The 57,489-nt window shown below is 44.3% G+C and carries 54 protein-coding genes, 2 tRNA genes and 1 pseudogene (2 of these 57 only partly in view); 38 read left to right on the forward strand and 19 right to left on the reverse strand.

What is annotated here, in order from left to right:
• A protein-coding gene (locus tag PLE7327_RS15435; protein ID WP_041392207.1) for an NDP-sugar synthase crosses the window boundary here: on the forward strand, nt 1–314 show its 3' portion. It extends 865 nt beyond the left edge of the window; only the last 314 of its 1,179 coding nucleotides appear in the window; the start codon falls outside the window, past its left edge; its stop codon occupies nt 312–314.
• 9 nt (nt 315–323) lie between these two features.
• Here PLE7327_RS15435 and pyrR read toward each other — a convergent pair whose 3' ends face one another.
• Both pyrR and lgt read right to left on the reverse strand, forming a co-directional pair.
• Nucleotides 324–857, reverse strand: a complete 534-nt coding sequence (gene pyrR / locus PLE7327_RS15440; RefSeq protein WP_015144741.1) for a bifunctional pyr operon transcriptional regulator/uracil phosphoribosyltransferase PyrR — start codon at nt 855–857, stop codon at nt 324–326.
• Nucleotides 858–903: 46 nt separating this feature from the next.
• The gene (lgt, locus tag PLE7327_RS15445) at nt 904–1,737 is read right to left on the reverse strand and encodes a prolipoprotein diacylglyceryl transferase (protein ID WP_015144742.1); all 834 of its coding nucleotides are present in this window, start codon (nt 1,735–1,737) and stop codon (nt 904–906) included.
• A 266-nt stretch (nt 1,738–2,003) separates the two neighbouring features.
• On the opposite strand from lgt, the gene PLE7327_RS15450 reads away from it, so the two are divergent.
• Both PLE7327_RS15450 and PLE7327_RS15455 read left to right on the forward strand, forming a co-directional pair.
• Nucleotides 2,004–2,744, forward strand: a complete 741-nt coding sequence (locus tag PLE7327_RS15450; RefSeq protein WP_015144743.1) for a cytochrome c biogenesis protein CcdA — start codon at nt 2,004–2,006, stop codon at nt 2,742–2,744.
• Nucleotides 2,745–2,838: 94 nt separating this feature from the next.
• Nucleotides 2,839–4,215: a cytochrome c biogenesis protein gene (locus PLE7327_RS15455; protein ID WP_015144744.1), complete on the forward strand. Its 1,377-nt coding sequence runs from the start codon at nt 2,839–2,841 to the stop codon at nt 4,213–4,215.
• A 12-nt stretch (nt 4,216–4,227) separates the two neighbouring features.
• On the opposite strand, the gene PLE7327_RS15460 is transcribed toward PLE7327_RS15455, so the two are convergent.
• Nucleotides 4,228–4,677: a GNAT family N-acetyltransferase gene (locus PLE7327_RS15460; protein WP_015144745.1), complete on the reverse strand. Its 450-nt coding sequence runs from the start codon at nt 4,675–4,677 to the stop codon at nt 4,228–4,230.
• 309 nt (nt 4,678–4,986) lie between these two features.
• On the opposite strand from PLE7327_RS15460, the gene PLE7327_RS22775 reads away from it, so the two are divergent.
• From PLE7327_RS22775 to PLE7327_RS15475, 3 genes are read left to right on the forward strand one after another with little or no spacing between them, the layout of a single operon-like run.
• Nucleotides 4,987–5,355 carry a hypothetical protein gene (locus tag PLE7327_RS22775; protein WP_015144746.1) on the forward strand — a complete coding sequence of 123 codons (369 nt, stop codon included), beginning with the start codon at nt 4,987–4,989 and terminating at the stop codon, nt 5,353–5,355.
• 50 nt (nt 5,356–5,405) lie between these two features.
• Nucleotides 5,406–6,155 (forward strand): ATP-binding cassette domain-containing protein, encoded by a 750-nt coding sequence (locus tag PLE7327_RS15470; RefSeq protein ID WP_015144747.1) that lies wholly within the window; start codon nt 5,406–5,408, stop codon nt 6,153–6,155.
• A gap of 4 nt (nt 6,156–6,159) precedes the next feature.
• A complete protein-coding gene (locus tag PLE7327_RS15475) occupies nt 6,160–7,689 on the forward strand; it encodes a glycine betaine ABC transporter substrate-binding protein (RefSeq protein ID WP_015144748.1) in 1,530 nt (509 codons plus the stop codon).
• A gap of 66 nt (nt 7,690–7,755) precedes the next feature.
• Here the strand turns inward: PLE7327_RS15475 and PLE7327_RS15480 are convergent, their stop codons facing one another.
• Complete coding sequence (locus PLE7327_RS15480; protein ID WP_015144749.1) at nt 7,756–8,565, reverse strand: DNA adenine methylase; 810 nt, start codon at nt 8,563–8,565, stop codon at nt 7,756–7,758.
• A 317-nt stretch (nt 8,566–8,882) separates the two neighbouring features.
• Nucleotides 8,883–9,287, reverse strand: a complete 405-nt coding sequence (locus PLE7327_RS25400) for a hypothetical protein (RefSeq protein WP_217523167.1) — start codon at nt 9,285–9,287, stop codon at nt 8,883–8,885.
• A gap of 234 nt (nt 9,288–9,521) precedes the next feature.
• On the opposite strand from PLE7327_RS25400, the gene PLE7327_RS15495 reads away from it, so the two are divergent.
• Nucleotides 9,522–11,411 (forward strand): tetratricopeptide repeat protein, encoded by a 1,890-nt coding sequence (locus PLE7327_RS15495; RefSeq protein ID WP_015144750.1) that lies wholly within the window; start codon nt 9,522–9,524, stop codon nt 11,409–11,411.
• A gap of 113 nt (nt 11,412–11,524) precedes the next feature.
• On the opposite strand, the gene PLE7327_RS15500 is transcribed toward PLE7327_RS15495, so the two are convergent.
• Nucleotides 11,525–12,004 carry a Tic20 family protein gene (locus PLE7327_RS15500; protein WP_015144751.1) on the reverse strand — a complete coding sequence of 160 codons (480 nt, stop codon included), beginning with the start codon at nt 12,002–12,004 and terminating at the stop codon, nt 11,525–11,527.
• A 473-nt stretch (nt 12,005–12,477) separates the two neighbouring features.
• On the opposite strand from PLE7327_RS15500, the gene PLE7327_RS15505 reads away from it, so the two are divergent.
• From PLE7327_RS15505 to PLE7327_RS15530, 5 genes are all read left to right on the forward strand, one after another.
• Nucleotides 12,478–13,095: a 7-carboxy-7-deazaguanine synthase QueE gene (locus PLE7327_RS15505; RefSeq protein WP_015144752.1), complete on the forward strand. Its 618-nt coding sequence runs from the start codon at nt 12,478–12,480 to the stop codon at nt 13,093–13,095.
• 62 nt (nt 13,096–13,157) lie between these two features.
• Nucleotides 13,158–13,862, forward strand: coding sequence for a 7-cyano-7-deazaguanine synthase QueC (gene queC, locus PLE7327_RS15510; protein ID WP_041392212.1), 705 nt, complete (start codon nt 13,158–13,160; stop codon nt 13,860–13,862).
• Nucleotides 13,863–14,101: 239 nt separating this feature from the next.
• Nucleotides 14,102–15,034, forward strand: a complete 933-nt coding sequence (thrB, locus tag PLE7327_RS15520; protein ID WP_015144754.1) for a homoserine kinase — start codon at nt 14,102–14,104, stop codon at nt 15,032–15,034.
• 319 nt (nt 15,035–15,353) lie between these two features.
• Nucleotides 15,354–16,424: a circadian clock protein LdpA gene (ldpA, locus tag PLE7327_RS15525; protein ID WP_015144755.1), complete on the forward strand. Its 1,071-nt coding sequence runs from the start codon at nt 15,354–15,356 to the stop codon at nt 16,422–16,424.
• Nucleotides 16,425–16,473: 49 nt separating this feature from the next.
• A complete protein-coding gene (locus tag PLE7327_RS15530) occupies nt 16,474–18,291 on the forward strand; it encodes a R3H domain-containing nucleic acid-binding protein (RefSeq protein ID WP_041392216.1) in 1,818 nt (605 codons plus the stop codon).
• Nucleotides 18,292–18,331: 40 nt separating this feature from the next.
• On the opposite strand, the gene PLE7327_RS15535 is transcribed toward PLE7327_RS15530, so the two are convergent.
• Nucleotides 18,332–18,412: transfer RNA gene (locus PLE7327_RS15535), tRNA-Leu, on the reverse strand.
• A 294-nt stretch (nt 18,413–18,706) separates the two neighbouring features.
• On the opposite strand from PLE7327_RS15535, the gene PLE7327_RS15540 reads away from it, so the two are divergent.
• From PLE7327_RS15540 to lnt, 4 genes are all read left to right on the forward strand, one after another.
• Nucleotides 18,707–19,711, forward strand: coding sequence for a zinc-dependent alcohol dehydrogenase family protein (locus PLE7327_RS15540; protein ID WP_015144757.1), 1,005 nt, complete (start codon nt 18,707–18,709; stop codon nt 19,709–19,711).
• A 153-nt stretch (nt 19,712–19,864) separates the two neighbouring features.
• Complete coding sequence (locus PLE7327_RS15545; protein ID WP_015144758.1) at nt 19,865–20,797, forward strand: decaprenyl-phosphate phosphoribosyltransferase; 933 nt, start codon at nt 19,865–19,867, stop codon at nt 20,795–20,797.
• Nucleotides 20,798–20,800: 3 nt separating this feature from the next.
• Nucleotides 20,801–21,340, forward strand: a complete 540-nt coding sequence (locus PLE7327_RS15550) for a YqeG family HAD IIIA-type phosphatase (RefSeq protein WP_015144759.1) — start codon at nt 20,801–20,803, stop codon at nt 21,338–21,340.
• A 112-nt stretch (nt 21,341–21,452) separates the two neighbouring features.
• Nucleotides 21,453–23,042, forward strand: a complete 1,590-nt coding sequence (gene lnt, locus PLE7327_RS15555) for an apolipoprotein N-acyltransferase (protein ID WP_015144760.1) — start codon at nt 21,453–21,455, stop codon at nt 23,040–23,042.
• 92 nt (nt 23,043–23,134) lie between these two features.
• Here the strand turns inward: lnt and PLE7327_RS15560 are convergent, their stop codons facing one another.
• Nucleotides 23,135–24,601, reverse strand: coding sequence for a DASH family cryptochrome (locus PLE7327_RS15560; RefSeq protein ID WP_015144761.1), 1,467 nt, complete (start codon nt 24,599–24,601; stop codon nt 23,135–23,137).
• Nucleotides 24,602–24,950: 349 nt separating this feature from the next.
• On the opposite strand from PLE7327_RS15560, the gene sir reads away from it, so the two are divergent.
• Entirely contained in the window at nt 24,951–26,876 is a 1,926-nt protein-coding gene (sir, locus tag PLE7327_RS15565) for a sulfite reductase, ferredoxin dependent (RefSeq protein WP_015144762.1), read from the forward strand.
• Nucleotides 26,877–26,903: 27 nt separating this feature from the next.
• Here the strand turns inward: sir and ruvA are convergent, their stop codons facing one another.
• The 3 genes from ruvA to PLE7327_RS15580 all read right to left on the reverse strand — a co-directional run bounded on the left by ruvA (nt 26,904) and on the right by PLE7327_RS15580 (nt 28,923).
• Nucleotides 26,904–27,542 carry a Holliday junction branch migration protein RuvA gene (gene ruvA / locus PLE7327_RS15570; RefSeq protein WP_015144763.1) on the reverse strand — a complete coding sequence of 213 codons (639 nt, stop codon included), beginning with the start codon at nt 27,540–27,542 and terminating at the stop codon, nt 26,904–26,906.
• Between the two features lie 87 nt (nt 27,543–27,629).
• A complete protein-coding gene (locus tag PLE7327_RS15575; protein WP_015144764.1) occupies nt 27,630–28,379 on the reverse strand; it encodes a sucrose-phosphate phosphatase in 750 nt (249 codons plus the stop codon).
• Nucleotides 28,380–28,404: 25 nt separating this feature from the next.
• Nucleotides 28,405–28,923 (reverse strand): hypothetical protein, encoded by a 519-nt coding sequence (locus PLE7327_RS15580; RefSeq protein ID WP_186005328.1) that lies wholly within the window; start codon nt 28,921–28,923, stop codon nt 28,405–28,407.
• A gap of 479 nt (nt 28,924–29,402) precedes the next feature.
• Here PLE7327_RS15580 and rsmA point away from each other — a divergent pair, with 479 nt between their 5' ends.
• The 3 genes from rsmA to PLE7327_RS15595 are packed head-to-tail and all read left to right on the forward strand — an operon-like array spanning nt 29,403 to nt 31,612.
• On the forward strand, nt 29,403–30,236 hold the full coding sequence (rsmA, locus tag PLE7327_RS15585) for a 16S rRNA (adenine(1518)-N(6)/adenine(1519)-N(6))-dimethyltransferase RsmA (RefSeq protein ID WP_217523169.1): 834 nt from the start codon (nt 29,403–29,405) through the stop codon (nt 30,234–30,236).
• A gap of 37 nt (nt 30,237–30,273) precedes the next feature.
• The gene (ispE, locus tag PLE7327_RS15590) at nt 30,274–31,227 is read left to right on the forward strand and encodes a 4-(cytidine 5'-diphospho)-2-C-methyl-D-erythritol kinase (RefSeq protein ID WP_015144767.1); all 954 of its coding nucleotides are present in this window, start codon (nt 30,274–30,276) and stop codon (nt 31,225–31,227) included.
• A gap of 40 nt (nt 31,228–31,267) precedes the next feature.
• A complete protein-coding gene (locus PLE7327_RS15595; protein ID WP_015144768.1) occupies nt 31,268–31,612 on the forward strand; it encodes a DUF3082 domain-containing protein in 345 nt (114 codons plus the stop codon).
• A gap of 67 nt (nt 31,613–31,679) precedes the next feature.
• Here the strand turns inward: PLE7327_RS15595 and PLE7327_RS15600 are convergent, their stop codons facing one another.
• Complete coding sequence (locus tag PLE7327_RS15600) at nt 31,680–32,969, reverse strand: glucose-1-phosphate adenylyltransferase (protein ID WP_015144769.1); 1,290 nt, start codon at nt 32,967–32,969, stop codon at nt 31,680–31,682.
• A 103-nt stretch (nt 32,970–33,072) separates the two neighbouring features.
• Nucleotides 33,073–33,146: transfer RNA gene (locus tag PLE7327_RS15605), tRNA-Pro, on the reverse strand.
• A 91-nt stretch (nt 33,147–33,237) separates the two neighbouring features.
• On the opposite strand from PLE7327_RS15605, the gene lipA reads away from it, so the two are divergent.
• The 5 genes from lipA (at nt 33,238) to PLE7327_RS15630 (ending at nt 36,952) form a co-directional block, all read left to right on the forward strand.
• Nucleotides 33,238–34,131 carry a lipoyl synthase gene (gene lipA, locus PLE7327_RS15610; RefSeq protein WP_015144770.1) on the forward strand — a complete coding sequence of 298 codons (894 nt, stop codon included), beginning with the start codon at nt 33,238–33,240 and terminating at the stop codon, nt 34,129–34,131.
• A gap of 244 nt (nt 34,132–34,375) precedes the next feature.
• Nucleotides 34,376–35,599, forward strand: coding sequence for an RNA polymerase sigma factor SigC (gene sigC, locus PLE7327_RS15615; RefSeq protein WP_015144771.1), 1,224 nt, complete (start codon nt 34,376–34,378; stop codon nt 35,597–35,599).
• A 191-nt stretch (nt 35,600–35,790) separates the two neighbouring features.
• A complete protein-coding gene (locus tag PLE7327_RS15620) occupies nt 35,791–36,048 on the forward strand; it encodes a 2TM domain-containing protein (RefSeq protein ID WP_015144772.1) in 258 nt (85 codons plus the stop codon).
• Entirely contained in the window at nt 36,041–36,349 is a 309-nt protein-coding gene (locus PLE7327_RS15625) for a DUF3181 family protein (protein WP_015144773.1), read from the forward strand. The genes PLE7327_RS15620 and PLE7327_RS15625 overlap by 8 nt, the downstream gene beginning before the upstream one ends.
• 171 nt (nt 36,350–36,520) lie before the next feature.
• Nucleotides 36,521–36,952: a CoA-binding protein gene (locus PLE7327_RS15630; protein ID WP_015144774.1), complete on the forward strand. Its 432-nt coding sequence runs from the start codon at nt 36,521–36,523 to the stop codon at nt 36,950–36,952.
• A gap of 145 nt (nt 36,953–37,097) precedes the next feature.
• Here PLE7327_RS15630 and PLE7327_RS15635 read toward each other — a convergent pair whose 3' ends face one another.
• Both PLE7327_RS15635 and PLE7327_RS15640 read right to left on the reverse strand, forming a co-directional pair.
• Nucleotides 37,098–37,826: a superoxide dismutase gene (locus PLE7327_RS15635; protein ID WP_015144775.1), complete on the reverse strand. Its 729-nt coding sequence runs from the start codon at nt 37,824–37,826 to the stop codon at nt 37,098–37,100.
• Nucleotides 37,827–37,925: 99 nt separating this feature from the next.
• A complete protein-coding gene (locus tag PLE7327_RS15640; RefSeq protein ID WP_015144776.1) occupies nt 37,926–39,944 on the reverse strand; it encodes an FAD-dependent oxidoreductase in 2,019 nt (672 codons plus the stop codon).
• Nucleotides 39,945–40,165: 221 nt separating this feature from the next.
• Between PLE7327_RS15640 and PLE7327_RS15645 the strand changes: the two genes are divergently transcribed.
• The 7 genes from PLE7327_RS15645 to PLE7327_RS15675 all read left to right on the forward strand — a co-directional run bounded on the left by PLE7327_RS15645 (nt 40,166) and on the right by PLE7327_RS15675 (nt 47,268).
• Nucleotides 40,166–40,438, forward strand: coding sequence for a DUF1816 domain-containing protein (locus PLE7327_RS15645; RefSeq protein ID WP_254657998.1), 273 nt, complete (start codon nt 40,166–40,168; stop codon nt 40,436–40,438).
• A 142-nt stretch (nt 40,439–40,580) separates the two neighbouring features.
• Nucleotides 40,581–42,737, forward strand: coding sequence for a polyribonucleotide nucleotidyltransferase (locus PLE7327_RS15650; RefSeq protein ID WP_015144778.1), 2,157 nt, complete (start codon nt 40,581–40,583; stop codon nt 42,735–42,737).
• Nucleotides 42,738–42,909: 172 nt separating this feature from the next.
• Nucleotides 42,910–43,476 carry a DUF2808 domain-containing protein gene (locus PLE7327_RS15655; protein ID WP_015144779.1) on the forward strand — a complete coding sequence of 189 codons (567 nt, stop codon included), beginning with the start codon at nt 42,910–42,912 and terminating at the stop codon, nt 43,474–43,476.
• A gap of 136 nt (nt 43,477–43,612) precedes the next feature.
• Nucleotides 43,613–43,975, forward strand: coding sequence for a dihydroneopterin aldolase (folB, locus tag PLE7327_RS15660; RefSeq protein WP_015144780.1), 363 nt, complete (start codon nt 43,613–43,615; stop codon nt 43,973–43,975).
• Between the two features lie 365 nt (nt 43,976–44,340).
• Nucleotides 44,341–45,321, forward strand: a complete 981-nt coding sequence (locus PLE7327_RS15665) for a M48 family metallopeptidase (protein ID WP_015144781.1) — start codon at nt 44,341–44,343, stop codon at nt 45,319–45,321.
• 77 nt (nt 45,322–45,398) lie between these two features.
• Nucleotides 45,399–45,743: a PilZ domain-containing protein gene (locus PLE7327_RS15670; protein ID WP_015144782.1), complete on the forward strand. Its 345-nt coding sequence runs from the start codon at nt 45,399–45,401 to the stop codon at nt 45,741–45,743.
• Between the two features lie 271 nt (nt 45,744–46,014).
• A complete protein-coding gene (locus tag PLE7327_RS15675; RefSeq protein ID WP_015144783.1) occupies nt 46,015–47,268 on the forward strand; it encodes a DUF4912 domain-containing protein in 1,254 nt (417 codons plus the stop codon).
• A 64-nt stretch (nt 47,269–47,332) separates the two neighbouring features.
• Here the strand turns inward: PLE7327_RS15675 and PLE7327_RS15680 are convergent, their stop codons facing one another.
• Nucleotides 47,333–47,713: a rhodanese-like domain-containing protein gene (locus PLE7327_RS15680; protein ID WP_217523171.1), complete on the reverse strand. Its 381-nt coding sequence runs from the start codon at nt 47,711–47,713 to the stop codon at nt 47,333–47,335.
• A 143-nt stretch (nt 47,714–47,856) separates the two neighbouring features.
• Here PLE7327_RS15680 and PLE7327_RS15685 point away from each other — a divergent pair, with 143 nt between their 5' ends.
• Entirely contained in the window at nt 47,857–48,561 is a 705-nt protein-coding gene (locus PLE7327_RS15685) for a DUF547 domain-containing protein (protein WP_015144785.1), read from the forward strand.
• Here PLE7327_RS15685 and PLE7327_RS15690 read toward each other — a convergent pair.
• Nucleotides 48,543–49,274, reverse strand: coding sequence for a TIGR04283 family arsenosugar biosynthesis glycosyltransferase (locus PLE7327_RS15690; RefSeq protein ID WP_015144786.1), 732 nt, complete (start codon nt 49,272–49,274; stop codon nt 48,543–48,545). The two genes, PLE7327_RS15685 and PLE7327_RS15690, sit on opposite strands and share 19 nt — an antisense overlap.
• 779 nt (nt 49,275–50,053) lie before the next feature.
• On the opposite strand from PLE7327_RS15690, the gene PLE7327_RS15695 reads away from it, so the two are divergent.
• Nucleotides 50,054–50,275, forward strand: coding sequence for a hypothetical protein (locus PLE7327_RS15695; protein WP_254657999.1), 222 nt, complete (start codon nt 50,054–50,056; stop codon nt 50,273–50,275).
• Here the strand turns inward: PLE7327_RS15695 and PLE7327_RS15700 are convergent, their stop codons facing one another.
• Nucleotides 50,276–51,037 carry a BMC domain-containing protein gene (locus PLE7327_RS15700; protein WP_139253690.1) on the reverse strand — a complete coding sequence of 254 codons (762 nt, stop codon included), beginning with the start codon at nt 51,035–51,037 and terminating at the stop codon, nt 50,276–50,278.
• A 198-nt stretch (nt 51,038–51,235) separates the two neighbouring features.
• Here PLE7327_RS15700 and PLE7327_RS15705 point away from each other — a divergent pair, with 198 nt between their 5' ends.
• Both PLE7327_RS15705 and cobO read left to right on the forward strand, forming a co-directional pair.
• On the forward strand, nt 51,236–52,315 hold the full coding sequence (locus tag PLE7327_RS15705; RefSeq protein ID WP_015144789.1) for a RuBisCO accumulation factor 1: 1,080 nt from the start codon (nt 51,236–51,238) through the stop codon (nt 52,313–52,315).
• An 82-nt stretch (nt 52,316–52,397) separates the two neighbouring features.
• Nucleotides 52,398–53,006: a cob(I)yrinic acid a,c-diamide adenosyltransferase gene (gene cobO / locus PLE7327_RS15710; RefSeq protein WP_015144790.1), complete on the forward strand. Its 609-nt coding sequence runs from the start codon at nt 52,398–52,400 to the stop codon at nt 53,004–53,006.
• A 68-nt stretch (nt 53,007–53,074) separates the two neighbouring features.
• Here the strand turns inward: cobO and tnpA are convergent, their stop codons facing one another.
• Nucleotides 53,075–53,488, reverse strand: a complete 414-nt coding sequence (tnpA, locus tag PLE7327_RS15715; RefSeq protein WP_015144594.1) for an IS200/IS605 family transposase — start codon at nt 53,486–53,488, stop codon at nt 53,075–53,077.
• A gap of 31 nt (nt 53,489–53,519) precedes the next feature.
• Between tnpA and PLE7327_RS26665 the strand changes: the two are divergent.
• Together PLE7327_RS26665 and hpsA are read left to right on the forward strand one after the other, a co-directional pair.
• Nucleotides 53,520–54,768 (forward strand): annotated as a pseudogene (locus PLE7327_RS26665) (RNA-guided endonuclease InsQ/TnpB family protein).
• A gap of 633 nt (nt 54,769–55,401) precedes the next feature.
• Nucleotides 55,402–57,489, forward strand: partial view of a hormogonium polysaccharide biosynthesis protein HpsA gene (hpsA, locus tag PLE7327_RS15730; RefSeq protein ID WP_254658185.1) — the 5' end (the start) only. It continues 2,592 nt past the right edge of the window; 2,088 of the gene's 4,680 nt are visible here — the first part of the coding sequence; it begins with the start codon at nt 55,402–55,404; the stop codon falls past the right edge of the window.

Genomic DNA, 57,489 nt, shown 5'->3' on the forward strand with positions numbered 1-57,489 from the left:
TGACGAAAATCGACGATGGCGCCAAGATTATCGGACCTTCTATGATCGGTCCGAATTGTAGGATTTGTAGTGGCGCTACAGTGGATAACAGCATCATTTTTGATTATTCCCGTCTGGGGTCGGGAGTCCGATTGGAGAATAAATTAGTCTTTGGTCGCTATTGCGTCGATAAAACCGGAGCGTCAATCGATATGAAAGCCGCTGCCCTCGATTGGCTCATTAACGATACTCGCAAAACGCCAAACTTTGAAGAAACGCAAGAGCATCAGGCCATCTTTTCCCTGCTCAATAACGGCACTGGCTCTGGCGAGTAGAGCTAGTTTTTATCCTTTAATCAACTCGACTGCATCGCGTCCGTCCACTTGCTGAAGATAGACTTTCACTCGTTCCTCAGAAGCGGTGGGGAGTTTTTTCCCAATAAAGTCGGGATGAATGGGCAATTCTCGATGTCCGCGATCGACCAAGACTAGCAAACGAATAGCTTGGGGTCTGCCGTATTCGGTAACGGCATTCAGAGCAGCGCGGATAGTGCGCCCTTTATAAATAACATCATCTACTAGAATAACTATTTTGCCAGTGAGATCGAAAGAAATTTTAGTTTTCTCTGGAGTTCGTGTCTTAATGCGATCGAGATCGTCCCGATAAAAGGTAATATCGATCGCTCCTATGGGAACCTTGACTCGTTCGAGGATCTCGATTTGATTGGCTAGCATGGAAGCTAAGGGAACGCCTCTAGTATAAATTCCCAATAAAACAACTTGAGAAAGATCCCCCGATTTTTCGACTATCTGAGAAGCCAATCGGGTAATGGTGCGGCGTATCTCTTCAGCTGATAGAATTTCAATAACTTGTGTCATTTTAGCGATCGCTCAGTTGTCCTTTGTCATTAGTCATTGGATAGTGTTAGTCGCTACTGGGAACTACATCTGGTAAGGAACGCCTAAACCAGTAAACCCATACAAGTGCGATCGAACTAAGAAGAATTAGAGTTAGACTGACCATCTGAGCCATTTTTAAAGAACCAAACATTAAGCTGTCGATACGCAATCCTTCAATCCAAAAGCGACCGATACTGTAAGCAACGAAATAGACTAAGGCGATCGTACCCACTTTTAGGCGTTCTCGATGTTTCAATCCCCACAAAAAAATATACATCAGCAACAAAAAAACGAGTAAATTCCAGATTGATTCGTAGAGAAAAGTAGGATGGAAATACTCATAATCGAGATATTGCGGCGGGCGATTGCTAGGGGGAATATAAAGTTTCCAAGGTAAATGGGTTGGCTTACCAAAAGCTTCCGAATTGAAAAAATTGCCCCAACGTCCAATCGCTTGTCCCAAAGCAAGTGCGGGAACGACAATATCGAGCAATTGCCAAACGGAAATTTTATTAAGACGTGCAAAAATCATTGCTGCTAATGTTCCTCCGATAATTGCCCCATGAATGGCGATTCCCCCTTTCCAAATTGCTAAGATATCGCCGGGACGTTGGGCGTATTCTTGCCACTGGAAAATGACGTAATAGAGCCTCGCAGAGGGAATAGCAGCAATAATTAGCCAAATAGCTAAATCTCCAATTAAATCTGGATTAATATTACGACGCTTGGCTAAATATTGCGATAAAGTCACCCCAATCAAGACGGCAGAGGCAATTAAGAACCCATACCAGCGAATGCTTACGGATCCTATCTCAAACACGATCGGACCGGGCGATTGAAATCGAAAGGCTAACAGCATGGAAAATAAAGAATAAGGTTAGAATCAATTGGGATCGTGATTAGTTCAAAGTTTAAAGCTTAGAGTTCAACGTTCAAAATGTTTTGCTGGCTAATTTTAAACTGTTTTGGTTAATCCTTAATTTTTGCAATTTGACCGAGCCTTGTTAACTTAGCCAATGATAAATTTAATCTATCATTCCCAGTTTTCCTTTGCACAAATGCGATCGCGTGGTTGGCAGTCGGCTCGCTGAGTTACAATTCAACCAGGGTAAGCTTTTTATAAAAATGCTCGAACATCTACAAACTCAACTTTACCAACTCGAACAATTTGCCAATCGCCTGGTTTCCCTACAGTTAACTCATCTGAGCGGGGTTAGCCTTGCGATTATTTTCCTGGCAGGACTGCTGACTAGCTTGACACCTTGCATGTTATCGATGTTGCCTATTACGATTGGCTACATTGGCGGTTATGAGGCAAAAGGGAAATGGCAGGCTGCCGTTCAGTCTACTTGGTTTTCATTAGGATTGGCGACTACGCTGGCAGGATTGGGAATTATTGCCGCCTCTTTAGGACGGGTTTACGGACAAGTCGGCATCGGACTGCCCATTTTGGTGAGCGCGATCGCGATTATCATGGGGCTGAATTTACTAGCATTGCTGCCCTTGCGCTTTCCTTCCTTGGGAGCTACCGATTGGATTAAAGAAGAATTTCCGACTGGTTTGCGTTCCTATTTATTAGGTTTAACCTTTGGTTTGGTTGCTTCTCCTTGCAGCACCCCCGTTTTGGCAAGTCTACTCGCTTGGGTTGCCTCGACGCAAGACTTATTACTGGGAGCGGGATTGCTCCTTTCCTATACTGGCGGATATGTTACACCCTTGATTGTAGCGGGGACTTTTACGGCTTCTCTCAAAAAGTTACTAGAATTGCGTCGTTGGTCGGGTTGGATTAAGCCGGCAAGTGGAGTGCTGCTAATAGTATTTGGGGTCTTTTCTCTTCTATCTCGGCTTCCTGTAGGAAGTTTTTAAACCGATCTCATCCTAATTTTAATATCCCGATCTTTACCAAGAAATTTATCAAAAACTATCTGCATTGCTCCAAAAATCCAAAATCTAAAATCAAATGACAATTTCAGATTCATCGAATCCCTCAGAGTTGCTATCTCTACCTCAACAAGGATTTCGTTACCTTATAAAAGTTATTACAGATCTTCGTTTGGCAATAGTTTTACTCTTGGTTATTGCCATTTTTAGTGTTAGTGGAACCCTTATAGAACAAGGGCAATCGCTGCAATTTTATCAAGAAAATTATCCAACAGATCCAGCATTATTTGGATTTATTACCTGGAAATTTATTTTAACTTTAGGGCTGAATCATGTTTATAGTACTTGGTGGTTTTTATCCTTATTAATTTTGTTTGGAACGAGTCTAACTGCCTGCACTTTTACTCGTCAATTTCCTGCTCTCAAAGCAGCTCGACATTGGAAATTATATCAGCAGCCCCGTCAGTTTCAAAAACTTGCTCTCAGTGCAGAACTTGATACGGGGTCGCCTAAATCTCTACTTCCTTTGCTAAAAAAGCGTGGCTATAAAGTTTTTCAAGAAAGTAATGCTCTCTATGCCCGTAAAGGGATTATTGGACGGATTGGTCCTATTATCGTTCATGCAGGGATTTTGATGATTTTGGCAGGAGGAATTTGGGGTACTCTCACGGGTTTTTTGGCACAGGAAATGGTGGCGAGTGGCGAGACATTTCAGATCGGAAATATTTTAGAATCAGGTCCTCTAGCAGCGCCACAAATTCCTAAAGATTGGGCAGTTAAAGTCAATCATTTTTGGATCGATTACACGCCTAATGGAGAGATCGATCAGTTTTATTCCGATCTTTCTGTTATTAACGAGCAAGGAGAAGAATTAGACCGCAAGACAATTTATGTTAACCAACCCCTGCGTTATCGCGGCGTGACTTTTTATCAAACCGATTGGGGGATTGCTGGAGTAAGGGTGCAAATTAATAATAGCCCCATTTTCCAACTGCCGATGGCTCAGTTGAATACCAATGGAAGAGGTCGCCTTTGGGGAACGTGGATTCCCACAAAGACCGATTTGAGTGAAGGAGTTTCCTTGATTGCCAGGGATCTGCAAGGCACGATGGTAGTCTACGACAATCGAGGCAATCTAGTCGGTGCAGTGCGTTCTGGAATGGCGATACCAATCAATGGAGTAAATTTGAAGATCCTCGAACTCGTTGGCAGTACGGGATTGCAAATTAAGGCAGATCCAGGCGTACCAATCGTTTATGCTGGGTTTGCTTTGTTGATGGCGGGGGTAGTGATGAGTTACGTTTCTCATTCCCAAATTTGGGCATTGCAGGAGGGGGATCGCTTTTATATCGGTGGAAAAACCAATCGCGCCCAAGTCAGTTTTGAGCGCGAATTGATAGCAATTGTAGAAGAACTCAAATTGGAAAAATCCGCTCAAGTTATGGAAACAGTTTAAGTTCTACAATTATCAATGCGATCGCACAAATCTTTTAATCATTTTTATATGAAGAATGCCCGCTTCATAAAATGGCTCTCCTGCTGATTCAAATCCTAGCTGTTTATGTAGTTCTTTAATATATTCCTGAGCATGGATAACAATCTCTTCATAATTCTCGTTCTTTTCAACAATTTCTGTAGCTGCCTTCATTAATTTTTTCCCAATTCCCTTGCCTCTAGCTAAAGGTAAAAGGGCTAATCTTTCTATTTTGGCTGTTTTTTTATCTAAGAATCTAATTCTTATCGTTCCTACTGGCTGACCGTTTAAATAAGCTAAAAGATGTGTAGCTGTTTCATCTCGACCATCAAATTCTACTTCTGGCGCTACTCCTTGTTCTTCTTGAAAAACTAAGCGTCGAATAGAGTGAATTGTCGTTGCTTCTTCGGTATAGTTAACTTGTTTAATGTGTAAATTACTCATATCAAAACCATAAGCTGAATTCTTCAGTGTTAGTTTAATTCGAGCAGTTCGCTTACATAATAATCATTCAACGTAATCATTCAACGAACCGAGCGTCCTACATGGGGTAGTAAAATTAACAATTATTTTAAGGAAATGATAACGGCTGACGAGATATCCTAAAAGTGGAAAAAGCTATCTATTTGTATCCGAGCGGGCAAAGATTAAATGCCGACCTAAGAAAAAGCAAAAGTGTGGTGTAAAAACTGACGTTGAGGAGTAGAGAAAAAATACCGAGGTTACTTACACTACAGTCAAAAGGTGGCAGTTATGCTTACCAAAAATAGATTACAGGATTCTGCCAAAGTTGCGATCGCGCTACTTACTTTTGGAATCGCGATCGGTTCTTCTCCCGGATTCGCTAGTACTCCGATAACTCAACCCAAACCCCTAGTCGTTCCATTAGGAACGGCACAGGACTTGCAGGGAACCCAAGCAAAAACGCCAACCGAATGGCTGGAAGACGTTGGCGGAGAGTATGGCGACGAGGCACGCGCAAGTCAACCTACCTTTGAAAACCAAACCAGTAACTTTGCACAAAGATACAAAACGGTCAATCAATACTGGAAAAATATAGAACAAAACGTGCAAAGTCCGGAAGACCCTATCTCTAGCTTTCGCGTACCATTGCCATTTTAGGTCGAGCCAGTTAATTAGACTAGAAACTGAGATCTAATCGCGCGTGACTAATGACTGACGAACAAAAAAGTGCTGTTGAATTTCGAGATGTTAGCTATCGAGTTCAACAGCGATATCTTCTATCCGATCTCAATCTTAGTATCTATCGAGGTGAAGCCCTAGTCTTACTCGGACGTAGCGGTAGCGGCAAAACGACTACCTTAAAACTCATCAATCGCCTGCTATCGCCAACGCAAGGACAAGTTATCGTCAGCGATCGCCCGACTACTGCTTGGGATGCGATTCAACTTCGCCGCAGCATCGGCTATGTCATTCAGGAAATCGGTTTATTTCCTCACTTGAGCGTCGAAGAAAATATCGGTCTCGTTCCTTCCCTAGAAGGTTGGAAAAATAGTCGCCTAAAGTCGCGAGTTTATGAATTATTGCATTTAGTCGGTCTGGAACCGGAAAAATTTGCCAGCCGCTATCCCCATCAACTTTCAGGCGGACAGCGACAGCGAGTCGGAGTTGCTAGGGCACTCGCTGCCGATCCCCCAATTCTTTTAATGGACGAACCTTTTGGGGCACTCGATCCCATCACTCGCCTGGAGTTGCAGCAACAGTTTTCCTACTTACAAAAACAACTGGGTAAAACAGTCATTTTTGTCACCCACGACATTCAGGAAGCCTTTCTTCTCGCGTCTAGAATTGGCTTAATGGAGGAAGGCAAGTTAGTGAGTTTGGGAACGCCTAGTGAATTTCGGCAAGATCCCCACCCAGAAGCACAGCGTTTTTTGGCTTGTTTGCGAGTGTTAGAGTAGGTAGATGGGGAATTTATTTCCAGAAATTTGGCTTCGGACTGGCGAGCATCTAATTTTGGTCGCTATTGCCATGACGGCAGCGATCGCGATCGGCATTCCACTAGGCATTCTCATCACTCGCCAACCCAAACTTGCCAAACCGATTCTCGCTATCGCCAACGCCATTCAAACCATCCCTAGTCTGGCGATTTTTGGCTTTCTCATCACCGTTCCCTTTTTGGGGGGGATTGGCAAAACACCAGCAATCGTTGCCCTCTCTCTCTACACCTTACTTCCCCTCATTCGCAATACTTATACCGGAATCACCAGTATCGATCCTGCCATCCGCGAAGCGGCGAGAGCAATGGGAATGACCGATAGGCAGATGTTGGTGCGGGTTGAAATTCCCCTCGCATTAGGCACGATCCTAACTGGCGTGAGAGTAGCAACCGTCATTTGCGTCGGCATTGCTACCATTGCTGCGGCTATCGGCGGCGGGGGTTTGGGAGTCTTTATTTTTCAAGGCATTGCCACTGTCAACAATCAGCTTATTTTAGCTGGGGCAATTCCTTCAGCTACTATTGCCATTATTGCTGACGGAGCGATCGGCTGGCTGGAAAGTCAGCTAAAACAGCCAGGAAAACGCAAGCGGTTGGTAGTTGGACTATCTGTAGGCACAGCGATTTTACTGGGGTTGAGCCTATGGGCGATCGCTTCTCAACAACCCCTTGCTCTCACGACAGAAGGAACGATTGTGATTGGCTCGAAAAATTTCACCGAACAAGTTATTTTAGGAGAAATCCTCGCTCAAGAGATCGAAGTGAAAACAGATTTAAACGTCGATCGCCGCTTTAATTTAGGTGGAACTTTTATCTGTCACGAAGCCGTAAAAGCAGGCAAAATTGATGGATATGTAGAGTATACAGGAACGGCTTTTACTACTATTTTGAAAAAACAACCAATTAGCGACCCAAAAGAAGTTTTCCGACAGGTCAAACAAGCTTATCAAGAAAAATTTCAGTTAGAAGTTTTTCCCTCTTTAGGTTTTGAAAATGCCTTTGCGATCGTCATTCGCCAAGAAGATGCCGACCGATATAATCTTAAAACGATTTCCGAAGCCGCCAAATATACGCCTCAATGGAAAGCGGGATTCGGTTATGAATTTTTTGAGCGGCAAGATGGCTATCCAGGTTTATCCAAAACCTATGGATTAAAGTTCGCTCAAACTCCACAAGCAATGGAATTGGGATTAGTCTATAAGGCATTGTCAAAAAAGCAAGTCGATTTAGTTGCAGGTAATTCTACTGATGGGGTTATTCCTGTCTTAAATTTAGTCACTTTGGAAGATGATAAGCGATATTTTCCACCTTATGAAGCCGTGCCAATCTTCAATCAAAAAACGCTTGAAAAATATCCTCAACTGAGAACAGTAATTAATGGTTTAGTTGGAAAAATTTCTGCCTCAGAGATGCAACAATTGAACTATCAAGTGGATAACCAAGAGCGATCGTTTAAGGAAGTCGTACAAGTTTTTCTGAAGTCAAGAGAATTATAGAGGAAGAGAAACTCAGCGATCGGAGAGAAAATAAACTAAAAGTTTCTGCTTAATTTTTCATCTGTATTAGTAGTTTTTTATCAATAGTTCCCGACCTTCAGCTGCAAATTCTTGCTTATAGTTGTTCATACCATATTGAAGAGTCCATTCCGCGATCTTGGCAAAACTAAACAATTCTCTAATTTCAGGAGAATCATCGTAAGTAATTAACCATCTGTGCTGACATTTACGCATATTCGTAGCAAATCGTTGATAATCGAATGAAGTATGTAACGCCCCTTTCATACCATAAAGTTTTGACTTTTTAGCGCTAAAATAAGGAGGATCGAGAAAAATAAAGACTCCATCCCCATCCTGAAACAATAGCTTCTCATAATCACTAGCAGTAATGTGGGTGGATGACAAACACAAAGAAAGTTTACGCAATCTATCAATTGATGAATCGGTAAATCTTCGTTCAAAAGCTTGCTGAGAATAGCCACCCGAATCGACAGTACCTGAGAAGGTAATACGATTCAAAATGAAAAATCTTACCGCGCGATCGAAGTCGCTAAGTTTTAAGTCTTCGCGAGTGTAGTAGTTGAATAACTCTTTGCCATCTGTATACTTGTGCTTGATTTTAGTTACTGCATCTACAAGAGATTCAAGTTCATCTCTAGCATATGACCAAAAACAACACAAATCATAATTTAGATCGTTAATCCAGTACAGTTTTATCCGAGCGCTAAATAGTTGTTTTATGGCAAGGAAAACTGAACCACCCCCTACAAAAGGTTCTCTATATTCAGTAATATTTAGTGGGATATATGGAATGATTTTGTTAATGGCTCTCGATTTACCACCTGGATAACGAAGTGGACTTTTAATTGGAGACATAATAATTAATTATTTATTGGCTCTAATTTCAATTTCAATGGTGTTGTTTTGCTGTATTTCTAGAAGCAACTTTTTGACTATACTCTGTTCTTTGTTGCTGAGTACAGTCGAGTTTTTTAAGAAAACTTTCTATTTCTTTCAGAGAACACGGTAAAATAATACGATCTCGAATATTCTTTCCAGTGAGCTTTAACCTTGTGGCAAATAGAACTCGTAGCCCGTTTAGCTGTAGAGAATCTATGTTTGAATAAAGAATTAACTTGAAAAGTCCATCCTGAATATCACTCAACTCTGGTAATGTCTTCTTTGTAGAATTTTTAGATTTCTGAATTATATAATGTTCTTCTTTTCTGACTTCTCTCCGCATCTTCGTAGTACCCAAGAAAGATAGAAATATTTAGCAAATTCATCCATGAAATCGTGGAGTACTGAAGTTTGTCCAAGTCTCCATCTTTTCCCTCGTCTTTAATTACAGGTATTATTGTTGGTATCTTTGACGCATTGTATGTATTGTACATTCTTGCAAACGGATAACTCCTTGTTCGTTTAGGTGAAACCCATTTCGAGTAAGCTATTTCTGCATTGTCTGCTTGTAGAATTCCATACACACTCGATCTATTAACATCAAATCTTTCTAAATCTACCTTCTCTAGTTTTGCTGTCAGGCAAGCTCTGTACTTAACTCCTGATATAAATCCTGCAAAGTGTAAAATTTCGGTCATATTTTGGAGGTTTATTAGAGTTACAAGTATGTATCGCTTGATTTTACCCAACATTGTTTGTTGGTATCCAAAATCATGGTACATCTGTCACTACATTAAAGCAGACAGCATAGAAATGGTCAGCGGTGATGTGGAGATCGTTCGCTTTCGCGTTTTCTCTATAAAAAGCTTATAAGAGATAAGATCGATAAAACTTCTCTGTTAGAAGTTTATGTCTCTTTGAGTACTGACCTAATGATTGCTTTGGATTCTTCTTGGCGCGATCGCTATTTAGTCCTAATCGAACAAATCGTTACCAATACCCTGCAAGGCAAAGTCCGCTCCAAAAACCAAGTCTATCGAACGCTGACAGAAAATATCAATCCCGGTACGGGAGAAATTTTTGAACGCTGTCTGGACGAGCGAATGAGCCAAGTTCGGGAGGGACTAGACAACCAAACCGACGAGATGAAGCAAGCCAAAGCCACTCGCCAATTGAAAGCCTTGCAGACGATACAGGATGCGTGGCAGCAGTGGCAGAAGGAAAAGCAACAGACAGAATTACTCTCAAAAGCTACTACACAAATTCTCTCGGCACCAGTAAAGGAACGCTTTCTTGCCCTATTACAAATCCTCGATATCAATCAAACTCAGCCATTGACACAAACGCAGATCCAGCAACTGGCTAAATTCCTCAAGCAAACAGCTGAGTCAAATCCAGATCCCGAAATTGCGTCCGATTTGCTGCAAATCGCCAACGGACTCACTCGTGGTTTGCAATCCATATCGGCGCTTGAAGGTCATTTGGTAAGCTGGATGTACGAGCAAGGTGGCAGCGCTTTAGGATTTGAAGGCCTTCCCGGACAGCGGGGTCCTTGGAACGTTTGGGCTGGACGGATTAATAGTTTTTTTCCCCAGCAGCTATTCCAGCTTCAAGCACATAACCAACCTGCAACCGAACTAGCACAAGCTTTTCAGAATGCCGAGTTGAGTGTTTGGGTCGAACTAGCAGTCATTCTGCGATGGTTGCAACAAGGGTTGGTGTCGTGGTTTGACCAACAGCCTTACAGTACCAAGTGGGGAAGACTGCTATCTAGTTCGACTTTGATGACCTTTGCCGTAATTTGGTGGGAGCTATCTAACGGCTTGAGTCCGGGATCGCAATTATCGCGAGCCTGTTTTCACATTGTCTTACAAATTCTGAGAAATTTTGCACGAAAGGAAGATTTTCCCCTATACGGCGGGATTGTCGCCTCCTTTTCTGGAGAGGGATTGCGGGACACTCTCAAATATCTGGACGAACCTCCTTTAAGAGAGATTGAAAGAACTCAAGAGAAAGGACGCATCCTTACTTTACTCGCTTATTCTCAACGAACTTTGGGACAATATGAACAGGCGAAAGCGTTTCACCAGAAAGCGCTAGAAATTGCCCGAAGTGCGGGCGATTTCCGGTGCGAAATTGCCAATCTCAATCATCTAGCCCGTACCTGTATTGCTCAAAAAGATTATCAAGCCGCAATTAATTACAGTCAACGCGCTTTAATTCTTGCCCGCCAGACGGGAGACAGGTTAGGAGAAGCGAATGCCCTAGCTAATTTGGGCTACAGCGAAGTGTTAGCCGATCGCCAACGGGAACAAATGCTTCCAGAAGTCTATGAGACGAGTATAGAATATCTAAAACGAAGTTTGAGCTTGTCAGACCGATTGGGCGATGCTTACGATCGCGAGGTCGTTCGCTCCCAAACTCAAGCCCTTGCCTACAATAGTCTCGGTATTGCTTACACGCTTATAGAACAACCCGCAATAGCAGTTGAATACCTAGAAAAAGGAGTTGAAGTAGCGCAAGGGGTTGGCGACCTTTACCTGATGGGACTCAATTTTACTTATTTAGCAGAAGCTCACTATCGACTGAATTGCCTAGATCGAGCTATCTACAATGGCTGTCTGGGAATGTTTTTCTTAGAGCGAATTTCGGCTCAGGAATGGCGGCAGGCAGCCGGATTGATGACAATTTTACAAGGTCGAATAGGAAATGAAACTTTCCAAGCATTATTGCAGCAGCATCGCTCCAAAATTGTAACCGCGATCGGCGTTGATGGCTTCGATTACTTACCGCAATTGTTAGAGCAATATCGGCGATCTTAGTTATATAACTATCTGTAGCAGGTATTTGGGAAATTGCTATTAGATTTAGAATAAATAAATCAAAAAAATGACTGACATTAATAGCCAGTCAAATGATTGCGATTGAGAAACTTTCAACGCACTTGAGAATAAGCTGCTTCGGCAATTCCTGGCAGTTCTGCATAAACACCTCTTGCAGATTGCACCATTCCATAAATGCTAGCAGCTACAGTTCCTAAAAAGACTGTATTTAAAAGAGTTAGCACTAATAAACTATTTGGCGAAAAACCTTGTTCGAGAATTGCAAAGATTAAATTTCCGATAAACAAAAGAATGTTTAAAAGAATTACCTGCATGGCATTAAAACGAATGAAGTGACTAACTCGCTCGTTTCTAACGACAGCAAAGAGCAAAACAAAGAAAATAATGATTCCCATTAAGGGAAAACCATAATAAAGAGAAATTAAGGGAGATAGGGGGACGTAAAGTGTGCTCAAAATGGGAAAGTCTTTGAGTAGCGGGATACCGAAAGGTAAGCCATAAATCAAAGGTAGTATATAAATAAGAGCTGCAAGAACGCGATCTTTGGCTTCTGTAACTCCAGGCGCAGCCATTGTTTTTTCTCCTAGGGTTTTTAACTAAAAAATATCACTCTTACTATGATGACATCAGAAAGAAAAAGCTGCGATCGCATTTGCTTGGTTTGCGCCTTTGGAAACGCTGTGCGGATCGCCAGATCGCCTCTCATTGAAAAATCTAAACTATCCTACAAAGCTTAACAGTTAGTTTCTAAACCCAGGCGGATTCGAGATAATGGAAAAGGGTTTAGATTGCAAAAAACGCGAAATCGCGATCGCACTCAATTCACCATCCCAGCCAATTCCCTAATAAGTAGGCAGACAAAATTAATTACACAAGTATGCTAAGGTCTTGCGCTCTTCGCATTAGCCGTCGGGGAATTAATTCCCCGTCTTATATATTAAGTCTATTGAAATGGTCTAAAACACCTGTTGGGTGGTCTTTAGACGACTAGAAATACGAGGCAGCGATTTCAATCGCCGACTGTTCTTTTATCGGGGCGCGATCTATGAAAACAACTATTATCGAGACGATTACCTATCCCATTGTCGAAACCTTTCACTCGGTTCAAGGAGAAGGCGCTTGGACTGGTGTCAGTGCTTTTTTTATTCGACTGGGAGGGTGCGATGTTTACTGTCCTTGGTGCGATCAGAAAGAATCGTGGAAGGCCAAGCGCCATCCCCAGCGATCGCTCGTAGAATTAGCAACAGAGGCAAAAGCAGCTAATCCCGCTATTATTATTATTACCGGAGGCGAGCCGCTAATGCACGACCTCAATCCTTTAACCCGACAACTGCGAAAGTTAGGATTGCGGGTTCATTTAGAAACCTCTGGCGCACATCCCTTTAGCGGTCAATTCGATTGGGTAACATTTTCTCCCAAACAATACAAACTGCCCCACAACAGCATCTACGATCGCGTTAGCGAACTTAAAGTTGTAGTAACCAATCCCGAAGATTTACAATGGGCAGAGCAGCAAGCGACGCAAATTCCGCCAGAAGCGCTTAAATATCTGCAACCAGAATGGAATACGCCGCAAAGCCAGCAGATAATTTTCGATTACGTCTTGCAACACCCCGAATGGCGAATTAGTCTACAAATGCATAAATTTTTGGGGGTGAGATAATCGTAGGGGTAAGCCATGCCTTGCCCGTCGAGCGATCGATTGAGGAGGAAAGTTTAACAGTCGTGTCGAAAGCAGTAGTTTTGTTATCTGGGGGATTAGATTCGGCAACAACGGCGGCTATTGCCATCGCTGACGGATACGAAGTTATTGCCTTATCTTTTCGCTACGGTCAGCGTCACGAACGCGAACTGGCAGCAGCGACAAAAATAGCCAAAACATTAGGCATTAAAGAACACTATACCGTCGATGTCAATTTATCGCAGTGGGGAGGTTCTGCTCTAACTGACGTATCGCTCGAGGTACCTAAAGATGGGGTTCGAGCGGACATAATTCCAGCGACTTACGTTCCTGGCAGAAATACCGTTTTTATTGCGATCGCGCTGTCTTTAGCCGAAGCAAAAGGGGCTGAGGCGATTTATTTGGGCATTAATGCGGTAGACTATTCTGGTTATCCCGACTGCCGTCCAGAATACCTTGAAGCCTATCAGCAACTCGCCAACCTCTCTTCCAAAATTGGCGTAGAAGGAAAAGCGCCTCGCTTAGTTGCTCCCTTGGTGAAAGACTCGAAAGTCGAGATCGTTCGTCGCGCCTTGCGTTTGGGGGTTCCGATTCAGGATACCTGGTCTTGCTATCAAGGAGGCGAAGACCCTTGTGGGGTATGCGATTCCTGTCGCATTCGCGATCGCGCCCTCATTGAAGCCGACGTTGCCGAACTGGCGACCCCCACCGGACGAGAACTCTACTATGCGGAAGAGATGAAGGGATGAGGGATAACTGGAAGACTAGGAGACGGGGGGACTGGGAGTGTGGGGAATGTGGGAAGTGCGGGAGGTGTGGGGAGATGGGAAGACAAGACAGACAAGGGGACAAGGGAAAAGGAAAAGGGGAAGGGAGAAAAACGAAAATGAAAATGCCCTTTGCCCTTTACCCTTTCCCCCAATCCCAATGACCAATGACCAATGACAAAGGACAACTGACCAATCCCCAATCCAAAATCCAATAACCCATGACCAATGACAAAGTAGTTACCGTTACCGTTCCCGCAACGACCGCCAACCTAGGTCCTGGTTTTGACTGTATGGGTGCAGCATTAACCCTCTATAACCAATTTCAATTTACCCTCTTGCCAAAGGCAGAAACGGATACAGTAGAAATTACAGTCAAGGGAATGGAAGCCCAACGGGTAAGTTTAGACAAAAATAATCTCTTGTACCAATCCTATGTCAAGCTGTATCAGCACTTGGAAAAAAAGCCCCCAAGCGTTGCCATTGAGATTCAGTTGGGCATTCCCCTCGCGCGGGGGTTGGGCAGTTCGGCAACGGCAATCGTCGGCGGATTGGTGGGGGCAAATCTGCTTGCCGGAAGTCCCCTAGATGTCTCAGAAATAATGGAACTCTCTATTGCCTTGGAAGGACATCCCGATAATGTTGTTCCCGCCCTGCTGGGCAATTGTCAGCTATCTGTAGGCGAAGCTGGCAATTGGCAAATCTGCGAAATTCCCTGGGATAGTAATATCGTTCCCGTAGTAGCTATTCCCGATTTTGAACTGTCTACAGAAGAAGCGCGATCGGTTCTTCCTAGCCAAATTAATCGCAGCGATGCGATATTTAATATGGCTCGCTTGGGATTGCTGGTAAGGGGCTTAGAAACGGGACGGGGAGACTGGCTACGCATGGCAATGGAAGACAAGCTGCATCAGCCATACCGTCAAGGATTAATTCGCGGTTATGAAACGGTCAAATCGGCAGCTTTGTCTGCTGGCGCTTATGGAATGGTTATCAGTGGCGCGGGTCCTACTCTACTAGCTTTTAGCAATAAAGAGCAAGCGGAGTCAATCGCCTCAGCTATGGCGAAGGCTTGGAAAAGTGAAGGGGTCAGCGCAGAAGTCCGCTCTCTTTTTTTAGATACTCAGGGGACAAAAGTGACAAGCAGTGACTAAAATTTCTGATTCCTTAGAGGATGTCTAAAAAGTCAGATGCTTGTAGTATAATGTAGTATAAAGCACTAAGCGATTCATGCTAGCGATCGCCCTCCAAAACCCAACCCTGATAATTGAGTAGTAAAAGGAGCTGACTGAGCGAGGAGGTGAGACAATTGTCGTTAAATCTTTGGAATTTGTCTCCAATTGGAGACAAAAAAATGACAAAGGCTACTTCAGCAAGCTAGATCTAGAACTAGAAAGCAAGACAGTCGCTCCCCGTCTTTAGATAGACAAAATCTCTTCCTCAATTAAAGGGAAATCGCATTAGGATATAGGTGTGAGCGATCTATATTGCCCTATCCATTCTCTCAAAGAAGGGAACTGGTTCAAGCTCATCTGCGGAGCTAGCTTCCAAGACCTTCCTGCCATTCGCAGTCTCGCCCTAGCATATACTCTAGCAGGTGCCGACTGCATAGATGTTGCTGCCGATCCAGCTGTCATTACTGCCGCCAAAGAAGGAATAGCCGTGGCTGGAGAACTAGCAGAAGCAGCGAAAGGAAAAGGATTTACTGGGGGTAGTTTGCCTTGGTTGATGGTTAGCTTAAACGATGGGGAAGATCCCCATTTTCGCAAAGCGGAATTTGACTCAACCCAATGTCCTAGCGAGTGCCATCGCCCCTGCGAGACGATTTGCCCCGCAGATGCGATCGCATTTCAAGAAATTGGTTTCTCTGGCGTGTTAGATTCGCGATGTTACGGCTGCGGTCGCTGTTTGCCAGTTTGTCCGAGCCAGCTTATCATAACTCGCTCCTATGTTTCAACGCCAAGTGCGATTGCGCCTTTGATTCAAGAGATGGACATCGACGCGATTGAAATTCATACTCAAGTCGGGCATGGAGAAGATTTTAAGCGACTGTGGAGCGCGATCGCATCCTGGTGTCATCGATTGAAAGTTATCGCGATTAGCTGTCCCGACCATCCAGTCCTAATCGATTACTTGTACGAACTCTATAAACTAATGTCACCCTTACCCTGTCCCTTAATTTGGCAAACCGACGGTCGTCCTATGAGTGGCGACATTGGTAGAGGAACGACTCGCGCGGCGATCGAGCTTGCCCAAAAAGTCTTGAAGGCACGTTTGCCGGGATACGTTCAACTCGCTGGCGGAACCAACTCTCATACCTTACCCAAACTGCGATCGATGGGATTACTTAAGCAGAATTCCGAATGCTTCTATATATCTGGCGTTGCCTACGGAAGTTATGCGCGGACTCTGCTTGCGCCGATTTTAGACAAATTAGAATCCGCACAACTAGAAAATTGTCCGCAATTACTTTGGCAGGCGGTCGGGCGAGCCTATTCCCTAGTATCCCAGCTCAAGCCAGCCGCGCTCTCTCTCCAGCCATAATTTTTTTCGATCCCTCATCCTCATTAGCCTTGACTAACGCTAAGTTGTTATGTTAGACCCCAAGACAAACAACTTTTCACAACAAACGAATTCATCAGTAGCCCCCTTGTCATTGATGCCAGAAACATTCCCTTCCCACCGGATGCAAATCACAGACGATTTGAATAAATTGTTAGAAATTCTGCCAGAAAAAATTCGCGCCAAAGTCGAGCAGCATCCAAAACTAGAAAGCTTAGTTGAAGTGGTCATGGATTTGGGAAGGCTTCCAGAGGCTCGCTTTCCAAATGAAGCCGTTTATTTAGGCGATGTCCCCGTATCTAAAGAAGACTTGCAGTATTCGATCGATCGCGTGGGAACTTTTAGCGGCGACAACCGAGCGGGAATCGAGCGCACGCTCCACCGGATCAGTGCCATTCGCAATCGAACGGGGGAAATCGTTGGCTTAACCTGCCGCGTTGGTCGAGCGATTCTCGGCACGATCGAGGCGATCCGCGACTTGGTAGAAACGGGCAAATCGATTCTGCTGTTAGGTCGTCCCGGAGTTGGAAAAACCACTGCTCTGCGGGAAATTGCCAGAGTTTTAGCCGATGAATTTCACAAACGGGTCGTGATTATCGACACCTCCAACGAAATTGCTGGTGATGGCGATATTCCTCACCCCGCGATCGGTCGCGCCAGAAGAATGCAGGTTGCCCGTCCGGAACTTCAACATCAGGTGATGATCGAGGCGGTGGAAAACCACATGCCAGAAATCATCGTCATCGACGAAATTGGTACCGAACTCGAAGCAATGGCGGCGCGAACCATTGCCGAACGCGGCGTGCAACTGGTAGGAACGGCACACGGCAATCGAATTGAAAATTTGATTAAAAATCCAACGCTATCCGATTTGGTAGGTGGGATACAGGCGGTTACACTGGGCGACGAAGAAGCCAGACGGCGAGGTTCTCAAAAGACCGTGTTGGAGCGCAAAGCGCCCCCAACTTTTGAAATTGCTATAGAAATGCTAGAGCGACAGCGTTGGGTGGTTCACGAGGATGTTGCCAACACCGTTGATGACTTATTGCGGGGACGCGAACCCACTCTGCAAGTGCGAACTATCGATGAGAATGGGAGGGTAACGATTACTGAGGAACATCCGCAGCTGCAAACCGTAGGAGGATTGGTGAGTAGTACCCCAACCGTTGTTGCTCCGCCTCGTCCGAGCGGTTGGCGAGCATCGGGACGGATGACTCCCGTTTCCCCTTTGGAAGGGGAACGATACAGTGCTAAGACAGACTTTGAGCAGATGCTCGATCGCTCTTGGTATCAGCCAGAAAAGTCCTCAGAAAAAATTCGCACTCCCGGTCCGAATGGAGAAGACTGGCCCGTATACGTCTATCCCTACGGTGTCGGTCGCTCTCAAATCGAACAAGTTGTCGAGATTCTCAATCTGCCCATCGTTATCACAAAAGATATGGACAATGCTGATGTGGTGTTGGCACTGCGATCGCATGTAAAAAACCATTCCAAACTACGACAAATTGCCAGAGCGCGTCAAATTCCCATCCACGGAATTAAATCTAATACCATTCCTCAAATTACTCGCGCTTTGCGGCGGATTTTGGGAATGGACGATCCCAATATTCCGGAAACGACCGATCTGCGCTTGTTTGCCAGCAATGGCAGCGACGACGAAATCGAAGCGCTCGAAGAAGCGAGGCTGGCAGTCGAACAAATCGTGATCCCCACTGGGCAACCCGTAGAGTTACTGCCGCGATCGCCGAGAATTCGTAAAATGCAACACGAACTCGTCGAACACTATCGCCTTCACTCCGACAGTTTCGGAGAAGAACCCAACCGCAGGCTACGGATTTATCCGGCATAAACAAAGGCAGGGGCGTTTCGCCAACTGCCCCTATTTGGCATGCGGACGAAGAGACTCGAACTCTTACGTCAGAGACACTAGAACCTAAATCTAGCGCGTCTACCAATTCCGCCACGTCCGCTTGCGTCCAAAAAATCATTATAACAGATAGAAACGCAAATGTAAGATGCGATCGCTCCATCTCAGATCTTGCACTCACGCTTCACTCGAGCGAGGGAATGAATTCCTAAGCTCGATCGCAAAAGTCCTTGCCTATAAAACTAAATGATTACTAGATAAGGCTTTCAGTCTATTTTAATAGACTTATGCTGTTAGCTAAAAAAATGATTTCTTGGCTAGATTGGTTATGGCGCAAGATATAAGTTCAGTAAAGATCTAATACGATCGATACAAACAGTCGAACGATACTAGACCCATGAAAGCAATTGTAATGAGAACACCTGGCAACCCTGATGTCTTATCACTTCAGGAGGTGCCAGAACCTAAAATCGAAAAACCCACCGAAATTTTAGTTAAACTCAAAGCCGCAGGCATCAATCCCATCGATACCAAACTGCGCCAGCGAGGAACTTTTTACCCAGACCAAATGCCAGCGATTTTAGGATGCGACGGCGCTGGTATTGTCGAGGCAGTAGGATCTGAGGTTCGGGAATTCAAACCAGGCGATGAAGTATATTACTGCGCTGGAGGACTCGGTAAGTCAGGAACGGGAAATTATGCTCAATTCGCTGTCGTCGATGAAAGCTTAGTTGCTCGCAAACCGCGATCGCTTTCCTTTGCAGAAGCCGCAGCCGTTCCCTTGGTTCTGATTACGGCTTGGGAATCGCTCTACGATCGAGCCAGACTGGAACCCGGACAAAAGGTTTTGATTCATGCCGGTGCAGGAGGAGTCGGTCACGTTGCCATCGGGCTAGCCAAGCTAAAAGGCGCTCAAGTCTGTACGACAGTTAGTTCTCCAGACAAAGAGAGGTTAGTTCGTCAGTTTGGTGCCGATGAGCCAATTCTTTACAAACAGACGGATTTCGTGCAAGCCGTTTTAAACTGGACGAATGGAGAAGGAGTCGATATCGCCTTCGATACCGTCGGCGGAAAAACGTTTTTTGATAGCTGTTCGGCAGTACGGGTGTATGGAGATTTGGTCACGATTCTCGAACCGGATCCAGCTTTAGGAAATTTGAAAGTCGCCCGCAATCGTAACTTGCGCATTAGCCTAGAATTAATGCTAACTCCAGCTTTGATGGGGCTGGCGAACGCCCAAAAATACCAAACGGAGATTCTCAAGCAGTGTGCCGCCTGGATTGACGAGGGCAAGTTGAAAATCCATCTCAGTCAAACTTTTCCCCTAGAAGAGGCGGCGGAGGCTCATCGCTTGCTAGAAACAGGATCGATGACGGGCAAGCTTGCCTTGGTAATTGATTGACCCAAACGATTGACGGGTAAGATTTGTATCGATTACTCAATCGGGAAAGAATCCCGCACCTTCTATGATGCGTCGGGATCTGTCAAATTTGCCCTTGCCATCAAAATCGAATTTTGAGACGATACGAGCGTAAGCGCTGACAGGTTAAACTCCTTGAACATTCCTCATCTAGCTGCCTTAAGACCGCGGCAGTGGAGCAAAAATCTAATTGTTTTCGCCGCCCCTCTCTTTGCTTTCAGTATTAACGGGCAAACATTTTTGGGGAGTTTACTGGCATTTATCTTATTTTGCTGTACTTCTAGCAGTTTTTACTTAATTAACGACATCGCCGATGTCGAATCGGATCGCCGCCATCCAGTTAAGTGCAAGCGCCCCATTGCATCCGGGTTAGTCAGTATTCCCGTCGCTATTAGTATGGCAGCAGTTCTGTCGATCGGGGCTTTAACGATTGGCTGGTGGCGATCGCGCTATTTAGGTCTCACCCTTCTCAGTTATGCTCTGCTACAAGTCGTCTACAACCTGCGACTCAAGCGCACCGTCATCCTGGACATCATTGCGATCGCGACGGGATTTGTTTTAAGAGCCTATGCCGGAGCAGCCGCCACCAATATCGTTCTATCTCCTTGGTTTTTGCTCTGTACGGCGATGTTAGCGCTCTTTTTAGGAATCGAAAAGCGAAAAGCCGAGTTGCGACTGGTCAAAATTCTAGCATCTCAAGGCGGTAAAATGCGATCGGTTCTCAGACGCTACTCTCTTCCGCTATTAAGCCGCATGGAGAGCGTGGTTACTACGGGAGCGGTGATTTCCTACGCGCTTTGGAGTGCGGGTCCCCAGCTTAAGGGAGCTTCAACTCCTTGGATGTTATTGACATTGCCCTTTGTAATCTATGGAATTTTTCGCTATCAACTTATTAGCGATCCAGAAGAAATTGCTCGCAGAAACGATACCGGATTAGAGAAAGGAGGACGAAGCGAACGACCGGAAGAAGTTTTATTAACTGACAAGCCGATTTTCTTTACTGTTATTATTTGGGTTATTGCTGTGTTCGTTATTTTGCTGCTCAAACAACAGGGAATAATCGAGTAACGGATGTTAAAAACACTTTCTTTATTTACTGTCGCCTTTCGGTCTATCGGTCGTCGCCAACAAGTTTCTACCATAGCTTCTATCAAGATCGAAGTCCTCCAGATGGCAGGAATCAAGGGAATCATTCTCGATCTAGACAATACCGTAGTTTCGGAAGACGATCGCTATCTATCTCCCCATGCAGAAACCTGGATCGAAACAGCGAAATCGCAGGGATTTAAGTTTTTTATCCTCTCTAATGGCAAGCGAAAACATCGGGTGCTTTATTGGTCTAAACGCCTAGATATTCCAGCGATTAATCCTGCTCGCAAGCCATTGCCCTTTGCTTTTGGGAAGGCACTAAAACGAATGCAGCTTCGATCGAGTCAAGTTGTGGTCATCGGTGATAGTTTGCATACTGATGTCATGGGGGCATTTTTTTCTGGTTGCTCGTGCATTCAAGTTGCCAGTCTTCCCCATCCTCCGCGTTGGTGGGAGAAACTGTTCGGAAAATGGGTACAGATCCCCTATCCTTGCGATCGCGAACTTTGGGAATTAGATTGACTTTTAGTCATTTATCATTAGTCATTTGTCCTTCGTCAAATGCAAAAATTTTCTCTTAAAGGTTAGATTGGTTATATGCATTGAGTTTGGACAAGTAACTTTTAATTAGAGCATGAGACAAATTATATTTGCTCTCTTTGGTGGAATATTAATGGGGCTTACCCCCACACCTAAAAACGCTTTTTATTTGGCGTGGGTTGCTTTAATACCGCTCTGGATATTAACGATTAAAAGTAAAAAAATTGAGTTAGCGTTTTTAAGCCAAAAAGCATTTCTAGCTCCTTTTTTCGACTCAAAAGTTATAATTCCCTTTGCTTGGGGATTTGGCTATCATGGCTTAGCTTTATTTTGGATTACTGGTGTCCATCCGATGACTTGGATGGGAGTTCCTTGGTTGGCGAGTTTAGCGATCGCAATTTTTTGTTGGTTGTTTATTACTTTTTGGGGAGCAGCTTTAGTAGTTGCTTGGTCGTTAGGAATGACCTTTTTTGAGAAATTAAGACTTAAAAGATTTAAAGATAATTTTACTCCTATCGATGCTCTCTTGCGAGTTTTAATAGGAACAGCTATTTGGTGTGGTTTGGAATCGATTTGGAGTCAGGGTTCTTTGTGGTGGAGTTCTTTATCTTATACCCAAAGTCCTTACAATTTAGCCATTTTACAGTTCGGTCAATTTTCAGGATCGTCAACGATTACAGCTTTAATTATAGCAATTAATGGATTAATCGCCGAGGGATTAATTTTTACTAATAAAAAAAGTCAAATAGCCAAGTTTTCCTTGCTAGTTTTACCTATAACTCTCTGTTTTATCTTGCATTTATATGGCTCTTATCTTTACGATCGACCAGTTGAGAAGTCTAGCAAAACAGCTATAAAAGTTGGAATTATTCAAGGAAATATCCCTAATGAAATCAAGCTTTATGCCGAGGGGTTTCGCAAAGCCATTGAAGGTTATACTAACGGCTACAAAATTTTAGCAGATCGAGGCGTTGATGCAGTCTTAACGCCTGAAGGCGCTTTGCCTTTTCTTCCAAGCGACTTGATGCGTAGTCCTCTTATCGCAGCTATTCGAGAAAAAGGCGTTGTTGCTTGGGTAGGAGCGTTTGCAGGCAAGGAACTTGGTTACGTTAATACTCTATATACCATTACTGGTAAGGGCGACATTTTTAGCCGCTATCACAAGGTAAATTTAGTACCGTTTGGTGAATATGTTCCTTTTAGAGAAATTATTGGCGGCGTAATTAAACGATTGTCGCCTCTAGACGACCAACAAATTGCAGGAAATCCAAACCAGATATTTGATACTCCCTTGGGACGAGCAATTGTAGGAATCTGCTATGATTCAGCTTATGGAGAACATTTTCGCCGTCAAACGGCACGAGGAGGTGAGTTTATCATTACTGCTTCTAATAATGCTCATTATAGCAAAGCGATGCCCGCTCAACACCATGCTTTAGATGTTATGCGAGCGATTGAAACTGACAGATGGGCAGCGAGAGCTACAAATACGGGTTATTCTGCTGTTGTCGATCCTCGCGGCAAAACTTTATGGATTTCTAGAATTAATACTTATGAACTTCATGTCGATACAATTTATCGGCGACAAACCCAAACTTTGTACGTAAAATGGGGAGATTGGTTGACGGTAGTTTTATTAGTTTTGGGAATTAGTAGTTGGTCGTTGAGATTTCTTTATTTTTAAACTTATGGTAGTCAGTCTAGAAGTAGACAGAGAATAAATCTCTGCCTAAAATGCTAAACCCCGTTTAAACTCTGATGAATTGAAAAACGATATTACCTGCAATATACAGCAGCTTGATAAATCTGTTCATTGTTTTTAATTGATTGGAAAAAATCAACTATTGGACGCGGATAATCTACGCCAATTCTGACTCTAAAATGCTTTTGTTCTTCTTGGGATAATTTCCAAGGTTCGTGAATTTTATCGCCTGGAAGAGAAGCTAATTCTAGCAACCAATGTCTCAAATAATCTCCTTTAGAATCGTAATCTTTAGACTGTTTGAGAACATTAAAATATCGAAACCCACGGGCATCATTTCCTACACCAGCCGTATAATTCCAATTTCCATAATTACTACATACATCATAGTCAATTAATAAAGACTCAAACCATTCTGCACCCATTTGCCAATTAATTCCTAAATTTTTTGTCAAGAAACTAGCAACATTTTGTCTGCCTCGGTTCGACATAAATCCCGTTGCTGCCAATTCTCGCATGTTAGCATCAACTAGGGGATAACCTGTCTTTCCTTCCTGCCAAAGTTGAAATCTTTTCCAGTCTTCTTTCCAAGGAATATCTAGTCCTTGCAAGCCAGATTTACGAAATATCCTATTGCCATGCTTGGCACAAATAAATCTAAAAAAGTCTCGCCACATTAATTCAAAAACTAACCAATAAGTAGAATCGTTTTTAATTCTTTCTGACTCATATTTTTGCACTTGTTCGTAAATCAGACGGGGAGATAAACAGCCTAAAGCTAGCCAAGGAGAAAACTTCGATGAATAATCTAAACCCAACATGCCGTTACGAGTTTCTTTATAAGTTCTGAGGCAATCTTTTTCCCAAAAATAATTATGTAGCCGAACCAATCCTTTTGTTTCTCCTCCTTGAAACTTCAAAACAGCTCGTTCGTCAAATATAAGTTCCTCAATTCCTAATTCCAATAGCTGGGGAATTTCTCCTGGCTCCACCTTTGGTAGTGGGGGTAATTTTTGCGGAGATGGTAAGGTTGGATCGATTGTAGATTTTTTTTCGAGTTGTTTGCGAAAATTAGTAAAAAGTTCGGGTATTTGGTGTATTTTAAAAGGTAGATTATCGGGATGATAAAGCGTAGCACCCCAGAAGCTATTGACTTTTACTCCTATTTGAGACAAGGCTTTTTTGAGCGATTTTTCGACGGCTAATTCTTCGGATGTAACTTCCTCGTGATAGTAAACGGCATCAATATTTAGTTCTTGAGCGAGAGCGGGTATAATTTTTTCTGGGAATCCTAGACGTACAATTAAATTACTGCCGAGTTTTTGTAGAGAATTTCGCAAATCTGCAACGCTTTCTCGTAAAAATTGCGCGCGAAATTTACCTGTTTTTGGAAAGCCAAAATAAGTTTGGACAAATTGTCTTTTGTCGAAGCAATACACTGGTATTATTTGAGCCTTTTCTTTTAGTGCTTGATAGATTAGTTTGTTATCGTGTATGCGCAGATCGTTCCTATACCAGATTAAAATTCGTTTGCTAGTCATGTTTATAGTTAAGAGATAGATTGTTTTTATTTACAGAACTTAATATATAGTCTAGCTTGTTTGAATTTGGTTTATCTTGGCTCGATAGCTAATAAATCTCCAATTTTTTGGATTTTGACCGATTTAAATTTCATCGCCGCAATCTAGAAAATAGTCCTCTTTATACGTAAGAATCGTGTGACTTATTGATAATCGATTGGTACTGGGATTATTTCCGTCTCCGTCGTAGATATAAAAGACAGATTTATGTCACAATTTTTAAAGACTTGATGGCGATCGTTAACGGTTAAGATAGAAGCAGTGGCTAAAATCTCGAGCCGCTAATAGCTATAATTCAGTATTTATTCCAATGGTTGATACTCCGGTTTCGTCAACGCAAAAACTTTCTAAGGTAGAAGGAATTAAAGAGCGCAGCAATTTTTTACGCGAACCTTTGGCGACTCAACTGCTAGAAGATACGACTCACTTTGGGGAAGATGCCGTTCAAATTCTCAAGTTTCATGGCTCCTATCAGCAAGATAATCGCGATAACCGAGTTAAAGGGCAGGAAAAAGACTATCAATTCATGCTGCGCACCAGAAGTCCGGGAGGCTTTATTCCAGCACAGCTATATCTTACCCTAGATCGCCTCGCGGACGAATACGGCAACCATACGCTACGAGTTACGACTCGTCAGGGATTTCAGCTTCACGGTATTCTCAAGAAAAATCTTAAGGCAGCCCTATCCGCGATCGTGCGCAATATGGGGTCAACTTTAGGCGCTTGTGGCGACCTTAATCGCAACGTTATGGCACCGCCCGCCCCCTACAAAAACCGCCCAGAATATCAGTATGCTTGGGAATATGCTAATAATGTCGCCGATTTATTAGCTCCCCAGACGGGCGCTTATTACGAAATTTGGCTTGATGGAGAAAAGGTCATTAGTGCTGAAGAAGCGCCAGAAGTCAAAGCAGCAAGAAGGCGCAATGTCAACGGTACGATTTTTCCCGATAAGGAAGAACCGATTTATGGCGATCGCTATATGCCCCGCAAGTTCAAATGTTGCGTTACAGTACCTGGGGATAATTCAGTCGATCTCTACACCAATGACGTTTGCTTGGTTGTTATTACGAATAGAAAAGGAGAACTCGAAGGCTTTAATGTCCTAGCAGGCGGAGGGTTAGGCCGCACTCACAATAAAGAAGAGACATTTCCCCGCATGGCAGATCCCATCGGATACGTAGACAAGGAAGATGTCTACGACTTGATGAAAGCGATTGTTGCCACGCAGAGGGATTATGGCGATCGCGCCAATCGTCGTCATGCCAGAATGAAATATCTTCTGCACGATTGGGGCGTAGAGAAATTCCGCACCCGGGTAGAGGAATATTTTGGGAAAAAATTAGCCCCCTTTAAACTTCTACCGGACTGGAAATATCAAGATTACCTTGGCTGGCACGAACAGGGAGATGGCAAGCTATTTTTGGGGATTTCCGTCGAAAATGGTCGCATTAAAGATGAAGGTAGCTTCCAATTAAAAACCGCCCTGCGCAAAATTGTCGAGCAATTTAACCTGCCGATCCGTCTAACCCCCAACCATAACGTTATTCTCTACGAAATCGAACCATCGCAGAAATCGGCGATCGAAGATACTCTGCACCAGCACGGCATTATCACCGATCCCAAAGAAATCGATCCTTTGGTACGCTATTCTATGGCTTGTCCCGCGTTACCTACCTGCGGACTCGCGATCGCGGAATCAGAACGGGCGCTTCCTGGGGCAATCGATCGCATTCGCGCATTGCTCGATAAACTAGGACTAGCTAAGGAACGCTTTGTCATCCGCATGACGGGATGCCCCAATGGCTGCGCCAGACCTTACATGGCAGAATTAGGGTTTGTCGGTATAGCCCCCGATGTCTATCAAGTGTGGCTGGGCGGAACGCCCGATCAAACTAGATTGGCGCAAGCTTATGAAGATAAATTGCATATTTCTAATTTAGAAGGCTTTTTCGAGCCAATTTTTGTTTACTTCAAACAAAATAAGCGATCGAAAGAAAGTTTTGGCGAGTTTTGTCATCGCGTCGGGTTTGAGGCATTGCGGGAATTTTCTGCCTCCTACGAACTGGGGAGTTATGCTAAGTTAAGTAAGTCCCGCAGAATTCGCAAAAATCAGAATCGAGTCAGCGTCCGCGACGAACTGTTTGCCCGTCTTAAAGAAGCTTCGATAAAGCGAGAAAAACCGATGAATCAAATCGTCGCCGAGGCACTGGAAGCGTATTTGGGCGCTCGTTAACAAGCAAGGGCATGGCAATACCATGCCCTACTTATCGATACTCAAAGTAGCGATCGCGCTTTTGATCCATTCTTCTACATGAGGATTTTTCAACATTTGATTGTCTTTACTCAAAGCAGATAATGCTTGGTTAATTTCCTCGTTAGTATAGCCCAAGGCTAATAAGGTCATCTCGACATCTTCGAGAATTTCAGCACGAGGAATGGCAGATGCACTAGAGACGGTTACGCCGACTACTTGTCGCCATTGGGCTAATTTTGTTTTGAGTTCTAGGGCAATTCGTTCGGCAGTTTTTGCGCCCACGCCAGGAGTTTTGGCTAAAGTTTTGGTATTTCCCGTAACGATCGCTCGAACTAATTCTTCTAATCCTAGAGTATCGATTAGCGCGATCGCGAGTTGCGTACCAATGCCACTGACGCTAATTAATTGCCGAAATAAATCTCGTTCTGCTGCTGAAGCAAAACCATAAAGAATCTGTCGATCTTCCTGAATTTGTAGGTACGTAAAAATTTGAATGAGTTCTGAATTATCGGCAGATAATTGGCGGGCAAAGCGAGAAGGGATTTGGATTTCGTAACCAATTTGATTGATTTCTAGAATGAGAATGATGCGATTGTTGGTGTTTTTGAGAATTTCAATTGTCTTGCCTTTGAGGTAGTTAATCATGTTTTATCTCACACAAAAGAGGCACGGGTGCGCCACCTGCGGGCGCACATTGAATGCGGTCGCGCTTCAGACGCAGAGAAAGAGGGACTAGAGAAAGTTAAAGTATTGTAGACCTTCTAGAATGCCGTTGGCATAGTAAGCTTGGGCAAAGTATCGATAATCGGTTTGGTTTTCTTGATACCATTGCCGCAATTCTGGTTTGGCATTACCGACGATAATGCCTCGTTCTTCTCCTCGAAATAGGGCGATATCGTTGCCAGAATCGCCACAGACGACGGTTTGTTGCGCATCAATTTCTAACTTTTGTCGCAGAAATTGTACGGCAAGTCCTTTGTCTCCACTACTGGGTAAAATATCGAGATCTTGACCGGCACTGTAGACTAATTTGGTTTGTAAACCATGCTGCGACAAGGTTGATTCTAATCTGGGGAGAACTTCAGCAGCAGCTTGTTCGGTAATATAGTAACTGACTTTGAAGGCATTTTGTTCCGATCGCGGTTGAGGTACTAAGAAGTCGACAAAATGACTCGCGATCGCGCAAATTTCGTCTCGATCCCATCCTTGAGATAACATTTCTGCCCACTCCCAGTCAAATTTTTCCTCACTAGGGTTAAAGTAAATTTCAGTCCCGACGGAGGTAATTAATGCATCTGGGGGCAAGAGAGACTTCTCTTGGGCAATTTGTTGATAAAGGTAAAGCGATCGCCCAGTCGCATACACGATTTTTGTACTATATTCCTGGCGATGTTGGCTGAGTTTTTGGTTGAGGGTTTGCAGGGCAAGGTCGTCGCCTACTAAGGTATTGTCTAAGTCAGTGATGAATAAAAATGAAGCCATTTTATTTAAGATTTTGGATTAAATATTAATTATCTTCTAATACAATTCCAGTTTTTGGATCGATTGTATTGGCGATAACAGCTTTGCCTGTAATTGTAGTGCGATCGGGGATCTCTGATTCGGCTGTATAACGATTGTCTACATATGTATTTCCATCAAAGCGAATTCGCCAATAATTTGGAGGAAGACTACCTCCCTCAGTCAAAATAATTAAATCGTTCCATCCATTTGTTTTTTCATCTGAGATAATAATTGGATTTGTCGTCGTTGGAATTTTGGCAATTAAAGAATAAGTTGCTCCGCGAGGTTCGAAAACATATAAGGTACAGCCTCCGCTGCCACAGATTGACGAACCTACGGCATAAATAATTACCTCCGAGCGGCGATCGCTGTTGAGATCGACCGAATTATAATAATAACGAATGGTTTCAGCACGAGCGTCGATCGCCTGTCTAATTGCTGCTTGAATTGCCGGATCGGGAGGCTCGGTTGCTGAAGAAATGTATTCAATATTTTCTAGATTAATTTCTCGAACAGATGGCAATTTTTTCTTAGGCAACCTAATCCTAATTCGATATCTAATAAATTTAGAATAATTTCCTGAAAATTGGAATGGGAAAGTTTTTTTAAGGTCGCGCGGTTCGCTTATGATTGGTTTGGCAGCTAAAGCTAAGCAGGGGAATAATATACCTATTATTAATATCCACAAAGTAGCACGCTCGATCGCTTTTATCATTACTTTTAATTCTGACGAAGGCAATTGAATTCAGAAGCTTTTAAAGACAATTCTACCAATTAAAATATTATAGGAATAGGAGTATTGATTTCGGTTGGCAAATATTTTTGTAAAAACTATTGAAAAATTTAACAGTTTGTCCCAAAACTATAGAAGGTCATGTTGAGCGGAGCGATAGCGAAGTGAAACATCTTAGTGAAACATCTTAGTGTACTAACTCCAAACAGAGATTCTTTATTGCGTTCTCCTGCACTCAAAATGACAAAATGGACTTATGGACTTTTCAGATGTCCTCTAACATGGAACTAACCGCTCGACCTCGAAAGAGATTTGCCCAGCACTGGTTGCGTAGCGAAACGGCACTCAATAATATTGTAGAAGCCGCACGATTAAAAAAAAGCGATCGCCTTCTAGAAATTGGTCCTGGAACGGGAATTCTCACTCGTCGCCTCCTACCGGAAGTACAATCGGTCGTTGCTGTAGAGATAGACAGAGATCTATGCAAAAAATTAGTCAAAAGTTTGGGTAAAGTAGAAAACTTTTTGCTTTTACAAGGAGATATCCTATCTCTAGACATAGAGTCTTCTCTAGTTGATTTTCCCAGGTTTCAAAACCCGAATAAAGTTGTGGCTAATATCCCCTATAATATAACGGGATCAATTTTAGAAAAACTTTTAGGAACCATTGCAAATCCTACCACAAAAAATTATGAACTAATCGTTTTATTACTACAAAAAGAAGTTGCAGAAAGATTGACAGCTAAACCGGGTACAAAAGCTTATGGAGCCCTCTCTGTACAAGTTCAATATTTAGCTAACTGCGAACTGATTTGTGACGTTCCTGCTAGAGATTTTTATCCGCCTCCTAAAGTCGATTCTACCGTGATTCGCTTACAACCTAAAGTCAATGATAATCCAGCTAAAAATCCTCAATTTTTACAAACTTTAGTTAAGGTAGGCTTTGCCAATAAAAGAAAAATGCTGCGTAATAATTTGAAATCGATGATTGACAGCGATCGCTTGGATCGAGTTTTTACACAATTAAATATTAATCCTCAAAGTCGCGCAGAAGAGTTAAGCTTAGAGGAATGGATAAATCTCAGTAATTGTTTATCCGATTAATAAAATTATTCCGTTAATCCTATCAATCATCGTACAAATGCATTCGTATACCTTAATCGCCCCAGCCAAAATTAACTTGTATCTGGAAATTATCGGCGATCGCCCCGATGGATATCACGAACTGGTGATGATTCTCCAAAGCATTGACTTAGCGGATACAATCGAACTACGTCCTAACGGAACCGAACAAATCCGTCTCCATTGCAATAATCTGCAAGTTCCTTTAGATGTCAGCAATCTTGCCTATCGCGCGGTGGAGGTAATGCGAGAGGAATTTCCGAAAATTGCAGCCAATTATGGTGGAGTAGATATTTTTATCGACAAAAAGATTCCCGTAGCGGCAGGTTTAGCAGGTGGTTCTACCAATGGAGCTGCGGTTTTGGTAGGAATTAATCTCATGTGGGAACTCGGACTTACCATACCAGAATTGCAAACTCTAGGGGCAAAATTGGGATTGGACGTGCCTTTTTGCATATCTGGAGGAACCGCGATCGCAACGGGAAGAGGAGAACAATTAGATCCAATCGTCGATTTAGATAATCTCTGGGTTGTCTTGGCAAAATACCGCAGTTTGTCTGTATCGACTGCATGGGCATATAAAACCTACAAGCAGAAATTTGGCAGTTCCTATATCTCGGACTCTGAAGGCGTGAAATCTCGCACCGCCCAAATGCATTCGGGTTCGCTAGTCAGTGCGATCGCCCATAAAGATGGCGCTAGTATAGGGAAACTACTATACAACGATCTAGAGAAAGTTGTTTTACCTGCATTTCCTCAAGTAGCGCAATTGCGCGAAGCTTTTCAAGAGGTAGGATGTCTGGGAACGGTGATGTCGGGTTCTGGACCAACTGTATTTGCGCTGTGCGAGTCGAGCGATCGGGCAGAGATTGTTAGAGTAAAAGTCAGAGAAACTATTCCCGATCCAGATTTAGAATTTTGGGTTGCGCAGTTGTCGAGTGCAGGAATTGAGGTAGCTTCTTTTAGTAAGTAAATCAAAAACTCACGCAGAGGCGCTCCAGGCGCAGAGAATTATGACTCATTCGACTCCAGAACAAAAAAACGATTCATCAGTTGAAGCTAACGAGCAAAAAGTGACTCCTTTACGGTGTTTGCTGGGTTCTGTTCTTTCTGGATCGTTGGCGATCGCAATGTATTTTCTTACTTATTCTATCGCTTATACTTTTGCGACTAAACCGATTACTTCTACGAGTCAACTTGCGATTAGAATTTCGGCAGCTGTTCGGACTTTAGTAGTGGGAGTTGCTTCTTTAGGAACGTTTATTTTTGGGTTTGTTACTTTGGGTTTGATTCTTTTAGCCATTCAGTTAACCCTACAAATTTTCAAAGAAAAATTGTCATCTTCTTCAGATAATTAATAGGGGCAAGATTTTTCATAATTTAAAAAAAGCGGGACAAAGAAAAAATTTCCTTGTCCCTGACTTGCTAAATTACAGTTCCGTCAGGAATCGTCGCATTTTTCAGGACGACTACAATTCCGTTACGGATATAAAAACCATCCTTTTCGCGCTCGGCTTCTTCCACCCTGTCTTTATTGACAATTTGAACCTTGTGACCGATGCGGGCATTTTTATCCACGATCGCGCGGCGAATTGTCGTTCCAGCACCGATCCCCACAGATACCTTACCATTTTCGAGGTTAGATTGCCTCTCGGCAAACGGTTCGTAGAAATCAGACCCCATTAGCAAGCTATCTTCGATAACGCAGTCTTTTTCTACGCGGGTGCGAATGCCCAGAACAGAATGATGAATCCGGCATTCCTTAAGAATGCAACCTTCACTAATCATCGATTCGGTGATGGTGCAGTCGAGCATCTTAGACGGGGGTAAATAACGAGCGCGAGTATAAATAGGAGCCTTTTCATCATAGAAGCTAAAAGTCGGCTGAGGCTGTCGGGTCAGCGCTAAATTTGCCTCATAAAACGCTTCAATGGTTCCTATGTCTTCCCAATAGCCTTTAAATAGATAAGCCTGAATGTTATAGTCTTTGGCTGACGCTGGGATGATTTCCTTTCCGAAATCTGTATAATCTGGGTTGGCTTCTAAGAGCTTTTCTAGAACGTCTTTCTTGAAAACGTAAATGCCCATTGAGGCAATATAAGGATTTTCCTTTGCCTGTTGCGCAGACAATCCCAAAACGGTAGTATCTACCCGCATCTGTTTGAGCGTTTCGCCTTTGGGTTTTTCACAAAAATCAATAACCCTGCCGCTATCGTCAATTTTCATCAAACCAAAGCTAGATGCCGTCTTTTCCCCGATTGGGACGACGGAGAGAGTAATATCGGCATTCGTCTCCCGATGCCGTTGGATAAACAGGCTATAATCCATGCGATAGAGATGATCGCCCGACAAGATCAGGTACTCGTCTACATCCCACTCTTTCATGAGCCAGATATACTGACGCACTGCGTCGGCAGTTCCCTGAAACCAGCGAGGATTTTCCGCCGTTTGTTGAGCCGCTAAAACTTCCACAAATCCTTCACTGAAACCGGAGAAAGAATAAGTCCGGCTCAGGTGACGATTGAGAGAAGCCGAATTGAATTGAGTTAAAACGTAGATTTTGACAATTTCGGAATTGATACAGTTACTAACGGGGATGTCGATCAGGCGATATTTGCCTGCCAGTGGGACTGCTGGTTTTGCCCGTAGTTTAGTCAGCGGATAAAGGCGAGTCCCTGCGCCACCTCCGAGAATAATTGCTAAAACTCTTTTCACAAAAAAACCTCGCGACTGCCTATCATACCTTTCAACTAAAGTTTATGTCTGTCTGGGCAATATAGTACCCAATCGAGCAAGATTTTTTTTTAACTCATACAAATCGGGATGACTGGATTCGAACCAGCGGCCCCTTCGTCCCGAACGAAGTGCGCTACCAAGCTGCGCTACATCCCGCTTTTTTAATCCTATCACGAACCAAAATCCAAAATCGAGTAACTGTTACACTGATAACTGATAACCGATCGCTAAAAGGAGCAAGCTGGGCGTGACCGTCAAACCCGAATGGCTGAGAGTAAAAGCCCCTCAATGGCAACGTGTCGGCAGCGTCAAAGAAATTCTGAGGGATTTAGGACTCAATACCGTCTGCGAAGAAGCATCTTGCCCAAATATCGGAGAATGCTTTAATGCTGGGACAGCAACTTTTTTAATCATGGGGCCCGCCTGCACTCGCGCTTGTCCTTATTGCGATATCGATTTTGAGAAAAAACCCAAACCCCTCGATCCCACCGAACCCCTGCGATTGGCTGAGGCGGTACGGCGTTTAAAACTCAATCACGTAGTCATTACCTCTGTCAACCGGGACGACTTATCCGATGGCGGTGCCACTCAGTTCGTGCGCTGTATTGAGGAGGTTCGCAACCTTTCCCCACAGACGACGATTGAAGTTTTAATTCCCGATTTATGCGGCAATTGGGAAGCGTTAGCACTCATTTTGCAAGCTAAGCCAGAAGTTCTCAACCACAATACCGAAACCATTCCCCGCTTGTATCGGCGGGTACGTCCCCAAGGCAAATACGAGCGATCGCTCGAACTGCTCAAACGCACCCGCGAATTGGCTCCCTGGATTTATACCAAATCTGGAATTATGGTGGGACTTGGAGAAACCGATGCTGAAGTCACACAAGTCATGCGAGATTTACGCGCCGTCGATTGCGATATTCTCACCATCGGGCAATATCTCCAACCCTCTCAAAAACACTTAGGCGTTCAAGAATTTATTACTCCTGCTCGGTTTGATGCTTGGAAGGAGTATGGCGAGTCGATTGGTTTCCTACAAGTCGTCTCCTCTCCTCTCACTCGCAGTTCTTACCACGCCGAACAAGTAAAAGAATTAATGGAACGTCATCCGAGGGCAGTGACCAGCGCAAAAAATAATTAAACATCTTTCTGGAATAGTTCTCAACGACGATGTAGTTTGACCTAGCCCATATTCTTAGTTATGGCTTCCGGATCGATCGCTGCCGCCAAGTTGATGTAAATTCAGCCAAATCTCAATAACCCTAACCGAAACCTTAAAAAATTCTCGGCAGTGTTTATCTCAGACCCGAACTTGGGAATTCTATAAGTAGTCCGGTGATTCGGAAGCTTTCTATTGTGACTACCTTCGTTGTTGAGAAACTACTATGTCAGCTATTTTTTCTTACATTGATACGGAAGACTATTCAAATTTATCTGCCGAACGTTGGCGGGGAAATGAAACGGCAGATGAGCTGAGCGAACTCGAACTAGATGACACGAACGGGGTTGAAAAAAGTCGCAGTCGGACTACAACCGATTTAGTCCGATTATACCTTCAAGATATTGGTAGGGTCCCTCTACTTGGAAAAGAAGAAGAAGTTGCTAAAGCACAACAGGTTCAACGTTACGTCCAGTTAATCAACCTGCGAACTAAAGCAGCTAAAAATGGCAATGCGGCGATCGCGCGTTTTGTTGAAATTGTCGATACCCACGATCGCTTGGTATCTCAATTGGGTCTTCGCCCGTCTCTGGAACGCTGGGCGGCGGCTGTCAAGATGAATGTCTTTGAACTAAAACAAGCGCTGACAGAAGGAAAGCGTCACTGGGCAGAAATCGCTGGCATGGACGTTCAAGAGCTTGACAGGATTCAGAAAGCCGGAATCCGGGCAAAAGAACACATGATCGAAGCTAACCTGCGGCTAGTGGTTTCTGTAGCCAAGAAATATCAAAATCGCGGCTTAGAATTGCTCGATCTGATTCAAGAAGGAACGCTGGGACTAGAGCGAGCGGTAGAAAAATTCGATCCTACCAAAGGCTATCGGTTCAGCACCTACGCCTATTGGTGGATTCGCCAAGGAATTACCAGAGCGATCGCAACCCAAAGTCGCATCATTCGCCTTCCCGTCCATATTACAGAAAAACTCAACAAAATCAAAAAAGTTCAGCGTCAAATCACTCAAGAAAAAGGTCGTCCTGCTACGGCAGAAGAAATTGCCAAGCAACTAGAGATGACATCGGGTCAAGTTCGAGACATGTTGATGCGCGTGCCTCGTTCGGTTTCTCTAGAGGTCAAAGTTGGCAAGGACAAAGACACCGAACTGGTCGATTTACTCGAAACCGAAGATTCTTCTCCTGAAGATAATTTAGTTAGCGAATCCTTGCGCAAAGACTTACAACATCTTCTTGCCGACCTGACGACGCGGGAGAGAGAGGTTATCCAAATGCGCTATGGTTTCCAAGATGGTACGAGCTATTCTCTAGCAGATATCGGTCGCGCCCTCGATCTCTCTCGCGAACGAGTGCGGCAAATTGAAGCTAAAGCCTTGCAAAAGTTACGACAGCCAAAACGCCGAAACCAAGTTCGGGATTATTTTGAGGCTTTAAGCTAAACGATTCGCCCACGGTGAAAACCGTGGTTTTTTATTTATCCGACATGTTGAGTGCCGTCGTGCCACCAAGCTTCGTTATGGCACAGAGCTTCTACCACGACTAGCTAATAAGCGGAGTTTCAATTCATTAGCTTCGTTTACAATTAAAGTAAGGAGAACTTAGAACAAATTTATTCTCACTCCATCGACCTATGCCCCCTCGCTGGCCTCGTAAACCCGATCGCACAGATCCTGCCTATCGACGCTTAGACGACCGCATGAACTTTGCCGTTCACGTAGCAATTTTTCTGGCTTGTAATTCTGGCTTGTGGTTCGTCCACAATGTCAAACACGCCACCTGGTCTTGGATAGTTTGGTTTACAGGCATCTGGGCAATCATTTTGTCATTGCATCTAATTTACATTGCAGCGATCGCAGATTATTCTGTCGAATCTAAAACCAATGGCTAACTCTAAGACGACTCAAGCAATCGAAGCTCTTGCTGCTGAAATTGGCGAAAATATCTATATCGATGTCGCCAAGTGGCACCTCTATCTGTCTGATGCTCATCTCCATACTGTCGTTGCCGAAAAAGTTTATCCTCTCCTGGAAGATAAGTCGGTCAGCGAAGATGCGGTGGTAAAAATCCTCCGCAGTATTCCCGTCAAACTAGGTAGCGGCAGATTGGAAGTTCCGTTAGAAGAGCTTTTACCGATGCAGTGTCAAGTCAATTTGATTGACCTGTTAGAAGAATATCAAAAGAATCTTTAACTTGTCTGTGCCTACTCCTCTTTGAGTGACGCTTTTAAAATTGTCACTCAAACCGATCCGAAGATAGGAAAATCGACCATAATAGACTTGTGTGTGAGGAGTAAGAACGAAAGGTAAAGCTCTTGGGGTCGAAACACGGCCAGACTCCCAAGAGCTTTTCTCTTTAGCCCGATGCTCGTTATGACTTCTCTTCAATCCAACTCGGATGACAACACTATCCGCGACATCTTAACCAATGCCAAAGTCATTGCTGTCGTCGGTCATTCCGACAAACCTCACCGCACTAGCTATCAAATAGCTCAATTTTTGCGATCGGTTGGCTATCGAGTTTATCCCGTCAATCCAGCCGTGGCAGAAATTGAGGGACAGCCAAGCTATCCAACCCTAAAAGAAATCCCCGAATCTGTCGATATCGTCAATGTTTTCCGCCGTTCGGAACATTTGAGCGAGATCGTTGATGAAGCGATCGCCATTGGGGCAAAAACCGTTTGGGCGCAATTGGGAGTTAGCGATGCAGCTGCGGCACGAAAAGCGATCGGGGCAGGACTTAATATAATTATGGATGCTTGTATTAAAGTCGAATACCTGCGCTTAAAAATGTAAGCCAGTACATTCTGGCGCTGTTTTTGACACTCCAACTGAAGATCTCCACGCCAGTTGCTAATGACGCGGGGAACCTGCAACAGAGTCACTACTCATGAGCCACTAGCTAACCCGACGAAAGGTTACTACAAAAACTAGCGATCAATTATGATGCCATTGCTTGCTGGTAACGCTTATTTACCTCGTCCCAATTGACGACATTCCACCAAGCATCCAAATATTTTCCTCGCTCGTTTCTATATTTGAGATAGTAAGCATGTTCCCAAACATCATTGCCCATAACGGGATACATTCCCATCATCAAAGGACTATCTTGATTGGGCGTACCCATTATCTTTAGTTGCTTATTGCGATCGAGAACCAGCCAAGCCCAACCGCTACCGAATTGCTTGCTACCAGTATCGTTAAAAGCGGTTTTAAACTTATCAAAACTCCCAAAAGTCTTATCGATCGCTCTGGCGAGTTCTCCAGTTGGTCGATCCCCGCCCTTAGGACTCATGATCTCCCAAAACATGGTGTGATTGACATAACCGCCGCCATTGTTGCGAACGGTCGTGCGAATGTCTTGGGGCAAGCGATCGAGATCGCTGATGATTTCTTCTGCGCTTTGATTGGCTAATTGGGGATATTTACTAATGGCTGCATTAAAGTTTTTCGTGTAAGTAACATAATGCTTATCGTGGTGAAACCGCATGGTTTCCGCATCGATGTAAGGTTCGAGAGCATCATAAGCATAGGGAAGCGGGATCGCCTTAAAAGGTTTTTCCTCACTTCCCTGAGATTGAGCAAAGCTAGTTTTGGGGTACAGTCCTAAAGCGGCTGTCCCTGTAGTTGCGCCTAACAGAAATAGAAAATTGCGGCGATTAATAGTCATAGTTCGGGCAATTTAGAGTAAATGGGCAAACAAAATCGAGCATATCATCTCTGTGTCCCCACAAATTACTTAGCTGTTTCATAATCTAAATTGTATAGATTAACGCTTCGACTCTTGCCAGCCCTGAGAAGGGAGAGGAGTCGTGGGAAATTCGGTGGGATTGCCATTGCCCTGCAAACGACGACGGAGTTCTTGTAATTGAGGTTCGGTTCCGGGTAATTCATCGACGAGCTGATAGGGATAGATTCCCTTTTCTAGCGCAAAGGCTGCCGTCGTTCCTGCGGCTGCTCCTACAGACCATTCAAAAGAATGAACTCGGTAGGCAGCGGCGGCAATATTGCTAGCGGCAATACTTTTTCCGGCTACGAGCAGATTGTCAATTTTCTGGGGAATCATGGCCCTGAGGGGAATTTGGGCTGGATAGGAGCGACCGTGAGCCTGACGAACTCCCTCCCGTTCCCTGTTTCCTGGGGCTTCTGGGGGAGAAAAGGTCATGCAGGGGTGAAAATCGATCGCGTAGTGAGCCACTCCCAGCGCATCGGGATAAACTGTCGATCGCGTCCGCTTGGTAAATTGATAGGGCGATCGCGTCGGGTGGGTAAGCGACTCCAGATGGGTGATAGCTTTCCAAAGGTTGCGATACATACTCGCCGGTAAGTTATTGCGATATTCGGAACTCCAGTAGTCTTTAGCAGAAATATCGATTTCATTGATACTAAATCCTTCTTCATAGCCGACCGAAGGTCGTCCGATAATTCGCCTCGCCTCGCGAATATAAGGATATTTAGACAATCCGTGAGCAGTTCCCATCGGAGAATTTAATCCTAAGAGCAAGCGATGATTGGGATGGGGTTGCTTGACTCCATACCCCAACTGAGAATCGGTTCTTCCCGCCACCAGCCAGTAGTAAAACCCCAGCGACAGTTCTTCTGCCTTGCGTAAAGCATCCGTTCGCAGTCCGCCCATCCAACCGCCAGCCGCTAATTGCCCTGTTGCTTTCAGTTGGTCGCGCGTGTAGATTAAATTATCTTTGGCAGTGCCCGGACGATAGTCATTTCCCCAGATCCAGTTTTGCATGGAAATATCCCCTGGATTGGGTCGGTCGATCCAAAGCCCGTCGATGCGCATGGGTTTTCCTTTCTGGGGACTCCAAATGCGTCGGTAAGTGAAAACGTATTCAAAAAGCGCTTTGTCGCGATCCGAATCGTAGCCATAGTAAGGTTCGTACTGGCGATAAAAAGAAGGCATTTGCTGCGGTTGCGGGGTAGCAGTTTGCTCCATCGCGAACGTATAGGTAAAACCTTGGGTGCAGTAGGGATCGCCACTTTCGGTGGGAGAAGAGGGATTGAGGTAGGAACGGGGATCGAGTCCGAGACGGTAGGGAACGTCGGCTAGAGCGACAATTTCGCCCGTTTCTGTGGCTTCGACGACGTACCAATCGGCGCCTTCCGATTCTCGTTTGTTTAATGGCTCAAAGCGAATAATTTTTTTGGTCAGGCGAGGGGAGTCCTCGTAGCGGTAGGCATCTTCAATCGTTTTGGAAAGAGGTTCGCTATTGAGCGGTGCATTCGTGGCGCTTTTGTGTTGAATAGCGATCGCGCTCTCGATAATCTTGCCATCTTCGCTCATCTCTAGCTCTTTGATGACGGTCGAAGGAAACCATTTCAGCGTTCCCCTGCCCGCTTTAGCCGCCCTTTCTAGCTTCATCGCGAGCAAGCGATAACCGTCTGCCGGAATAAAACAAGTATCGCTCACCCAACAGTCGCCGGGATTGGCTTTCCCATAATAGCGCTGAATGTTGCTGCGCAGTTCTTGATACCCATTGGGGTAGTATGAGAGCGATCGCTGTTTGTCGGCTTCATCGAGGGCAGACGTTCCCTGAGCGGAGACTTGTCCGCCAATCCAGTCAGTAATCTCTGTCATGCAAACGGTGCGTCCCGCCATGAGAGATTCATAGGCAGTTGCCACGCCTGCCAATCCTCCGCCGACTATCAAGATTTCGCAGCCGACGGTTTCGTCCGGATCTCTGACAGGTTTGGCTAAGGTAGGAGTAAAACTCGATTCCAGTAAAATTAGGCTAATTAATGCCGAAATCGAGACGAAAGAGCGTCTAAGCATTCTTTTTTTCTATGACTAAAAGAATAATTAATAGTACTTGTAAGAGTTTAGAGAACTTAGCTATTCCACCAATTTGCCATATTTTTTAGTGGCTGAACAGCTTTTTCGGCTAAGCTCTCGATAATGCTTGCTAGTTATGGGGTTTCTTAAAATTTTGGTATCATCCAAACAAAACGTTGGCTTATACTGCTACGATTGCTAGCGTATCGAGACAAATACGGTTGAACTCTCTTGAAGCCTTAGAGCGCATGAAGCTTTTTTCTTGGTTGCCTTTTTTTAAAAATAAACAGAAAAATCTGCCTTGGTGGGTGGTAATTCGGACGGCAAAACCTCGCTGCACCTACTATTTTGGTCCATTCGACACCCCCCAAGAAGCCAAACTCAACCAGGGGGGGTATGTAGAAGATTTGATGGGAGAAGGTGCAGATGGCATTACCATTGAAATCCAGCAATGTCAGCCTGAAGTCCTGACGATTGAGGAAGAAGATGAGTAATTGTCATTGTCAATCCCACCCCAGTTAGAAAAAAACTCACCCGATTGATAAAAAACTAATAACTAATTCCTGATAACTGATAACTGAAAATGTTAGGATTGCCTCAGAAAGAGAAAAGAGATAGAAAAGGACAAGACGCTACATGCAGGAGTTTGATAAGTCGATATCCTTTGATGGGCGGGATATACGACTGAAGATAGGATTATTAGCCCCACAGGCAGGAGGAGCCGTTCTAATTCAGTCAGGAGAAACAATAGTTTTAGTGACGGCAACGAGAACCTCTGGTCGAGAAGGTGTTGATTTTTTACCTCTGACGGTAGATTACGAAGAGAGACTTTATGCCGCCGGACGAATCCCTGGCGGTTTTTTGCGACGCGAAGGTCGTCCGCCGGAGAAGGCAATTCTGATTAGCCGCTTGATCGATCGCCCCTTACGTCCTCTATTTCCGAGTTGGCTGCGCGACGACCTCCAGATTATCGCCACGACTTTATCGATGGACGAAGAAGTCCCGCCAGATGTGTTGGCAGTAACCGGAGCTTCTGTTGCCACTATCCTAGCGAAAATTCCCTTCTACGGTCCCATGGCAGCCGTGCGAGTCGGTTTGGTCGGCGATGATTTTATTATCAATCCCACCTATAAAGAAATCGAGGTGGGGGATCTCGATTTAGTCGTTGCTGGCAGTCCCGACGGGGTGGTCATGGTAGAAGCGGGAGCCAATCAACTACCGGAACAGGATATCATCGAAGCGATCGATTTCGGTTACGAAGCCGTCCGGGATTTAATTAAAGCGCAACAAGAATTGATGCAAGAGTTGGGCATTGAATTAGTCACCCCAGAAGCGCCTCCCGTCAACGAGACGCTGCAAACATTCATTCAAGAACGCGCTAGCGATGCTATCAAAAAAGTCCTTTCCCAATACGATTTGGATAAAAAGGCTCGCGACGAAGCTCTAGAGGAGATTGAGGAGATGGCAGTCAGTAATGCGATCGCTCAGTTGCCCGACGACGATCCCCTCAAGATGGCTGCCACGGAAGACCCCAAAGCTATTCCCAACCTCTTCAAAGACCTGACCAAGAAGTTAATGCGCGCTCAGATCCTCGAAGAAGGCGTGCGGGTTGACGGTCGCAAACTCGACGAAGTACGACCCATTTCTTGTCGCGTCGGCGTGTTAGCCCCACGGGTTCACGGCAGCGGTCTCTTCCAGCGCGGACTGACCCAGGTTTTATCTATCGCCACGCTAGGAACGTCAGGAGACGCTCAAGACCTCGCCGACGACTTGCATCCTGAAGATCAAAAGCGCTACCTCCATCACTATAACTTTCCGCCCTACTCGGTGGGGGAAACTCGTCCTCTGCGTTCCCCCGGACGACGGGAAATCGGTCACGGTGCGTTGGCGGAACGGGCGATGCTTCCCGTGTTGCCATCCCAAGAAGAGTTTCCCTATGTAGTGCGGGTCGTTTCGGAAGTCCTCTCGTCCAACGGTTCTACTTCTATGGGTTCTGTCTGCGGTTCTACCCTGGCGTTAATGGATGCGGGAGTTCCCATTCACAAGCCAGTCAGTGGTGCGGCGATGGGCTTAATTAAAGAAGGGGATGAAGTTCGCATTCTCACGGATATTCAGGGAATCGAAGACTTCCTGGGCGATATGGACTTTAAAGTCGCCGGGACGGATACTGGCATTACCGCCTTGCAGATGGATATGAAAATTACAGGGCTGACGATGGATATCGTTGCCAAAGCGATTCAACAAGCCAAACCCGCGCGACTGCATATCCTCGAAAAAATGCTTGCTACTATCGATCGTCCGCGTTCCGAACTTTCTCCCTACGCGCCGCGTCTGCTGACCCTCAAGATCGATCCCGATACAATTGGTTTGGTCATCGGACCGGGAGGCAAAACAATTAAGGGAATTACCGAGCAAACTGGAGCAAAAATCGACATTGAGGATGACGGTACTGTAACCATCGCTGCTGTCGAAGCTGAAAAAGCAGAGAAGGCAAGAAAGCTGATCTATAACATGACCCGCAAACTCAATGAGGGCGAAGTATACGTGGGTCGCGTAACGCGAATCATTCAAATCGGGGCTTTTGTGGAAGTCTTACCTGGTAAAGAAGGGATGATCCACATCTCTCAACTGGCTGAAGGTCGCGTCGGCAGAGTCGAAGACGAAGTAGCAGTCGGCGATGAAGTCGTCGTTAAAGTTCGGGAAATCGATAGTAAAGGTCGCCTGAATTTGACGCGCTTGGGAATTCACCCCGACGAGGCGGCGGCTGCCCGGAAAGCAGCTGCGCTGATGTAAACTAATCCGGTTTAAAGACAAGGAGAAGACAAAGGATAACTCTTTTGCCTTCTGCCTTCTAAATCGCTACAAACTTAATTTTTGTCCGTAAAAATAAATTTAATCGGGAGCGGAGAATGGCAAACTATGAACGATTTTTTAGGATAAAAATTGAAAGATTGCAGTCGATCCGATGCAAAACTTTATATCAAAAATAGCTTTAACTATTGCAAGTATTTTTATTGTTTTATTGCCTTCAGCAAGCGCGATCGAACTCGAAGGCGGTAGAACTGCCTTTGAAAGTTCTCCTCGCTTGCTCGATGCTACGACGACTTTTAATAGCGTCAGAGCATGGGGAGCCAAATATTATTTCACCATCGCGCTACCCGAAAATCTTGGCGAACCGCTAGGAAAGCTTACTATTCAACAACGCCAAGGCGGAGACACGATTAATTTTAATGTAGACGAAACGTTTGCGTTTACGGGAACCCGTTCGGATAAAGGAGACGATCTCTTTATCAAGACGGCAAATTTGGACGAAGAAACCAATACCATTTCTCTGGTTTTCGAACCGCCGATACCGCCCGGAACGACTTTTACCGTCGGACTAAAACCTAAGCGCAATCCCGATTTTGGCGGTGTTTATCTTTTTGGAGTGACAGCTTTTCCAGTCGGAGACAAACCCGAAGGATTGTATCTGGGAGTCGGACGGCTTAGCTTTTATGATAGTAACGATAACAAGTTTTTCGGTTTCCCTTAGAGGACATCCCAAAAGTCCATAAAAATTTTGTCTCTTATCTAACTGAAAACTGCTATAAGATGTTTCGCTTCGCGATCGCTCCGCTTAACATGACATCTATACTTTTGAGACAACCTGTTAACCTGGGCTAAAAACAATGGATTCGATTCAAATTACTGGAATTCGCTGCTACGGATACACTGGCTATCTGCCAGAAGAACAAGTTCTCGGACAGTGGTTTGAGGTCGATTTAACCCTGTGGTTCGATCTCTCCTTGGCTAGCAGCAGCGATCGCATAGAAGATACGTGTGATTATAGAGCCGCGATCTCGATCGTCAAAGATCTTGTCAAAAATCAAAAATTTGCTTTAGTAGAAAAGTTAGCTGCCGCGATCGCACAAGAAATCCTACAACTAGATAAAGTACGACAAGTCCGCGTCCAGTTGTCTAAACTTGCCGCTCCCATTCCCGATTTTGAAGGAAAGATTACCATTGATATCACTCGAAACCGGATAGATTAAGCTTCGCGAGTTATACTTTCTAATCTCGATCGCGAGTTATGGAAATACGAGAACGGGAAATAGCCGCAAAAGGAATAAGATTTTCTCTTGAAGATAAAATTAATCGCTACCAGTAGAAAATCGCGAGAAAAAGTTTACGAGTTTTACAAACGATTGGGATTTGAGGATTATGGAGTAGAATTTCGCATGAATTTTTAGAAAACAACCTTAAACCTCTTAACTGACACATAATTAGAGAGTATTTATAAAATGAGTTTCTCTTAAAAAACTCAGAATAACAATTTAATTTTAATTAAGGTATTTTATGAGTTCTTAAAAAATCAAGAGCTGATAGAATAACAATTAGTTAGGTTCATTTTTCTATCATGCCCACTTATCCCGGACTATCCAGCGAAGCCTTTAAACATCCCCTAGATCGCCAAGCAGAAGAAACTCTTCGTAGTGTTCCCGGCTTCGATCTCGTTGCCAAAAGCTTTGTTGAATACTTCTACGAACGCCCTCAGCTAATTTATTTGATGGGGAATAACATCAAAGTCGGTCCTCGCCAATATTCTACTTTATACGGCATATTTCGAGAATGCGTGCGAGATTTAGATATTCATCCCGAACCAATTCTTTATGTTAATCAAAATCCTTTCGTTAATAGTTATGCTTTGGGACACGAACAGCCTTATATTGTTATTAATACAGAGTTATTAGACTTACTCGATGAAGCAGAAATTCGGACGGTTATCGCTCATGAATTAGGACATATTAAATGCGATCATACGCTATTAATTCAGATGGCAATTTGGGCGATGGGTGCTGCTTCCTTATTGGGAGAATTGACTTTTGGATTGGGAAATTTAATTAGTACGGGTTTAATCTATGCTTTCTATGAATGGCGGCGAAAAGCAGAATTATCTGCCGATCGCGCGGCGATGTTAGTAATGGACGATCTCAAACCAATTATGCAAACGATGATGAAATTGGCAGGAGGAAGCCAGAAGTTCGGTCACGAATGCAGTTTGGATGAATTTATTCGTCAAGCAGATAACTATCAAGAATTAGATCGAGAAAGTTTAAATCAACTCTATAAATTCTTAATCTATAACGGTGGTAACAGCGCATTTTTAACCCATCCTTTTCCAGTAGAACGCCTGCATTATCTTCGAGATTGGGCCAATTCGACCGAGTATCAGCAAATTCGTCATGGGAATTATCAACGAGTTGGAGCAGAAGGTGCGATAGATGTTAAGGCAAAAGAAAGTCCAAATAAAGAGGAAGTAGAGGCTCTGCGCCGACAAATTGAACAACTGCAAGCAGAAATCGATCGCATCCGCTTCCAAAAGCGATCGCCAGAATAATTTTTGCAAAAAAAATTTTGTTTAGTCAGTAAAAGCTTTATAAAAAAGAATTAGATAGACATGACTAAAAGTTAAAAATGCAAGAAAAACGCAAATTAAAACGCTGGCATTTAATTTATTACTTGCGCGTGCGCGATCGCCACACCGACAAACCAATCGGTCATTTAATCGATATTAGCGAAGGGGGAATGATGCTCGTCAGCGAAGCGCCTATCGCTGTCGGTCGCGTTTTTCAGTTTCAGATGATGCTTCCAGAAGAGATTGCCGGAACAACTACTTGGGAATTCGATGCAAAAAGCTTGTGGAGTCAACCCGATTTCAATCCCAGTCTCTACAAAACGGGTTTTCAACTGCTTAATGTTATCCCAGAAGATATCGGTACGATTGAATGCCTAATCGACGACTATGGCTTTCGCGATTGACGCGATCGGATAACTGATTACTCTTAATCACAGGGTCTCAGCCCAATTTTTGGCTTTTTCTGACAATGTTATAGTTCTATGACATAGCGATCCCAAAGTTGTTATAAACTCATATCTACGAGGTAAATTGAGGAAACTACCCCCTTGACCACAGATAGAAAACGTTTGTTACATAAAATTGAGAAGAAGATCTCCACGATCCCGAATAGTAACTTAACGACAGACTCTGCCAAAAGCTATTTTCCGCTCAAAAAATCGGAGAGTGAATCTCATGGGACCACAAGAACGCCCGCCCTTAGAAGAAATGACCCTGCGACAACTCCGCAGGGTAGCTAGTCTATACAACATCTCTCGTTACAGCCGGATGCGCAAAGCGCAATTACTGGCAGCCATCAAAAAAATAGAACAAGAAAGAGCAGCTCGAGATCGATCTAGCGTCCAGGAGGAACAAAAAGTGGAAGCATCAAAATTTGATTTAGGTCAAGACGATCGTAACGGAGGTCCATTAGCATCGGTTGATGAAGGACTAGGAGATCTACCCGGCGGGTATGGTGAAAGCATGATAGTACTCATGCCTCGCGATCCCCAATGGTCGTATGCTTATTGGGATATACCTAACGAACACAAAGAAATGCTCCGTCGTATGGGAGGACAGCAACTGGCGTTGCGCTTGTACGACGTAACAGATATCGATATAGAATATCAGAGTCCGCATAGCGTTCAAGAGTATATGTGCGACGAACTAGCGCGGGAGTGGTATTTGCCTATCCCAGTCAGCGATCGCGATTATGTTATTGAAATTGGCTATCGCTGTGCCGATGGTCGCTGGTTGATGCTTGCCCGTTCTGCACCCGTTCGCGTGCCTCCCGTCTATCCCTCTGATTGGGTTGAAGATGTCTTCATCACCGTCAACTGGGAAGAAGATCTTAGAGGCAAGACCATGTACGAATTAGTTCCTCCCAGCAAAAAAGCTGCCGCCGCTGGTGGAATGCACGCTCAGATGTACGGCGTGTCTCAAGAGGGCGAAGCCATGCGAGTGACTGGTTCGCTGTTCGGTTCGATGCAGCACGTCCCCGGTTCTCACGTTCCCGGCTCGGTTCCTCCACAGGAGGTTATCAGCTCCTATATCTTCCCATCTGGCGTTGGTATGTGGGCAGTACCTACCGTTTCTGGTCTAACCATGTCCGGTGTAGGCATGATGTCTGGCATTGGTATGTTCTCTGCCTCGGCGGCTCCCGCTCGTCCGCGCAAGTTCTGGTTGATTGCAGACGCCGAATTGATCGTCTACGGAGCGACCGAACCAGACGCGACGGTAACGATTGGCGGTCGTCCGATCAAACTCAATCCCGATGGTACGTTCCGTTTCCAAATGTCTTTCCAGGATGGATTAATCGATTATCCTATCATGGCAGTTGCGGCTGATGGAGAGCAAACGCGATCGATCCACATGAAGTTCCACCGCGAAACCCCTTCTCGCAATACCAACACAAAAGAAGAAGCCGTTTTAGAATGGCTTGCTGAATAGGATTTTGAGCTGTTAAGTTTTCAAAAGCCAACCCTGATGTTCCCCGACGGTTTCAGTCGGGGGTTTATTTACGATCGCGATCGAGTAGATATCCCCAAAACCAATTGTAAGGATGAACGCGAGCGCTCAATTGCTCTCCTTTATAGAGAGGACGCTGTTCGTTTGCCCATTGAAAAATCGATCCTTCCAAATTAAAGGTTTTCTCATATCCCATCGCTTGTAACTGCCTTGCTGCAACCGCAGAACGGTACCCGATCGAGCAGTAAACAACGATTGGCTTGGATGGATCGAGGTTTAAGTCCCCAAGGTTAGCGGGAATTAACTCGGCTCCTTGAAGGTGGCTGACAGCATATTCTTCAGGGGTTCTAGCATCTAGTAGCAAGGGGTTCTCTGCCTTATCTTCCTCCAACCAAGCAGCTAAGTCAGCAGTTGAAATGTGTGGCACTTTAGGGAATTTGAGCCGAATTAGAAATTTTACGGCTATCCAAAGTAACTTTTTAAAAAGAAACATAATTAAGTTTAAATAACGAGCAAGACAATCGCACTACGTTCATAATTCAAATAGGATCGCTGGATTTTAAGTAAATCATGCTTAACTTTAAACCGTGGGACGAGCTACTGCGCCAGTATGTAGATAACCAAGGAAAAGTAAACTATCGATCTTGGAAAGCCGAATCCAGACAAAAATTAACCGATTGGTTAGAAGAAATTGCTCAAATCGATCTTCAATCCTATCCCAAACCCAACCAAAGATTAGCCCTATGGCTCAATCTCTACAATGCTCTCACAATCGATCGCGTTCTATCTGCCTATCCTATCGCCTCGATCCGACCGACAATTTTGGGAATTCCTAACTGGATTGCCTTTTTTTGGTTCTTTGAGCTTTCCATTTATAAGATAGGCGATCGCACTTATAGCCTCAATGATATCGAACACAGTATTCTCCGAAGAGAATTCAACGATCCCCGCATTCACTTCGCGCTGGTTTGTGCATCTGTTGGCTGTCCTCTGCTGCGCAACGAAGCTTACTTGCCCGAAAGCGTACAAACTCAATTAGAAGAGGATGCGAAACGCTTTATCAACAATCCTGCGAAAGTTTACTACGATCGCTCCTCCCAAATTCTCTACTGCAACCCTATTCTCAAGTGGTATCGGCAGGATTTTCTCAAAGTTGCCGACTCCCTACCAAAATACATTCAGACTTACCTCTCGCCAACCGTCGAACTCTCTTCCGCTACCTGCATTCGCTACCTCGACTATGATTGGAGTTTGAATCAGCGAATATCTTCATAAAATTTTTTGAGATAATTGGCAGAAACGCCAATGCCCCATAAATAGCCGATGTAGAAATAGATCGCGTTAGCTTTAAGGACTCCCAACTTAGCCACGCGGCGATCGCTCGATTGGACGACGCGATTGACTAAGCGGATTTTTCCTAGCCGAAATAGCCTCAAACAGAGATCGGCATCTTCCATAATCGGCAGTTCGCGATCGAAGCCACCGCAATCCCAAAAATCACTCCGACGACAAAACATCACTTGATCGCCAAATAGAAGCCGCAATCCTCTAAAAAACAAGTGAGGTCGAAACAGCAGGGGAGCGTAGTAGGTTTTCAAGTAATTATGTAGCGTGACTCCCCAGCGAGTTGCATCCGTCCCTGCCATCAAGGAGATAAAGCCGCCACAGGTAACGCTGCGATCGGCTAAAGTTTTTTCGACGATCGTCACTAGATCGTCAGGAACTAGGGTATCGGCATGGAGAAAGCAGAGAATTTCTCCTATAGCGACTTCTGCGCCTCGATTCATTTGTAGCGATCGCCCTTTGCGATCCGAGATAAGAACCGTAACCCCTGCTGCTTTAGCAATTTCTGGGGTATTATCTTGACTGCCGCCATCGACTACAATGATTTCCCTAGCGGGAGGATCGAGCAAGCTGAGATGACGTAGCGTTCGTCCTAATGTAGCAGATTCATTTAAAGCAGGGATGATAATAGAAACACCAGACATGAACCCAAACAGAATTAAATGTCGAATTTACCTAAGATTTTGCACCATTCTTAATGCAGGAGAACGTAACGAAGAATCTAGGGTTGAAGTTGGTATGCTAGATGGATTTTCGAGTCAGTAGAGTAGAGGATTTTTTCCCTTTCCCCCAATCGCTGGTTGACCGACAAATTTTTATCCCCTCATCCCTAAATCTCTTCTCCCACAAGGGGCGAAGGGACTTCAGTCCAAAGTCTTAAGTGGAAAGCCCCTCTCCCCGAGCGGGAGAGGGGTTGGGGTGAGGGCGATCGGAGTTTTGTCACTCAACTCTAGCCCCAATCGTCCAATTTTGTTTCTCATCTAACTGAAAAGTGCTATCAGATGCTTCGCTTCGCGATCGCTACGCTCAACATGACATTCTCTACTTCTCAGACAACCTGCAAGTAGATGAGCAGAATTAATTTCCAGATCGTTGTAGTGCGAGCATCTTGCTCGCGGGGGGACTTAGGATGACAGGTAACATCTTTAACTGCAACTTGGTATAAATTCAGTTGAATCTATCGTTTATCATTTAAGAATGCAAAAATAGCAATCGCGTTTAAAGTCCGTAACACTTGTGTAACTTTCTTTTGACTAACGTGTTGCTGTTTTGATATATCTAACGTTCTTTTAAAAAGCCGACGCGATCGTGCCCCGAATTCGCTCTAATTCAAATAAAGCTTCCTGATGGAATTCCCATCAGGATTATTGTTTATCTTAGGTCAACGAAGCAGATGTGCGATCGCTCGGAACCGGATTCACTCATGACTGAATTTGTGCGCGAACGCTCGATTCGCCGTACCGTAAAGGTACTAGAAGCCAAGCGCAAACGCATTCGAGAAGAGTTAGAACAACTCATTCAGCATCTCGATCTTTTAGTCCCATCCTCAGCGACTTCTTCAGATTTGCTCCAAGAAGCCATTCAACGCATAGGAGATGATGCCTTCAGTCAGTTGTTGATGCAACTCATGCAAGAAGCGAAATAACTACGATTGAGTGTCTTCCTTCTCTTTAAGCTTTTTTTGGATAGAGATAGGGGTTTTCTGGAGTTCTGGAAGCGCAACCAACTCCCTTTGTTTCTCTGTAACCTTTCTCGGCATGAGCATCGGTAAGGGTTCGGGTTGCTCCAACCAGTAACTGGCAACGGGTAGCGTATGTTCTAAGTCTTCTAGGAGTCTGGGAATGACCATCACGGCGTGTAGTTCGCCGATGCGTTCGGCTTCGTGCATTCCCGCTTCGACTGCTACGGCAACGTTCGCCACAGAACCCCGTATAATTGCCGTACACAACCCAGCGCCAATGGTTTCGTAGGAGGCGAGTTGTACGTCAGCTGACTTCAACATCGCATCAGCCGCACCCACCATTGCCGGGAACCCTCGCGTTTCTACCAAACCGATGGATTGATTGCTCAGGCGGCTGTAACCCCGCTGTTGCTGAGCGATTTGTACCAAGTGGCTGCCGATGGGAAAGATGGCTTCTAGGTTGGGCATCGGACGGGGAATAACCAATTTGGAGACTAACTGACCGATTTTTTCTGCCATGTTCGCTCCCTCTTCTACCGCTAAGCGAACGTCGGCAATATTACCCCGAACGATAGCCGTGCAATGACCGCTACCAATTTTTTCATACCCGACCAAGGTTACTTCTGCTGATTTGAGCATCATATCAGCTGTTCCGACGATGGCAGGGAAGCTTTGCGTGGATACTAAACCAAGTGCGCTGTCGCTAGCTCTGTGCGCTTTTTTCATTCGTTGCCCAGAAGCGGATACTCTAGTATGGACTTCTAATTTAGACATTCAGTATAATATTACCCCTGGAAATAGCCTAATACCTTAAGATAGACCGCTTGAATATTTCTAGTTTATCGCGTAATTGTTAATTATTATTTAATATTTTTATAGATTTCAATAACTTTCAATAATACTAGGGAATCTGTCGATACGGCTATGGAAGAAAAACCTCAAGATAATTCATCGCAATTGTCACAAGAAGGGGCGGAAGAATTACTGCGATCGCTAATTTACAAAGAAGGGACTTGGGTAGACTGGGGCAAAGCCTGTCTGCAATTACAAAAAGCTGGTTACAACTCTCAAACTATTTTTGAAAAGACGGGCTTTCAGGCAAGTCAGCAAAACCTGATTATCGTCGCGGCTCAAGTTTACGACAGTCTCGTCAAAGCTGGCGTATCGGAAGAGACACTTTCCTATTATCGGGGACCCAAAAGCGACGTTCTCTACGAATTGCGCATCCTCAACCAAGAACAACGAGCGGCAGCAGCTCAATTAGCCCAAGAGAAAAAATTAGAATTCGATAGCGCCAAAGAAGTCGCCAAAGCGATTCAGGAATTTTCCAGATTTTCTCAAATCCCCGCCGGATTTACCAACGATCCGGGCGATGCCGTCGCCTATCAATACTGGAAACGCGCCAGACAAAAAAAGGATCTTCAGGAGCGAGCGCGTCTGATTGCTCAGGCATTGAAGTTTGCTCGCTCCGAGTCAGCTAGAGAAGCCATTGAAAAACTGCTGAGCGACTTTACAGCTGCTCCCAGTCGAACTGCACCTTTGATTCCCATCTATCGACTAGAAGCCGAAGAAGAAATTGCCCGTATCATTCCTGTTGTAGGTACTTTACCTTTGACAAGGCAAGACTTGGAAACCATTTCTCCGGTACAGTTAAGAGAACCTTTCCGAATTGCGCATCTTGCTAAAGACGGATCGGTGGTGCCGCTGCCGGGGTGGCAAGCCGTTCTAAAAGCCGAAGATCCGGTGGCAATTTTATGCAATAGCGATCGCCTGCCAACTCCCCTTCCTGGGAAGGCTGAAGACGTGTTGGTTGTCGTCGATCGCCAAGCGACCCAATGGGATGTTAATAGTTATTTTCTCATAGAACGAGAAGGGCAATTAACGTTTCAATGGTTTGAAGAAGCGCCTGATATCCTGCTACTAGGACAAGTCGTTCTCGTCCTACGACCTAAAAAGATTCTCGACGAAAATAATATTATTGAGCCGTGGCAGATGGACGATTAATTTAGTTAGTGATTAGGATTAGTAGTTTGTCTCCCCACCCTCCCCACACTTCCTACCCTCCCCACACTCCCTCTCTCAAACTATGCCCTCTCTTACTCCCGAACAATATAAAGAAAAAATGCAGCGACGCAAGGAAATTCAGGAAAAGCGTCTAGCAGAGCGATCGCAAGAAAAAGGGTTAATTATCCTTCATACTGGTAATGGCAAAGGCAAAACGACGGCGGCGTTGGGAATGGTCATGCGATCGCTCGGTCATGGATTTAAAGTCGCGATCGTACAATTTATTAAAGGTGCTTGGGAACCAGCAGAAAAAGCGGTCTTGAGTCGTTGGGAAGATCGACTCGAATTTTATGCGATGGGAGAAGGCTTTACCTGGGAAACGCAAGATCGAGAGCGAGATATCCAGAGGGCAGAAGAAGCTTGGCAAAAAGGGCTAGAATTTATCTGCAATCGAGATTATAAGCTAGTTCTCTTGGATGAAATTAATGTAGCGCTCAAGCTTGGTTATCTCGATATTGACAAGATTTTAGCTGGACTGGATCAAAAACCCGAAGATTCTCACGTTATTTTGACAGGCAGAGGCGCACCGCCAGAATTGATAGAAAAAGCCGATTTAGTTACTGAAATGACTTTAATCAAACATCCTTTTAAAGAGCAAGGAGTCAAAGCGCAGCCAGGGATTGAGTTTTAACATCCTTGCGGGAAGTCCCCCAGTGCAGGGAAACGGAACTGGGGGATGAAAGCAAGGGCAGGATATAGTTAGCTACGCGGAGAATCTTGTTGCTTGATAGATTTTTTCAAAACATCAAGCGATACTCCGCCACTGGAATTGACCAAGTATGAGCTAGACCAAAAAACAGGTTTCCAGTAGTATTTGTCAACATGAGACTTGAACTCCTTGCGAATTAGTCTGCTTGATGACGCTTTAAGAACTTTTACAAACTCAGAAATCTGGTTGTCTGGAGACAGACTGACCAATAAATGAACATGGTCTTCTTCGCCATTGAACTCAATCAAAATGCTTTTTTGTTGTTCGCAGAGCTCCGTGAAAATTGTTTGCATTCTAGTGAGAATTTCAGAAGTAATCACCTTGCCTCGATACTTCGTTACCAATACAATATGCAAGTGAATACAAAATAGAGCATGAGAACTCTTTCTGAGCAAAGGTTGCACTGGGCGTTAAGTGAATGGTACGCTCGCACCCATGAGAGTAACACGTAGAACCACCTTTCGCTTATATCCAACTAAATCTCAGGAGTCGAAATTGCATTATTGGCGACGACTTCATAAAGATTTGTTCAAGGCCTGTCTTTACCACAGAAAGACAGAATATCAGCGTTTTGGGAATTCTATTAGCTACTATGACCAGCAAAATATTCTGCCAGATTTCAAAGAATGTTGGCCTGAATATAAAGAATTAGGTGCGCAAGCTTTACAGGCAACGGTAAAGGGTGTTGACTATGCCTTTCAACGTTTTTTCCGTGGATTGAGTGGATACCCAAAATTCAAGTCTGCACGACATGATCGTGGTCGGACTTATCCAGGAATAAGTGGATGGAAAGCGCATACATCAGGCGATAACGGCTACCTGGAATTGTCTAATTTAGGACAAATTCAGATGAGAGGTAAAGCTAGAACTTGGGGGACACCAACAACTTGTACAATCATCTGGAAACCAGGTAAATGGTATGCTTCAATCACTGTAAACTGCGAACCAAAACGAGAAACTAGCACTGGTGCTATAGGTTTAGATTTTGGTACTCACCACGCTATTGCTTGTTCAGATGGAACAATAATTGCTCCTCCGAAATTTTTAGCCAAAACTCAACAAAAATAAAGCAATTATCTAAGAGATTACGTCGCAAGCGTGCGCCTAATTTCAAAAAGAAGATTAAAGCATCTAAACGTTGGAGAAAAGCCAGGAAACAAATTAGTAGACTTCAAAGTAAAGTGACCAATCAAAGACAAGATTGGCAACATCAAGTAGCTACACAGATAGGAAAGAGTAATTCACTGGTAGCTACTGAGAAGTCGAACATCAAAGGGATGACTCGTAAAGCAAACAAGGGCAGCCAAAGAAAACATCAAAAAACAGGACTCAATAGCTCGCTGTTAGATGTTGGGATTGGCAATCTAACTTCACTAATCAGATCTAAGCTCAGTGAATGTAGTGGGGTATTTGTTGAAGTACCTCTCAAAATTGCACCATCCCAAACTTGCCCTCGGTGTGGTTACAAAAAGAAAAAGAGTTAGCCGAGCGTGTGCATCATTGTGAAAACTGCAACTTCACTGCGGCTCGTGATGTGGCAGCATCAATGGTAATGCTCAATTACGCTTTGGGGCTAGGAACTAGCCTCTCAAACGCTGATGCTGAACCTCTTTCTAAGACCCCACAGCATTGTGGAGGGTTTAGGAAAGTTCAGCAGGTGAAGCGTCAGAAACCTCGGACGTAGCGCAAGCGAAGTCCGTAGGTAGTTCATATAAAGTCCTCTATACTTTCGCTGTAAGTACTTAATCTTAACGAAGCAAGAAATTACTCTGACTCATCAAAAATATCTTATCGAGACGTGTTAAGTTTTCCTCACCAGATGGGTAAGTTAAATGTAACTACTAATATCAAATCCGTTTAATTAGTCATAATATGTAGTGCGACCAAGATGGTCGCTTTTCGGGACGTATGTCCTAACGGACACGCTACGCTTTCCGCACTGCTTATTATTGTGGTCATTCAACCGGATTTGATATAACTAAATCCTCACCGTTTTCTCAACTGGAAACGCTTCTTCTTGTAAGGTCTGCGTGTATTTCTGGTTGAGGCTACGGTTGAATAACTGTTACGACTAAATCGACTCTTCCTGTTTCAGGAATCAATAAAATCGCCAATATTATTTCATTTCTATTGATAAGATCGACACTTCTAAATCTTTAGCGGAACCAGAAATATGTCAGGACAAAAACGAGGGAAACCATTACAAAAGCGATTGTTCCAAAACTCATTTAGAGAGACGGGAAAAAGTATAAAGCAACTTGTACAAAATTTGCTAATGCGGTTTTTCCGTTCTCTAATGGCTTTGTTAATGGCTCCAATGTCTTTATTAAAGACAGAGAAAAGGACAAAGCAGCCTTCAGATGGCTCGTTCGCCTCTAATAGACGACCTGATTTCTTGCTACATAGAGGTCTGCGTTCTCTTCCTCTTTTTAGCAGGCGACCCAGCTTCTCGAATGCTGGTTTCGTTTTACCCACTATCGCTTTGCTTTTGTTGATATTAAGCTTAGTTGTTAGTTCAATGTTGTTTCGCACAACTCAACAGGCTCAACAGGTAATCGGTAGTGCTGAGAGCCAAAAGATATACAATGCTGCGACACCAGCGATCGAACGAGCAAAAGCAAAATTAGAATACCTTTTTGAAACCGATCAAAGAATTACCGTTGGAGTTCCCTCTGAGGGCAAGTTAGAGAGCATGATGAGGAATGTAAATGATACTACCAATGGTATTCTCGCCCTTCCCACCGATCCCTATACTTTACCTGGAGAAACCCGTCTCAACCTCGATGGAGATCCTAATACAGTTGAGAACGCCTGGTACTACACCACAGATATGGATAGCGATGGTAGTCAAGAGGTTATTGCTTACTCAATTATGATGAAAACTGAGGCAGATATAAATGGCAATGGCACGATAGAAACCAGTGAAAATATTAAAAATATTGTTGACCAATCTGGTAAAACAGCTGACGAGATTAAAGCCAAAAATTTTCTCACTCGTAGTGGCCCGCTGACGATACAAACGGGGTTAGCCAGCACTGATTGCCAAATTCCCGCACTGAAACTTGCAAAAGGGTGGGAAGCAATCAATAGTGCTTCGGTACGCAAAAACTTTCAAATCGATGCTGTAGTAGCAAATGCTTCCACAACGAACAAAAGTGTTGCTGCCTTAGAGCTACAGCAAGACAGGCAGATGGATCGGGGTAACAAGTGGGCAGCCTGGTTTCGCGATGATATTGATTTTTCAAATCCTCCTCCTTTTACTTGGAATGGCGCAATGCATTCCGAAGGAAGCATTTATTTTGGGCAAAATAATAATCAAATCAAATTTTACCTGGTTAGTTCGCCATACTCTTGTCTTTATAATCAGGATGCTTCCGAAATAACGATCAATCAGCTTCGAGATCTAGACGACGCAGACGGCGACGGGAACACCCAGGAAATCACTTTTCAAGGTCAAGCGATCGCTGGCACCACCAGCAGTAATACTAATGGCATTATGCTAGTTGACTTATTTCCAGGAGCCGGAAAAAAACCTGCGGATGTCAGTGGCCATAGCGATGTTCAATTAACAAGTACTACTGATTCTGTTGAAAACAGCCCTGTTCCCTATACCTATTCTCTCAACCCAATAGCAATCTTTACCGAGGATAAATCTCAGTCTCGATATAGTGCCGATCCAACCAATGTTTCAAGCAGGGTTAATACATGGAACAATAGTTCCTTAAATAAACGAATTGTGAACAAATCAGAAAGAAAACCCTACTTGGACGATACCTATCGAGCAGACAATCGCTGGGGACCAAAACCAAGATATAAACCTTTAGATCGAGATCCGACCAATCAAACTCAAACGACTGCAAGCAACTACGGTAAAACAATACAGGAATCTGTAACTGGTTCCAAACTCTACAACGAACTAACTGGGGATACTCCCGATCCAAACTTTCCCGATGAAGTAGGACTTGATGGCTACTGGGAACGTCGCGCTCGCGTTCAGGGATTGCGGATCATTGTCGGACAAAGGTTAGAATTAGGCAATCCCTTTGGTTGGAGTAGCAACGATCCGCTTTATCCCCCAAGCAATAACACTCTCACTAACAAAGATATACAAAGACGTACTCTCAGGGATAATCTAGCAGCAGTTCAAGCAACAGCAGTTTATCACTACAAGAGCGTTACTACTGGCTATACCGATGAACCAGTTACCGTTTTAGCAACAACTGCTCATCCAGGCACTCTAGCAACCAAGACAAATAGCACAACCTTTAATAGAGTTCCTGGTAGTACTAACATTAATACTAATTTTCTCGTTGGTGAAGGAACCAACGGCTGGGAATTTACACCTGTCAGTTCCGCTAATCTTAGTAGTGCAGCCATGGTGACAGCCTTAACTAATCTTGCTCGC

Source organism: Pleurocapsa sp. PCC 7327 (assembly GCF_000317025.1).
GTDB lineage: Bacteria > Cyanobacteriota > Cyanobacteriia > Cyanobacteriales > Microcystaceae > Hydrococcus.

Coding starts and splice junctions, on each gene's coding strand:
- PLE7327_RS15655 (WP_015144779.1), top strand. CDS start 42,910: ATGCAAAACTTTATATCAAAAATAGCTTTAACTATTGCAAGTATTTTT.
- PLE7327_RS15635 (WP_015144775.1), bottom strand. CDS start 37,826: ATGACTATTAATCGCCGCAATTTTCTATTTCTGTTAGGCGCAACTACA.
- PLE7327_RS15530 (WP_041392216.1), top strand. CDS start 16,474: ATGTTAGACCCCAAGACAAACAACTTTTCACAACAAACGAATTCATCA.
- PLE7327_RS15675 (WP_015144783.1), top strand. CDS start 46,015: ATGGGACCACAAGAACGCCCGCCCTTAGAAGAAATGACCCTGCGACAA.
- ispE (WP_015144767.1), top strand. CDS start 30,274: ATGCATTCGTATACCTTAATCGCCCCAGCCAAAATTAACTTGTATCTG.
- PLE7327_RS15705 (WP_015144789.1), top strand. CDS start 51,236: ATGGAAGAAAAACCTCAAGATAATTCATCGCAATTGTCACAAGAAGGG.
- PLE7327_RS15640 (WP_015144776.1), bottom strand. CDS start 39,944: ATGCTTAGACGCTCTTTCGTCTCGATTTCGGCATTAATTAGCCTAATT.
- PLE7327_RS15685 (WP_015144785.1), top strand. CDS start 47,857: ATGCTTAACTTTAAACCGTGGGACGAGCTACTGCGCCAGTATGTAGAT.
- PLE7327_RS15620 (WP_015144772.1), top strand. CDS start 35,791: ATGCCCCCTCGCTGGCCTCGTAAACCCGATCGCACAGATCCTGCCTAT.
- PLE7327_RS15575 (WP_015144764.1), bottom strand. CDS start 28,379: ATGGCTTCATTTTTATTCATCACTGACTTAGACAATACCTTAGTAGGC.
- PLE7327_RS15470 (WP_015144747.1), top strand. CDS start 5,406: ATGACTGACGAACAAAAAAGTGCTGTTGAATTTCGAGATGTTAGCTAT.
- PLE7327_RS15595 (WP_015144768.1), top strand. CDS start 31,268: ATGACTCATTCGACTCCAGAACAAAAAAACGATTCATCAGTTGAAGCT.
- pyrR (WP_015144741.1), bottom strand. CDS start 857: ATGACACAAGTTATTGAAATTCTATCAGCTGAAGAGATACGCCGCACC.
- PLE7327_RS15480 (WP_015144749.1), bottom strand. CDS start 8,565: ATGTCTCCAATTAAAAGTCCACTTCGTTATCCAGGTGGTAAATCGAGA.
- PLE7327_RS15625 (WP_015144773.1), top strand. CDS start 36,041: ATGGCTAACTCTAAGACGACTCAAGCAATCGAAGCTCTTGCTGCTGAA.
- PLE7327_RS15650 (WP_015144778.1), top strand. CDS start 40,581: ATGCAGGAGTTTGATAAGTCGATATCCTTTGATGGGCGGGATATACGA.
- PLE7327_RS15460 (WP_015144745.1), bottom strand. CDS start 4,677: ATGAGTAATTTACACATTAAACAAGTTAACTATACCGAAGAAGCAACG.
- PLE7327_RS15690 (WP_015144786.1), bottom strand. CDS start 49,274: ATGTCTGGTGTTTCTATTATCATCCCTGCTTTAAATGAATCTGCTACA.
- PLE7327_RS15495 (WP_015144750.1), top strand. CDS start 9,522: ATGATTGCTTTGGATTCTTCTTGGCGCGATCGCTATTTAGTCCTAATC.
- sigC (WP_015144771.1), top strand. CDS start 34,376: ATGTCAGCTATTTTTTCTTACATTGATACGGAAGACTATTCAAATTTA.
- ruvA (WP_015144763.1), bottom strand. CDS start 27,542: ATGATTAACTACCTCAAAGGCAAGACAATTGAAATTCTCAAAAACACC.
- PLE7327_RS15665 (WP_015144781.1), top strand. CDS start 44,341: ATGCCCACTTATCCCGGACTATCCAGCGAAGCCTTTAAACATCCCCTA.
- PLE7327_RS15505 (WP_015144752.1), top strand. CDS start 12,478: ATGAAAACAACTATTATCGAGACGATTACCTATCCCATTGTCGAAACC.
- PLE7327_RS15455 (WP_015144744.1), top strand. CDS start 2,839: ATGACAATTTCAGATTCATCGAATCCCTCAGAGTTGCTATCTCTACCT.
- sir (WP_015144762.1), top strand. CDS start 24,951: ATGGTTGATACTCCGGTTTCGTCAACGCAAAAACTTTCTAAGGTAGAA.
- PLE7327_RS25400 (WP_217523167.1), bottom strand. CDS start 9,287: ATGACCGAAATTTTACACTTTGCAGGATTTATATCAGGAGTTAAGTAC.
- PLE7327_RS15550 (WP_015144759.1), top strand. CDS start 20,801: ATGTTAAAAACACTTTCTTTATTTACTGTCGCCTTTCGGTCTATCGGT.
- PLE7327_RS15670 (WP_015144782.1), top strand. CDS start 45,399: ATGCAAGAAAAACGCAAATTAAAACGCTGGCATTTAATTTATTACTTG.
- PLE7327_RS15700 (WP_139253690.1), bottom strand. CDS start 51,037: ATGAAAAAAGCGCACAGAGCTAGCGACAGCGCACTTGGTTTAGTATCC.
- PLE7327_RS15475 (WP_015144748.1), top strand. CDS start 6,160: ATGGGGAATTTATTTCCAGAAATTTGGCTTCGGACTGGCGAGCATCTA.
- PLE7327_RS15695 (WP_254657999.1), top strand. CDS start 50,054: ATGACTGAATTTGTGCGCGAACGCTCGATTCGCCGTACCGTAAAGGTA.
- lgt (WP_015144742.1), bottom strand. CDS start 1,737: ATGCTGTTAGCCTTTCGATTTCAATCGCCCGGTCCGATCGTGTTTGAG.
- cobO (WP_015144790.1), top strand. CDS start 52,398: ATGCCCTCTCTTACTCCCGAACAATATAAAGAAAAAATGCAGCGACGC.
- folB (WP_015144780.1), top strand. CDS start 43,613: ATGGATTCGATTCAAATTACTGGAATTCGCTGCTACGGATACACTGGC.
- PLE7327_RS15540 (WP_015144757.1), top strand. CDS start 18,707: ATGAAAGCAATTGTAATGAGAACACCTGGCAACCCTGATGTCTTATCA.
- PLE7327_RS15630 (WP_015144774.1), top strand. CDS start 36,521: ATGCTCGTTATGACTTCTCTTCAATCCAACTCGGATGACAACACTATC.
- rsmA (WP_217523169.1), top strand. CDS start 29,403: ATGTCCTCTAACATGGAACTAACCGCTCGACCTCGAAAGAGATTTGCC.
- PLE7327_RS22775 (WP_015144746.1), top strand. CDS start 4,987: ATGCTTACCAAAAATAGATTACAGGATTCTGCCAAAGTTGCGATCGCG.
- PLE7327_RS15560 (WP_015144761.1), bottom strand. CDS start 24,601: ATGACTAGCAAACGAATTTTAATCTGGTATAGGAACGATCTGCGCATA.
- PLE7327_RS15500 (WP_015144751.1), bottom strand. CDS start 12,004: ATGGCTGCGCCTGGAGTTACAGAAGCCAAAGATCGCGTTCTTGCAGCT.
- lnt (WP_015144760.1), top strand. CDS start 21,453: ATGAGACAAATTATATTTGCTCTCTTTGGTGGAATATTAATGGGGCTT.
- PLE7327_RS15450 (WP_015144743.1), top strand. CDS start 2,004: ATGCTCGAACATCTACAAACTCAACTTTACCAACTCGAACAATTTGCC.
- thrB (WP_015144754.1), top strand. CDS start 14,102: ATGACCAATGACAAAGTAGTTACCGTTACCGTTCCCGCAACGACCGCC.